Here is a 57,671-nt window from a genome sequence, read left to right as displayed (position 1 = left end):
TTCTGCTGAAGAAATACCTACAATTAACTATTAATTATTCTTTCTAATATTTCATCATCTGTATTATCATTCTTTTTTGTTTTTAAAATATTAATTATTTCACTATACGTTTTTCCTGCCGCCAACAGTTTCATAAATTTTTCATCGATTTTTACTCCATTTAAGTATTGAGTTTTATTTTCTCTATCTATTCTTAATATATCGCATGCTTTGGGAGGAGTATTGTCATTTTTATCTATTAGTTTATTTTGTTGTGAAGAATCTACTTTCTGTATAGATGAAGTAGATTCTTCTATACTGTTTTTAGTGTAAAGAGTATTATAATTATATAGATTTTTACTTTGAACCGATAATAAATTCATTCGTCTGTAACTCCTTATAATATATGTATTCCAGTCTTAAAAACTCCAGTTCCGTTAGTTGAAATGGAAATGGTTGAAAAATCACCACTTGTAACATTATCTATTTTCCATATGTCAATAAAACCATCAACTATTTTATCTCCATTAAAATCAAGTGTTACTGAATCGTATTTGCTTACATTTTGACCATTAAATGTTGCAGACTCCTGACCATATCCAATTTCTTCAGTTAATATATATATTGTTCCATTGTGATCAAATTTAGTTACTGTTTGATTTCTAGCAATATTTTCTCCGTAGTAAGTACTACCATTTTTGGAATCCCCTATAAAATAAATATAATAATCACTAAGCCTTGGAGCCATTCCTCTTAATCCTAAAGTCTGTATTTTATTGTTTTTTAATTTATCAGCAATATAGTCATCTTTTAAATTTGGATATTTACTCAAAAACTCTTGACTAATTTTTTCTTGTTCATCCGTCATAATACTATTAATTTTAGTTTATTTATGTGTATTGGCATTATGATTGGTACTTGCAAAAACAGCATTTGTTGAAATTGATGCAAATACTGTAGCACTAATATACATTGATAATATCTTTTTAAATTTCATAATTAAAATACCTTCTCTCAATTTTGTATATTTTACTATTCTACATAATATTAACATATAATAAACAAATATTATTCAGAATGTTGTAAAATTGGGTTATAATTCTTAGGATACTGTTAAATGTAAAGGGTAGAGCCAACAAAACTCAACACTCAGAAAACTATTTGCATACTAACTTTAACGTCAGCATAACATTCAGTAGCTACTTCTTCCTTAATTTCAGCATAGGCAATTTTTTCATTCTTTTAGAAATTATAATGCAGTTAAATCCACTGGTGAATTTTAGGAGAAATATAAATGTAAGGATACTAAAGCTAAGTTAAATCATATTTTTCATGTGATCAAATATTATTTGACTTCAAATTTTGTAACTTTTCTTTGAGCAACTTTTACTTCAGATTGCTGAGATTTTATTTTTTGGTATTTGTTATTTGTATAATTAATGGCAATATGTTATAATCTCCTAGGGAAATTTTGGGTTTAATGGAGGGGAATAATGAAAAAATGGGAAGTTGAATCTGATGGAGTTAAGCATGAGATTCAATATAAAACAGGATTAAGAGTAAAAATTATTGTAGATGGTGAAACTTATAAAGTAAAATCATCAAATTCTTTTATCAATATAATTGATTATGGTATTAATTTTGGAAATACAGAATGTAAATTGGTTGCAATTGGCAACAAAGTAGATTTAGCAGTCAATGGTATGTTTCTTGGAAGCAATAAACCATATGAGCCAATAAGCAATGTACCTGCATTTGTTTGGGTACTTATCGGAGTAAGCACACTAGGAGGTTATCTGCTTTCTGGAATTTTAAGCTTAGTTTTAGGTGCATTGATGAGTTCGCTTTATGTTAAATTTGCGCTTCAAAAAAATAAAGGTGCTTTGATAGGTTCCTTTATAGGTTGCTCTGCTATTCAAATATTAATTTTATGTGCTCTTTTCTCAGTAATGAGATAATTTTTAGGTGATATATATATGGATGGCGATAATAAAGATGTGAATATTGAACATAAAAAAGCAGTAGTAACTAATCAATTAGCGAAGAAAAATAATGGCACTTCAATAAGTTCATTAGTATGGGGGATAATTTCCTTAGGACTTTGCTGGGCTTTTATTATTTCTATAATTACCGGTATTGTAGGTATAATTTATGGAATCATTAGTATTGCAAAAAAACGTGATGGGTTTAATATTGCTTTTGCAGGAATATTAGCATCTTTGATTGGTTTATTGATTAGTTTCTTTTTATCAGCATTAAGTATAGCTGCTTTACTTCTAAAATAAATAAACAACTTTGAATTTAGACTTATGTGATGAACAAGCAAAACAGAGGTCATGCATTTGTTTCGGTAACACGATACAAATGCATGACCTCTTTTAAGATAATTATTATCACATGTATGTCGACTTCATTTATTATTGGTAGTCTTGTAACAGGCTTTACGCATACAGATTTTTATCGAGTATATTGTCAAAAATCAATAGCGATCTTTTATTAGGTATAGAATTAATGAAAGATTAAAAGGGTATGAGTAAAAGTAAGCTGCACTTTTGAGAATTGGAGTGTCAGTATAAGTTTAATTAACATATTAATGGAGAGATGAGATTGGGAAACATAAAACAGTGGTCATTTGAATTTAAAGAATTAAAATATTTTTTATTTAAGAAGAAAGTTTGCAAAATATGTGGGACAAAAATGAAGAAAGTAACAAGTGAAAAGTATATAGGAATGAAAAAGTTTGATGGAATTATAACAGGTCCATCATATGATAAAGCATATGAAGTTACGATTTTTTACTATTGTCCAAAATGTGATGAAAAATATTCTATAGTAGAATTAGCTAAGGCACATGAAATCTAATTTTATGATGTTCCTTTTTAGTTTTTGGTTTAATAAAAGCATTTTGTGGTATATAATAAAAGCATAAATATATTTAAGGTGTGGTGATTAAAGTGTTAAGGAGAGAAGTTTTAGATGATGGGTTTATAATGTCACCTAAAAATGATTTTGTTTTTAAATTATTATTTGGAGATAGTAAGAATAAGGATTTATTAATAGAGCTATTGAATGCAATACTTAAAATGCCACATGATGAATTAGAAGATATAGAACTCAGTAATACAGAATTACTAAGAGAGTTTGCAGAAGATAGAAAAGGAATACTAGATGTTAGAGCTAAAACCAAGAATGGCGAACATGTAGATATAGAAATTCAAGTTTTATATACGGAGTATATGGCAGAAAGAACTCTGTTTTACTGGAATAAGATGTATAATGGGCAGATAAAATCAGGAGATACTTATGATAAACTCAAAAAATGTATCACTATAAATATAGTTGATTTTAAATGTATAGAAATAAATAAACTTCATACAAGTTTTCATATAACAGAGGATGAAACTAATCAAAAGTTAACAGATATATTAGAGATTCATTATCTAGAACTACCTAAATTGTTTGATAATAACATTCTCAAAGACGAAGATGACCTAGTTGTTCAATGGATGATGTTTTTAGAAGCAAGAAATAAGGAGGCGTTTGAGATGTTAGCAGAGAAGAATGAGAAAATAAGAAAAGCTTATAATATTCTTGAAGTTATAAGTAAAGATGATAAGGCAAGAGCTGCGTATGAATCGAGGGAAGCCGAACTTCATGATCAAATGACAAGACTAAAGAGTGCAAAGGAAGAAGGAATTAAAGAAGGAATTAAAACAGGAATTAAAACAGGAATTAAAGAAGGATTAAAAGAAGCAACAATAAAAAATGCTAAGAATTTTTTGATTATGGGGTTAGATGTTGATATAGTTGCAAAAGGAACTGGATTAAGTGTAGAGGAAGTTCAGAAAATTAATGAAGAATTAAATTAAGTACATGAAGAAAATCTTAGTGTACGTTAGCAATTTAGCTTCTAAGTTATAGAAACATTGATATCAGTAGTATTGTTAGTAATTTAAAAATAGTATCAAATTTGGAGAATTTTTATTATAAACGAAACCTCATTTTTGTTAAACTAATAACTGAGAGGAATACGTTAACTAAACTGATTTAATAAAATAAGAAAAATTAACTATAAAAAAGATTATATAAAGCATTATATTTTAAATAGCGGTTTGAAAAAATGACTGCTATCTAGAAGATAATGTTTTTTTATTTTTTGAGAGTATAGATATCAAAATTTTCAGTAACAGAAACATGATCTCTATTTCGGTTTGTTATCACATAAGACATAAGTTGCTTATCTATAAAAAGTCCAATGATTTTAAAATGTTTAATAAAAAGAAAATTGCACAAAGAAGTCAAAAATATTATAATTATAGAATAAATTGTATTTTTAGTAATAACAAGTTATTTAAAATAATTTATGGGAAATGATAAGGAGATAACTAAAGATAAATAAAATATAAGAGACTTAAAGTTAAAAAGAAATAAAACGTTGAGAGGATTTTTATGAGTTTCTGGACGAATAATAAAATTTATTGTAGTCAGACAATCATAAAGAAAATTTAAAGTATAGAGGAAGAAAAATATATGGAAGGTGTAGAGAAACTTTTGTTCCGTTTGAGTAAGAGGTGTGATAAGTATGGATTTTAATATTGGAAATTTGGTAAGTAGCGTTGTAGGTGCAGTTGTGGCAGTAGCAATTGCAGTAGCAGAAGAAATATCTTCAGTAAGACAAGCAGTTATTGGAGCTGAAGCAGCGGTTGCAAATGGAGAGATTGATGAAGAGGAAATTAATGAAGCGATAGAAAAAGCCAATAAAGTGCTGGTTGGGGCTTTTATGGCGATGTTTGGAGCTGGATTATCAGAAAGGGAAAATGAAACTGAAAATGGTGAAAACAATGATAAGTATAGAATTAATAAAGGGGAATCAGGAGATGGATTCTGGGGAAAGGTTGCTGATGCATGGGTATCTTCTTCAGTATATGATGCATTGGCATCAATAGCTGAGTGGGAAGATGAAAATCCTGAGGCAATGGATGTATTAAATTTTATGACTATATTTATGCATCCAGGTAGAACTGGTGGTGCTAATGGTGTAGAATATAAGTCACAAGTAATAGAAAACAGAAGTACGCAGATTGAAGAAAGGGCAGGACGAACTACAAATAATCCTATAATAAACAATATAAGAAATAAAGTACCAAATGATGAAGTGAATTCACCGGAAAGTCGAGGAAATGCACCTATTAGTAATAAAGATGGACGTCCGATTGAAATACATCATAATGATCAGAAGCCTGAGGGGCCTTTTGATGAGATGCATCCATCTGACCATAGGTATGGAGAAAACTATAAGGAAAATCATCCAAACTATAATGAACCATCTAAAATTGATAGAAAACAATTTAGGAAACATAGACGTGAATACTGGGAAAATGAATGGGATAATGGTAGGTGGAATAAGTAAAATGGAGGGATATATAAATGAATATTGAAGAATTTAAGTATTTTAGTAATCCGATAAAAAATGCGGAAATTACAGATGTGAAATGTCAATCTTGTGGATCAAATGAAAATTGTCTTGAAGGAGAATATTTTGACTGTGGTGATGATGTAGTTTCGGTTTGTCTTGAATGTTTATCAAAAGGTAAAATCACGGTGAAAATTCCTGATTTTATAAAAAATAGGATTGTAAATCACTTAAAAGAAACTAGGTATGTGAAAAATGACAACCAACCAGAAGAAAGAGCAGATAGTTTAATAGACGAATTAAGTAAGAATCCTCCAGTACCTTGGATTCAATATAATGATTGGCCAGTATGCTGTGGTGACTTTGGTAGATATTTAGGTGAATGGGGAAAGGATGAAATAATCAAGCAGGCTCCAGATGGAAATGGAAAGAATTATATTATATCTATCTTGGATGATTTTAGTAGGAGTAAGATTGATAATGTTGATTACTTTTGGAATGACATTGGGAGAAACACTGCAGTATTTGTTTTTGAATGCATTAATTGTTCAAAATATATTGCCATATGTCAAAGTTATTAGTAAATTTTCGGAGTTATGTTATTAAAACATAATAATATATCCTTGATTACAGTAAGAACTGCAATAATGTTAGTATAAAAACTTGATTATTATTGGGAAAATTATTTAGGTGGTATATTTTTAAAAATGAGTAATATACAGGTAGACTTAATACCAAAAAACTAATAGCAAAACTTCAATGGAGTAATTTGTCCATTGGAGTTTTATTTGTATTATTTAATTTAGATGCAATATTATATAGCTTTGCTTCATATAGAGTTACAATTGTTTATTGTACTATAGTTTAACATAGTACTTATTACAACATATTCTTGAAAAATTATCCAGATTATATATATTATAATGGCTCTCGGCTTTTCATGTGATTAAATCTAGTTTACAGTAGTTTTTTATCTAGTAACTAAATTATAATGTCTTAACTTTAAGTCCATATTTGCTTATCTATGAAAAATCCAATGATTTAAAAATGTTTAGTAAAAAGAAAATTGCACAAAGAAGTCAAGAATATTATAGTCCAGAGTTGCCAAGTTCTAATCGAAGCCACCAAGGTGAAGATATGACAGAACAATATTTTGGTCCATGATAAAGGAGAGATAAATAATGAGTATACATAATGAAAATAAGATAATAGCAAAATCAGCTTTTGATGCGTTTGGAGGGAAGCCATTAGTTACAAAATATTGGGATGATAAAAAAGAGAATTCAATTGATATTCTCTCATGCAGTGATAGACCATATAATGGAATTACTTCGTATTCAACAATAGGTCTTTCAAGTTATTCTATTGGATATAAAGCAGATACTGTACCTTTGCGTGTCGAAATAGTGGGAGCATGTGCTTCGGGAGTTGATTGCTTTAGGAATATAGTAGCAAGTTGTGCATTCAATATAATGAACACTAAATTTAAATGTTATCCAGGAGTTATATTTGAAAATGTAGTAAAGTTTTATATGCCTGATTGTTTTATGAAACATATTTTGTTTATCTCACCTTTCCTTTGGGACGATAGGTTAAAAACTCTAAGTTTTGAAGACAAAAAAGTTGCTTGGCTACTTGCTATTCCAATTTCTGAAGAGGAGTTCAAGTATGCAAAGGATAAAGGTTCTGATGCATTAGAGGAACTTTTTGAGGAAAAACAAATAGATATTTTTAACTTAAACAGAAAATCGATATTATAATAAAAGCAACTATTGATGATTTTAATCATCTCCATAACCCCTTAATTATATTTAAGTCAGGACTATATGGAAAATACATTAATGTTGAAAAAGATGAAAGTGGAGAAAATATTAAATATAATGTAACTTGTTACGAGTATGGAAAAAATGGTAATATAACTAAGATAATAACTCCAAAAGGATATGAAATTGGAAGAGTTTATGATGAAATTGATAGGATTAGGCACATGAAAGAAAATAACAAGTCCAAAATGTCATGATTATTTTTCATCAGGCAAGGAAGCAGATTTGTCTCATAGCAGGCTATTAGAGGAATTTGCTAACGCAGCATGATGAAAAATAGGCTTGGCAGATGGACTTGTTATTTTTTTGAATGTGCCTTATAGAGCAGTATGAAAAAGATGAAGAAAACGGAATCTTTAGAAGTCATTTTTATAAATATGATAATGCTAATAATGTTATATCTTTAAGTGAAGGTTCTAAAGAAGGAACTCAAAAGAAAAAGTCTTATATATATGATTCAAAGAACAGGCTTACTCATTTTATTAATGCATCAGGCAATAAAACAAGATTATTTTATGATAAAAATGATAGAATTATAAAACAAGTATTGCCAGAGCAGTATGATAGTGATTTAGATGATGGTGTTGGTACGACTTATTCTTATAACTTAAAAGGAAAAGTAGTTGAAGTAAAGAATGCTTTAGGAGAAATCATAACTAAAAATACTTATGATCCTAAGGGAAATATTAAAGCTTCAATTGATGGAGAAAATAACAAAGTAGAATATACTTATACCATGCTTGGTCAAATAAAAAATATTGTTACTCCAAATTCAAGAATGGAAAATAAAGCAGCTCAAAGTTATAAATATGATGCTAGAGGAAATATCACAGGAATAACTGATGGTAATGGAAATGAAACAAGCTATCTTTTAGATGATTGGGGAAGAATTGTTCAAATAACAACTCCAGAGGGCAATGTTGAAAAATACACTTATGATTATGCAGGAAATATAACAAGTACTACTGATGCAAATGGTGGAACTATAGAATATTTCTATAATAGTTTAGGACAAGTATGCGAAATAAAAGATCAAGAAGGAAATAGTGAATATTTCTATTATGACAGTGAAGGAAATTTAACTAAGCACATTGATAGAAATCAAAATCATGTAGATAGAAAATATAACATTGATAGAAATATAGTTGATTTAAAAGCATATCAATTAGATAAAGAAGCAATAGCTTTAGAGAAAAAGGAAAGTGAAGAAGAAGCTAAAAAGCTGGAAAAAGAAAAAATCAAAAGTTTAAATACATCGCCTGGCCGTAATAGATTTACTGAGAGAATGAAAAGGAAAAAATCACAACAAGAATTAGAAAAACAGAATTCTAATTGTGAGATGAAAGATTCAGAAGATTTCAGTAAAAATAAATTAAATGTAATAAGTCAAAGATTCAAATATAATTCAGATGGAACTTTAAAAAATGCATATACAGGAAATATGCAATATGAGTATACATATAATATTGAAGGATTATTAGAATCTAAGAGTGCATCTGGAAGAACACTTTTGAGATATACTTATGATAAAAATAATAATATCAAAACTATTAAAGATATTACAGGCAAGAGCAGTATTTATAGTTATGATGAAGAAAATAGAGTGAAGTTAATTCAAGATGATAATGAAAATAGCCTTGCAATCTATGATTATTATAAAAATAATAATATAAAATCAGTGACAGTAGGAAATGGATTAAAAAGTGATTATACTTATGATGGAGATGGAAATGTTCAAAGCTTAGTTACAATTTCATCAAATGGTGAAGTTTTAGTAGATTATAATTATGTGTATGATTTGAATGGAAACAGACTGCAAAAGGTAAGCTCAAAACATAAAAACTTCTATACTTATGATTGCATGAACAGGCTTAAAGAAGCAAGTTATGATGGTAGATGCGAATATTTCACTTATGATAAAGTAGGAAATAGATTAACTAAAACAACTAACGATATTACAGAAAAGTATGTTTATAATGTAAAAAATCAATTAAAAGAAATCCATGATGAAAGTGGAATAAGTTACTTTACATACGATAAGCAAGGAAATACAATAAAGGAAGAGACTGAAACTGGAAATAATATCTTTGAGTACAACACTTTAAATCAACAAGTAAAAGCTATAACTAAAGAAGGAAATACATTAGTAAGCAGATACGATACTGAAGGTTTAAGAGCAGAAATTGAGGAAAATGAAAAGTTAACTAAATTCATATTCCATAAAGATAATGTTTTAGTTGAAACTGATAAAGAATATAATGTTGTTTCTAGATTTACTAGAGGACATGAAATTGTTGCGGCCGATATTGCAGATTCGAGTGAAGATACAAATTCACAATTAGAATCTAATTTTAATAGGTACTACTATAATGTAGATGAGCAAGGTAGTACAGTATTTATTACTGATAAAAATCAAAATGTTAAAAACGAATATTATTATGATGCTTTTGGGCATGTTCTTGAAAGCAAAGAAGAAGTTCATAACAGGATAACTTATACTGGCCAACAGTTTGATGGAATTACAGGACAATATTATCTAAGAGCCAGATTCTACAATCCTGTTATTGGTAGATTTACTCAAGAAGATACTTATAGAGGCGATGGATTAAATCTTTATGCATATTGTAAGAATAACCCTGTTAATTATTATGATCCTAGTGGTTATGAAAGTGCAAGTAAGGCTAATCCATATCGAAGCAGCGAAATACCTGAGGGTGGAGTATGTGGAGAGAATAGTGGAAATTATCTTAATCAGGGGGCGGCTGAAGCTATAAAAACTAAAATGCTAGAATCACCTTCAGCTAAATTATGGGGAACATTAAAAGATGGAACTAATCAGGGAGTTAAACATTTTGCTGATTATTGGGATAAGTTTCCTGAACGTATACCATCATTAGCAAAAAGACTTGGTGTAGATGAATCAAAGTTTGAGAATACTGTGCAAGGGTTTGAGAATTTTACTGAACAAGCATCAAGAGTTAAAAATGAGTGCACAGCATCAAGATTAGATGTTAATGGTAAAGATATATATTTCTTAGAGGGAGCAGAAAAAGCTAAAAAGGGAGTAGTGGTAATAGTAAGGGATGGAAAAATTCAATCAATGATGCCAAGTGACCCAAAATCATTTAGTAAACTGGAATAAGGAGAATTAGAGATGAATAGTTTTAAGTTAGAGGAAATATATGGAGATGGATATGAAAGATGGGCGAAGGTAACAGAGTGCAGTTCAAATATTGAAAATTTAGTACATTTTTTAGAGTATGATGAATATTTAGAAAATGGAAATAATACAGGTAAAAGAAGAAAAGGAGATATTATAAATGGAAATATAAAAATAGATTTAGTAACAAAATATAAACTAATTGATAATGCTAAGAGTGGATTTGTTCAATCTATTGATAATTCTTCAAATATTACTGCAATTGGAAAGGTAAAGGAAATAGAAGATAGTGATACATTAATATGTAGTATTAATAATTTGGGCGAAAATATTATGGTAGAATTTGAAAATGATATTGATATAAAGGTTGGAGAAACCTTGGAAATAAGTGGTTCACTTGAATTAGAAATAGAATAAAATGATAAAACTGATGAATTATTATGATAAATATTACTGTATAAAGAAATAAATACAGAGCAATGTAGTAAATTCAATTAAGTTTGGAAAAGAACTTACTACATAATAATTCTATAGTAATCTTGCAGTTTCCTGTGTTAAAAATATAATCTAATAACTGAAAACAGATATCCCAAAGAGGTTCCATCACCGCTTGCTATTGAAACATATAATATATATACTTCTTTTTGATGTTTGCATTAAGCTAATAGCAAAATTCCAATAGATGATAACAATCAATCTATTGGAATTTTGTTTTTAAATATAATAGGATATAGATTGCAGAAACTTTTGATATAGAAAATCAAGTAGAATAAATTAATCATTTAATATTTTTTCTAAATAGGAAAAATATTATTATCAAAAAGCAAAGAGTTAAAAATGAATATTATTATGATGCTTTCGGGCAGGTTCTTGAAAGCAAAGAAGAAGTTCATAATAGGATAACTTATACTGGCCAGCAGCTTGATGGAATTACGGGACAATATTATCTAAGAGCCAGATTCTATAATCCTGTTATTGGTAGATTTACTCAGGAAGATACTTATAGAGGCGATGGACTAAATCTTTATGCATATTGTAAGAATAACCCTGTTAATTATTATGATCCTAGTGGATTTGAGAGTGCAAGTAAAGCTAATCCATATCGCAGCAGCGAAATACCTGATGGTGGAGTGTGTGGAGAGAATAGTGGAAATTATCTTAATCAGGGAGTTAGTAAAGTTAAAGATTATGGTAAGTATTCAACTAGTATTGATGATAAAGTAAAAGTGATTGATAAAGTAGACTTACCAGATTGGATAAGAGAATCATATACTGATGGTAATTACAGGACTGTAATTACAGAAGAAAACATCATATTTTATAGAACCTATGGAGGAGGAGCAAAACTTAATGGTTCATTTGTAACTACTAGTCCAGCTGGAAATAGAATAAATGCAAAAATAACTACTGCATTAGTACCTGATTGGAAAAATTCTAGACAATATGAGGCTGTTATAGAAGTACCAAAAGGACAAATATTAAATATAGGTAAAGTTGAAAAACAATATACAAAAACAGGGAAGGTATCTAAGATGAAAGGTGGAGGGCATGGGCAAGCTAACATTGACTTCTTAGATAAAAACGGAATTGAATATAATATTGAAAAAGAATATCCAAATGGTGTTAGGGTCGGAAATGTCCCTGACCACAAAGTTAAAGCAAAAAGAAGTGGAATGGAACAATCATGGTTCCCCAAAGCATGGTCTGAGAGTGATATACAAGCAGCAGGGGAAGCAGTAGCAAATATGTCGGGTAATACCGGTGTAGCAGATGGTGTAGCTGTATTTGGAGAATATAATGGTGTTAGAGTTGGGGTAATACGAACAAATGGTAAAATTGCAACTGTATTCCCAGACTCAGCAATGCAACCAGGTGATTAAAGGAAGGAGTAGTTTAATGATATATGAACAAATAAAAGAAATATTATCTAGAAGGGAAAAGCTTCATTCTGAAGATGACAATGGAATACAAAAATGCTGGGATGAATTAATTGAACTTCTTAGTAAAGATGAAGATAATACTATAGAATGTCTAAATTTGTGTACAAATAGTGAAGTTGATTGGCTAAGTGAAGTGTTTGAAGATGTTGCATATAATTTACAAAGCAGACGTTATATTGAATGTTTAAAAAAATTAGATATTAAGTATCCAGAATTAAATTTAACTAGAAGTATAACAATTGCAGAGGATTATTTAGAGTAGTTTATGATATAGAATAATTATATTTTAACTTCAAAATTCTAATAAAACCAACTACAAAACAATTGATATAGTGTCAATAGATTAGTAAATTAAGATATATACTTTAATAACATTAACTGATTGTATAATTATTATAATGTAGTAACTAGATGTACAAAACGGATTCCAATGTTAAAATGGTAGTAGCAGTAAAAGGTGATATGCTCCCTTTATAGTAGACAGTTAAAATAATAAAACTGTTTCTATAAAGGGGGTGTTTTTTATGGGCAGAAAAGAAAAAGTTTCTATTGAAGAAAAGCTAAGAGCTATTAAATCTTACCTATCAGGTGAAAAAAGTGCTGCACAAATATGTTCTGATTTTAGCATCCATAATCAATCATTTAGGAATTGGATTCGTAAGTATAATATGAATGGTGAAAACGGATTAGTTGTTACTCATAAAAATAAAATTTATTCAGAAGAAATCAAATATATGGCAATTCATGATTATCTTGATGGCAACGGTTCATTGGAAAATATATGCACTAAATATGAAATTCCATCAATTTATAGTCTCCAACAATGGATTAAGAAGTATAATAGTCATAAGATATTTAAATCTCACAATAAGCAAGGGGATAGAATTATGACTAATGGAAGAAAAACCACTTATGAAGAAAGAATTGAGATTGTTGCATTCTGCATTTCGAATAATGATGATTATCAAGCCACTGCTGATAAATTTAAGGTTTCTTATCAACAAGTTTATACATGGGTAAGAAAATATAAATCTAATGGATATGAAGAGTTAATGGACCGTCGCGGTAAGCGTAAAGAGCCTGAGGAGCTTACTGAGTCTGATAAATTATCAGCACAACTAAAACTTATTGAAGCAGAAAATAGACGTTTAAAGATGGAGAATGATTTCTTAAAAAAATTGAAGGAAGTAGAAAGAAGGCGATAAGCACTAGAATCATCCAAGAATATAAATATATTTCTATAAAAGAATTACATGAGGAAAATGGCTATCCAATAGCTGATTTATGCAATTTAGCTAGTATTGCACGATCATCTTACTACAAATGGATTAACCGTTCAGAGACTGAATTAGATAAAGAGAATTCAATAATACTAAAAGAAATTGTTAAGCTTTATGAAGATGTACATGGTATCTATGGATACCGTCGGATAACAATGAATATAAATCGACTTCTTAATAAACAGTATAATCATAAACGAATTTATAGATTAATGAAGTCTATTAACATGAAATCAGTTATAAGAAAAAAGAGAAAGTCTTATCTACAAAGTACTCCACAAATAACGGCAGAAAACAAATTAAATAGAGAATTCTATGCAAAGAAACCAAATGAAAAATGGTTAACAGATGTTACTGAGTTTAAGATACTTAATGGTCAAAAGGCTTACCTCAGTGCAATATTTGATTTATCTGATAAAAGCATTATTTCTTATGTGGTCGGTCACTCAAATAACAATCAACTTGTTTTTGATACACTTGACTTAGCAGTAATTGCTAATCCGACTGCAAAGCCACTTTTTCATAGTGATAGGGGATTTCAATATACTAATAGAACTTTCAAGGCTAAACTTGATAAGATTAATGCAACTCAAAGCATGTCACGTGTCAGTAGGTGTATCGACAACGGACCAATGGAAGGTTTTTGGGGAACTCTCAAATGCGAGATGTATTATTTGCAAAAATTTTATACTTATGAAGAATTAAGACAAGCGATTGATGATTACATAGTATTTTATAATACAAAGAGGTTACAGAAAAATTTAAAAGGTCTGACTCCAATTGAATATCGAAATCAGACCTTAGCTTCATAATTTTTTTATTTTTTCATCTGTCTACTTGACAGGGGGCAGTTCAAGGTTGTTGCTACCATTTGCTTTTGTAACCACAGTTTCATACCAGCGGGGCAGGTAAAGCCAAATCTAAATAGTGGAATCCAGGATATGTTGATAATTTGACGGATTCTCAAATTCTTTTAGGAGTGAAACAATCGCCAAAAAGATTATCAACTTTCATTTGAATTAGTTAGTCCTAAAAGGTTAAATAGGATGCTAAATGAAGGACAGATTGTTATAGGAAGAGGCTATTTAATAGCGAGCGATTTTAATGTTAAAGTACTTGAAGCTACGATTAATAGAATAATTAAAAGATGTGAAGATAATGATATTGAAACAGCGTATACTAATCTTTCTAAATACTTTAGATGGGAAATGGATGAGTAATTAGGCTAGATGCTATTATTAAAAATAAACTGGCTACAATAATTTGCTTAAGCTAACTTAAAAAAGTTTAAATAATATTTAAAAGATAAAAATCTTATATTATGGGAATGTATAGATAGTATAGTTAAGAATACTTATAGCATAATTATCGCTATAAAGTGAGCATATTTATAAAGAAAGATAAATGATGAATTCAATAGATGCTGAAATAGTGTCTGTTGGATTTTTCCATATAGTAAAATAATTTGATTAAAACTACGTCCCTGTGCTCAGGTTCAGTAATATCATAGGTACTACTATAATGTAGATGAACAAGGTATTACAGCAGTTTGATGGAATTACAGGGCAATATTATTTGAGAGCCAGATTCTATAATCCTGTTATTAGTAGGTTTACGTATGATGTTAGAGGAAACATTACAGGAATAACTGATGGTAATGGAAATGAAACAAGCTATCTTTTAGATGATTGGGGAAGAATTGTTCAAATAGCAACTCCAGAGGGCAACGTTGAAAAATACACTTATGATTATGCAGGAAATATAACAAGTACTACTGATGCAAATGGTGGAACTATAGAATATTTCTATAATAATTTAGGACAAGTATGCGAAATAAAAGATCAAGAAGGAAATAGTGAATATTTCTATTATGACAGTGAAGGAAATTTAACTAAACACATTGATAGAAATCAAAATCATGTAGATAGAAAATATAACATTGACAGAAATATAGTTGATTTAAAAGCATATCAATTAGATAAAGAAGCAATAGCTTTAGAGAAAAAGAAAACTGAAGAAGAAGCTAAAAAGCTAGAAAAAGAAAAAATTAAAAATTTAAATACATCATCTACCCGTAATAGATTTACTGAGAGAATGAAAAGGAAAAAATCACAACAAGAATTAGAAAAACAGAATTCTAATTGTGAGATGAAAGATTCAGAAGATTTCAGTAAAAATAAATTAAATGTAATAAGTCAAAGATTCAAATATAATTCAGATGTAACTTTAAAAAATGCATATACAGGAAATATGCAATATGAGTATACATATAATATTGAAGGATTATTAGAATCTAAGAGTGCATCTGGAAGAACACTTTTGAGATATACTTATGATAAAAATAATAATATCAAAACTATTAAAGATATTACAGGCAAGAGCAGTATTTATAGTTATGATAAAGAAAATAGAGTGAAGTTAATTCAAGATGATAATGAAAATAACCTTGCAATCTATGATTATTATAAAAATAATAATATAAAATCAGTGACTGTAGGAAATGGATTAAAAAGTGACTATACTTATGATGGAGATGGAAATGTTCAAAGCTTAGTTACAATCTCATCAAATGGTGAAGTTTTAGTGGATTATAATTATGTCTATGATTTGAATGGAAACAGACTGCAAAAGGTAAGCTCAAAACATAAAAACTTCTATACCTATGATTGCATGAACAGGCTTAAAGAAGCAAGTTATGATGGTAGATGCGAATACTTCACTTATGATAAAGTAGGAAATAGATTAACTAAAACAACTAACGATATTACAGAAAAGTATGTTTATAATGTAAAAAATCAATTAAAAGAAATCCATGATGAAAGTGGAATAAGTTACTTTACATACGATAAGCAAGGAAATACAATAAAGGAAGAGACTGCAACTGGAAATAATATCTTTGAGTACAACACTTTAAATCAACAAGTAAAAGCTATAACTAAAGAAGGAAATACATTAGTAAGCAGATACGATACTGAAGGTTTAAGAGCAGAAATTGAGGAAAATGAAAAGTTAACTAAATTCATATTCCATAAGCACTTGTTTTTATTGTTTTTCTAAGTTAAATCATGTTTTTCATGTGATCAAATATTATTTAACTTCAAATTTGGTAACTTTTCTTTCAGTAACTTTAGCTTCAGATTTACTAACTAAAGCACCTGAATTTGTTACAAAGATGTTTTTTGCAATTATAGTATCCATAAGAGTATTAACTTGATCTTTATCAAGATCAGCCTTAACTCCGTTAATACTTAAAGAACTTTTTAAACCATTTTCAGTTAGAAAAGTCATTGATAAAACATATTCCATTAGTGTATCCCCCTTTAATAATTTTTAATGTTAATTTAAGATCTAGGCTTGGCTTATGCTAGAAGTTTCATTGATTAATGAATTTCTAGTTTTAGCATTTAAAACAGCTTTAATAGCTTCTGCAACATCAAAAATGTTTTGAACATCAGCACCATCTTTTATGTCAGAAAAAGTTTTTTTAGTGTAAGTAGGAAGACCTGCTTTGTCAGTGCCATTTTGCACCTCAATACTTAGAGTAGTTCCTTCGATTACTTTTTTTACAGCCATGTTTTTTACCTCCTTTAATTTGGTTTCATATAGGATATATGTAATTCTTTAAAAACTAACCACATTCTTATTAAAAAAATCCAAAATTTAAAAGGTTTAGTAAAAAGAAAGTTGCACAAAAGCCAAAAGTACTATACGTATAGAATTATTTTAAACGATGGCTATAAAAAGTTATTATTTGCAGTTTGTGGAAAACAGGAGGTGGAGAAATGGGGCAATCTCACATTTAGAACGCTTCAGCGAAATTTTTATAGTCCTTGGAACAAATATGTATGTAATTTCGGTTAGGATTCACATAAGCTCTATTCTCATTGCGTAACACTATAATACTTTTCAAAATAGAAAATACTTTTTGTATCTATCAAAACAATTTGCAGGAAGAAACTCTTTATAAATATTTTATATTTAATAGATTTCACCTATTAATTTTAAAGAACGATTTGCTTCACATTTTATTATCTCATTTTTATTGTTGTTTATAATTTTGTTTAAAGATTCAATGCTATCTTGTGTCTTAAAAGAAGAAAGACAACATACGCACTTCCAAACTATTACATTATTTTCACAATATTTATTCAATGTATTAATAATTGACTGGAATAAATGTTTATTAGCATAATTAGGATTATAGAATAATAAAAATCCAATAGCGTCAATGACTTCTGAAATTTTTACTTCATTATTAGTATTTAATACGTTAAATAGTAATGGTAAAATTCTGAAATTCATTTTTCCTAAACTTCGTGCAATAATATCTCTTGGTAACGGATAACTCTTTTTTTGAGAAACCTTTTTAGGTAAACATAGGTGCTGATTTTTTCCTATACAACCTAAATAAGTAACCATTTGTTCAGCAGTTTTAATACTACCTTTTTCAAGAGCATTACAAATTTTAATTTTTGTGTATAGGCACTTTTCAACGCAAAGTCTTTCCAATAAAATTTTGACAAAATCTAAATCTTCAGTATTAAATCTATTGGATAACAAATTTATAGCAACTGACCTTTCAACAGAGTTTTGTGAGTTTATCAGTAATATTAGTTCACTATTAGAGAAGTTCTGAAAGTTAATAATATCTTCTTTAGTAATAAAACCTCTCTTGCGTAAATCCTCATTGCTGCTTTTCATAACCTATCCCCCTAGTTTGTTTTTATATTTGTAATATTAAAAAATACTCAATTTATTTCATTTATATATATAAGTTCTAAAAAATTTTATTCATAAATTCTATGTCTCAGCAAAAGAAGTAAATAGCAATATTTATTATTTATGAATTTTATTAATTAGAACTTATATAGTATAACATTTTTTAAAAATTACGAATTATATCAATATATATGTTGAAAATTGAATTCTAAATTAAAACTAGGTACCATACCACTCGAGAATTAATAAATCATATTGCGACATATATTTTAATTTAATAAAATATCAAAACATTATAAAAAATCAAAGGCTGTGTAAGAAATAGGAAATGACTATTTTTATATGAATAGATTTTATTTATTAATGGATATGAAATTTGAATTTTATTATATTTATTGGAATAAATAAAAGAATTGTAATTAATATAGTTCTTATAAAATAATTTACACAATAACTATAACTGATTATATTCGACAAAAAACGTAATTCATACCGAGACAAGGTGTGAAATGTATAGTATAATTAAAATATAAAATAAAAGGGGAGATAATCAATGTTAAGAACTATAAAAGGTAAATTGATTTTTTTAATATCAGTTTTATTAATAGCAATTGCATATGTTGGGGCTTGTTCGTTATTATCATTACAGGGATCAAACAATCAAACTAAATTACTTTCTGATAGAATTATACCAAGAGTAATATATTCCGAGGAACTTAATACTATGGTTTCAGATTTTAGAATTCTTGAATATGAACATATAATTGCTCAAGATAATGATACAATGTCTAAAAAAGAAAATGATATGGAAGCAAAAAATAAAGAGATAGAAAATACTTTAGATAAATATAAGCAGACAATATACACAGAGGAAGGAAAAAAGTTATTTGATGCTGCTGAAAAAAATTGGTCTGATTATTTAGTTTTACATAAACAAGTTATGGAATTAAGTAGAACTTTAAAGACAGATGATGCAATGGCAATAATGAATACAAAATCAAAAGAAACGTTTAATACAGCTTCTGATTCTTTATTGAAATTAGTAAAATTTAATAAAGACAATGCTGATAAGGCACGTTTAGAAGCAGAACAAGGATATTCTGAAGTATTTACAGCAGGTTTAATTACAATAATATTAGTTTTTGTGATTGGAATAGGCCTTTCAGCATTCATTATTCAATCTATAAAAAAATCGCTTAATATTTTAAAAAGAGAATTAGATGATCTTTCAGAAAAAGGTGGAGATTTAACAAAAGATATAGTTGTTCAATCTAAAGACGAAATTAATGATCTTGCATTTAGTATAAATAAGTTTATTCGTAATTTAAGGGATATTGTTGGTTCTGTTAATGAAAGTACTGATAATATTGAAACAGTTGTAAATAACATCGAAGGTGCTATAAATGATTTAAATGAAAATATAGAACAGGTATCTGCAAATACAGAAGAATTAGCTGCAACTATGGAAGAAACAGCAGCTTCTGCTGAGGAGATGTCTGCAACTTCTCAGGAAATAAAAACTGCAGTTGAAACAATTGCTCAAAAATCACAAGACGGTGCAATTCAAGCAGGTGAAATAAATAAAAGGGCTACAGATATGAGAGAAAATGTACAAGCATCTCAAAAGAAATCTGGTGAAGTATTCGTGGCTACGAAGGCAGAACTTGAAAAAGCTATAGAATCATCAAAGATTGTAGATAAAATAAATATACTTTCAGATTCAATAATGGAAATAACTTCACAAACAAACCTTTTAGCTTTAAATGCAGCAATTGAAGCAGCAAGAGCAGGGGAAGCTGGAAAAGGATTTTCAGTGGTAGCAGAAGAAATAAGAAAACTTGCAGAAGAATCACAGAATACTGTAGCTGAAATTCAAGGTATAACAGGTAAAGTAACAAAATCAGTAGAAGACCTTTCTAATCAGTCAAATAAGTTATTAGATTTCATAGAAACAGATGTAGCTAATGATTATAATAATATAGTTGATATTTCAGAGCAGTACAGTAAAGATGCAGAGTTTGTTGATTCTCTTGTATCAGATTTCAGTGCAACTTCAGAAGAACTTTTAGCATCTTTAACTGATGTGTTAACTACTATAGATTCAGTTGCAAATGCAGCGAGTGAAGGAGCAGGCGGAACAACTGATATTGCAACTAGAGTTTCAGAAGTTAGTAGTAAATCTAATGTTTTATCAAAAGAAGCAAGTGCTTCAAGAGAAAATGCTAATAAATTAAAACAAGAAATATCTAAATTTAAAGTGTAAGGTTATAATCAGAAGATTTTATATGATTATGTTTTTGTTATAGATATCCAAATCAAGACTTAGACTTATGTGGTGAATAACCGAAATCAGAAATATTAACCACATAAGTCTACTTCTTAAATTGGATATCTATATAAAAAACAAATAAAATACAAATTGATACCTTAACTAAAAAAATAGATGTAGTGAATTGGGAAGATAAACCTGACAGAAGGGAATATCTTCCCTTTAATTATGTTCAAAATTAGTTAAATATCAAAACAGATTTTGAACATAGCCATTATTAAAAAGAGAATGAGCAGCCTCTATTTTCAGTTATTCATATATATATATAATTAAGAAGATAAAAACAAGTCAGTTATTTTGCATCTAAGAAAATAATAAGGCACATAGAATTGTTATTTTTGAATGTTCCTTAAATATTTTAAAATTTTATAGTTGAAATTGATTAAGTAGAAGTAATTATAGGTTAAGATAAAAAACGACATAATATGATGAAAAAATTACTTTTTTACAAACTTTATCAGGGAAAATTTGATTTGCGTGGAATAATTATATTTAATAATAAAATTATACTATATAAATTTTGTTAAATTAAAGCTAAAGAGGAGAGAGGTTTATTATGTCAAAAAAATTAAAGAATTTAGTGTCAGTAACAGCTATAACAATGGTGATATTATTATCTACATCAACAGCAGCATTTGCGCAAAGCAGCACACCTACTGAATTTCAAAATGAACTTGTTACTCATATGAGAAATAGAGAGACATCTTTTTCTATAAAATATACAGGTGATGCAAATGCGTTTATTAGCCAGGTTTCTACTTTAATTAAAAATGCTACTAAATCTGATGAATATTTAGACCTTTCATTCACAAATGAAAATTGCTCTGCAACAGGTATAACAGGAAACTTAAATGTTGATTTCAAAATCGGTTATATTACCACTTTAGCTCAAGAGAAAGTAGTAGATCAAAAGGTTCCAACAATAGTGTCAAGTGTTATAACTCCTGCTATGACAGATTTTCAAAAAGCACAAGCTTTACATGATTATGTTTGTAATATCGCAAGTTATGATTATAGCTTACAAAAGGCGAGTGCTTATAATATATTAGTGGATGGGAAAGCTGTTTGTAGAGGATATGCATTATTATTGTATAGACTTTATAAACAGGCGGGTATTCCTGTTCATATAGTAGTTGGTACTCTTGATGGTGAAAGCCATGCATGGAATCTGGTTCAATTAGGTGGAATCTGGTATCATGTTGATGCTACAAATGATGATGCAAATAATTTTTTGAAGTTCTATGGAATGTCTGATAGTACAGCAAAAAGTTATGGATTTTCTTGGACACAAGGCAGCTTGCCTTCTGCTTCATCAAGCTTAATTATGGATGCTTTAACTCGTGCTACAAAAGCTGTAACAGATGCAGAAACATATAAAACACAAATATATGTTGATACTGCTAGTAATTTAGTTTCAGCATTACAAAATGGAACTAACAAAACAGCTCTTCAGCAAAGGCTTAGTGCTGTACAAAACTTAATAGTACAAGCTGATACTGCTGCTGTAGTTAATGCAGAAACAACTAAAACACAAGCAAGTATTGATAGTGCATTGAAACTTGTAAATACATTACCTGCAAGTGATGCCAAAACTTCATTATTAAATAGATTAAAATCAATAAAATCAACTGTTCAACAATCAATATCCCTTAATAATGCAACAACAGCAGTAAGCAATGCTGAAAAGTATTTAACACAAAGTTATGTGGAGATAGCAAATAGAGCTATAGCATTATTAAATGATAGTGATAGTAAAACTGCTTTAATTTCAAGAATGCAAGCTGTATCTCAAAAAATGCTTCAAGATGCTAATGATTCAGTAGTAAAGGTTGAATCAAGTCTCTTACAGATTGATCAAACAAATGCAGAAAAATTAGTATCAGCATTGCCAAGTGGAACTGATAAAACTGCTTTAAGAAGAAGATTAGACGTTACAAAATTAAAAATAAATATTAATAATGCAACAAGAGCAGTTGTAAATGCAGAAAATAATAAAACACAATTAAATGTTACTATAGCTCAATCTGCAATAAATGAACTTCCAGCAGGTAGTGATAAAACAGCTTTAAAACAAAGACTTCAAGTAGTGCAAAAGGCTGTGAACTTATCTAATGCTACGTTAGCAGTAGTAAATGCAGAAAATTACAAGACACCATATTACATAGAAATAGCTGCTAGATTAGTATCAGTTTTAGAAGATGGAAGTGTAAAGACATCATTAACTACAAGACTTCAAGATGCACAGCAACAAGCAATATATTTATCAAAGGCTAAAATTGCAGTACAAGTAGCTGAAAAAGTTAAAACTGCAACAAGTATTTCTAATGCAAAACAACTAATAGCTAAACTAAATGATGGTGCTGATAAAACAAATTTAACTAATAGAGTAAATGCTATTGTTCCAATATCACAAAGATAATTAAGGCACAATCAAAAAAATAATAGACCAGTATGCTTACCTATTTTGCGTCATACTGCGTCAGTAAGTTTTGCCAATAGGCTCGCTATTACCAAAACTTATTTCCTTGTCTGACACCAAATATATATAGCATCTTTGGTCTATTATTTTCTTTCATGTGCCTAAATGAGCAATAAAAAACAAGATAATAATTAATGCACTTTACGTTTAATGCTCAATTTTGTATGTTTGGAGGAAAAAATATTTATTTAAATTGTTTATTATGGTAATGTATACATTGTAAATTATGAATGCAAAAATGCCATTTACAAGTATAGTGCTTTGTTTGTTAATAAACATGGCTGCGGATTTCTAATGATATAAATTGATTAATTTTCGGAATCTCCTTCCATAAAGTTATTTATGTCTAGCATAAAATAATAAGCAATTAATTAAATTAGTTTTGCCAAAAGAAATGACTTCAGCCATGTTATAAGGCACATGAAAGAAAATAACAAGTCTAAAATGTCATGATTATTTTTCTGAATGTGCCTAATTAAGGCATATTTATTAGTTAGTTTTTGAATATGCCTAATAGTTACATAGAAGATAAATCCTTGTTTCTAATTTGCATATATATTTAAGGAATGAGGAGTATCTATATTTGATTTCTTCATATAGGGGTATGCGAAAAATAGCAACCTAATTATCCCCATAAAATAAATGATATTCTACGACTTTTATCAAATATGCATTATTAACGTGAATTCCTATATGAAGAAAAAATACAAAGTAAATTTATATATGTGTAAAATAATTAATATATGCTTTAAGAAATAATCTATAAATTAAAATGATTGATTGAAATTTAAGATTGATAAAAAATTATAATAAAGGGTATTTTATAAAAAGTAATATATTAATTTTGAAGTATGATATTAAATTATAGATTAAGCTTAGATTAATATTTTACGTTGGTATAAAAAATTGGATTTAATCATGTCTAAAAATAATAAGTATAATTGAGTGCGCAGTTAATATTACAATTTGTTATTTTTTTTGATGTGATTAACTGAGAATATTTTGAGAGATTGATTCATAGATTTATAAAAAAGCAATCCTTATAGCTAAAACATTTGTTTATGGCTATAGGGATTATTTTTTTGTGAGCAGCTCTGGATTTTGGAATTGATTTGTAATTGGTTGGAAAAAGTATGACATATTTATGGATCTGAACTATCTCAAGAAATAATAAGTATAATAAATGTGATATTTTGTAAATTGTGTTATAATAAGTGTCATGAAAAATTATAACTTAATGAATAATAGTAAATTTTTGTGAAGCAAATTAAAATTGATTAATCAAATATTAGTTTAAAAAGGAATGATTAAAATTGAAGATAAAAAACAAGTTTTTGTTAGGATTATGTCTAATATTTTTACTAAGTATTATGTGTGGATGTGGATTGTCCATTAATCAGGATAAAAATGAGAATAGCAATAAGAATAATATGTATAACAATAATGATAAAATTGTACAAGAGGATAATAACAATACTTATGTAAATTGCAAAAGTAATATAAAGAACAATGAAATTGAGATGAAATATAGCGGCTTTTCTGGTATAGATACGATTTGTTTTTTAGAAGTAAAAGAAGATACTGAAATTACATTTGACTATGATTCAACAGTTAACAATGGTAAGTTTAAGGCAGTTTTGATTAATCCTAAAAATGAAGTGGAAACTATATTAGAAGGAACTGAGCAAAGCAGCAAAACAATTAAATTAATAAAAGGAGAGTATAGATTCAGAAATGTTGGAGCAAATGCAGACGGGAAAATAAGAATTTCTGGTAGTAGCAATTCAGATGTTAAAATAACAAAAGATAAGAAACAGTAAAATATTAGAGTAATTCGTAGTATTCGTATATTTTACAACAACTAAAGCCACGTACTGGAATCAATATTCAGTATGTGGCTTATTTTTATATTTATGTTGGCTATACGCCGAGTATCTCGAGTATCCATATTGATTATAAAACATAGATATAGGTTGTTATTTTTATAATAAATATCAACATATATTATAAAATGGTATAATATACCTATAAGGTATTGCGAAATAGTACTTTAAAATGCAATTAAATTGTTTTAACAATAAAAAATGTAGTTGTAGAGTATTTTATATGAGGGGGAAACATATTGAAACGTGGCAAATATGGTTTAGATGCTCCAGTAGTAGTAATAGGATATATTTCTGGTGGTATATTATTTTCAATTTTAGGAATTATTCTTTATTCTAAAGAAAGCTGGATGATAAATTTAGGTATTATATTTTTGATTATAGGTTTATATATGACGTATGGAAGTAAAATAGGAAAGTATAAGATGAGGAAAAAAATAATACAAAAACTCTCAATTAAAGGAAATGAGATAGCCTTAGATGTGGGCTGTGGAAGGGGATTGATGCTTAATGGAGTTGCATCCAAGCTTAATTCTGGAAAAGCATATGGTATTGATATCTGGAATGCAAATGATCAATCAGGAAATAATTATGATGCTGTAATGCAGAATGCAAAAATAGAAGGTACTGAATCAAAAATTAAAGTAATAAATTCCGACATGAGAAAAATGCCATTTCAAGATGGATATTTTGATATTATTGTTTCGAGTCTTGCAATTCATAATTTGAAAAACAATGATGAAAGAAAAAAGGCATTACTTGAAATAGCAAGGGTTGCAAAGAAGGGATGTAAGCTAGCTATTCTTGATCTTGCACACATAAAGTACTATGAAGGTATTCTATCAAGCCAAGGTTTTGAAATTGAACATATTGATAAATTTCAAATTCAGATATTTCCTCCTGTTAAAGTACTTTATGCAGAAAAGAGATAAAGAAGTAGGAAATAAATATTAAAGAAAATTGATTATAATAGGGGGAAAAACATGTTAAATAGAAATAAGATTATAGCAGGTACGCTTGCAGTTTCAGCTGTTATTGGAGTTGTATCACCACAACTAGTTTATGCTGAAGAAAATACAAATGAGGATTCAGTTTATAAAGCTAAAGATAATAACGGTATAACATGGTACTATCGTGATATTGAAGAGGACGAAACAATAGGAATTATTGGAACAGATGATGTAAAGAGTTGTATGGAAATACCAGATACCCTTGATGACAAAAAAGTATTAGCAGTATATGGTATTGTAAAGAATTCACATGATACTAATAAACTGAAAACAGTGACAAAAGTTAAATTAGCGGATTCAATTCTTCATGTTGATTCATCTGCGTTTGATGGATGTACAAACTTGACAGATATAGAGATGCCAGTTGATGTAGATTATATTGGTGATGAAAAATATGTCTTTCAATCTTGTCCTAATGTAAAAATAAATGGCATAGCTAATCCTGGAAATTACAAAAACTTTAAGTCTGCTTGGAATAGTGTAGGAAATTATAAATATTATTTAAATTCAGATGGAAAACTTCAAATTGGCTGGATGGACCTAAATGGAAAGAAATATTATTTTTATAGAAATGGACAAATGGCTTCAGGGTTGTTGATTTTAGGATATAACACTACTTATTACTTAGATCAAACACAAGGAAGTGACTTTGGAAACTTAGTTACAGGATGGGCAAAAATAGATGGCTCTTGGTACTATTTTAATACAGGAGATAAAAATGAAAAAGAAAAAGGATTGATGCAGACAGGCTGGCAGCAAATTAATGGAAGCATGTATCATTTTAATAGTTCTGGACCTATGGATACTGGACTAACAAGTATTGGTGGTGATTCTACTTACTATTATTTTGATGATAGTAATTCAAGCAGTGAAGGAATTATGAAAACAGGCTGGCAAGAAATAAATGGTTCTTGGTATTACTTTGCTAGAAAAGGAGATTCGGGTACTGAAGGACAGATTGAAATGGGCTGGCAATATATTGATGGATCTTGGTATTACTTAAATAAAATTGGTGATCCGGGTCAACATGGAATGATGAGAACAGGCTGGCAGAAAATAGATGGAACATGGTATTATTTCTACGATAGTGGAAGTATGGCACATGATGTATGGATAGGTGGATATCGCCTAAACTCAAATGGAGCTTGGGTTGGATAAATTATGATATAAATTAGAGTTATGCATATAATATTTTACATTGAATAACCCCTTATATATTTTTTTGTTTTGCTAGTTAAATTCTGGAACTATTGGAAAGAATGACTTGAATTTTTACAAAGTAGAAAGTTCCATCATAAAAAAGCAACTATTTTCAATACGATGAATCAACTAGCACAATACGTTATTATATGAATTCATAATTAACAATTTATTATAAATATATATAGGTTGTTGAATAACTAATTTTTACAAATAGTTATTCAAGAAAGTATTCTTAGAAATTATAGATTCCAAGGATATTTTCTAGTTTTTATTCCTTGCTGTTTTTTATTAAATTCATCTATTAAGTACGCTAATAAGACCCATTTTATATGACGTTCGTATCGGGCTTGCCCATAAAGTCTTGGGTTTTCTAAGTTATATAATCCCTTTAATACAGAGAATAATTGCTCTATTTTCAATCTGTTTTTATATAATTTTAATCCGATAGGAGATTGAAGAAACAAGGCATTTTCATATCGTTTATCAGCAAATGACTCAATACTTTTAGCCTTACGCATATTTATATCAGTTAACAAATTAAATTCTAAGCTAGAAGCAATTTCAAACCATCCTGCTGAATCATATGCTGCATCTGCAAGTATTAAAAATGGATTATAAATTTTAGCTTCATATAGTAAATCTGAGACTTGATTGTCATAAACATTGGCGGTTGTTAAATCAAAAACCAAAGGAATTATAATATCACTAACCGCTGCAATACAGTGTAATTTATAACCTTTATAGTATCCAAGGCGGGTACCCTTGCCGGATTTAGCTTCGCTATCGTATTTTGAACTTCTTAAAGCAGTTCCATCTATTGCACACAGTCTAGTTTCAGGATTGATAAGTTCAACAAACATAGCATAAATACCATAATATATATGCTTCTCTAAAATTTTAGTTCTTAATGAGAATGTAGAATAATCTGGTACTTGATTAAGTTGAATTATAGTTCGAAACACAAAGTCTTGCTTTATACGGTATTCAAGTTCCCTTAAACTGAAAATACTACTTTTAACGCCATATAATATACATGCAACTATTTGTTCATCTGAATACTTGCGTGGTCGGCCTTTAGTACTTTGAATATTTGAATTTAATTTAGCAAATGCAATTTTGACAGCTTCAAAAATTTTATAATGGTCATTTTCGCTTTTAATATTTAATGATATAATCATATTTGAGTCATTCCTTATGTGATATTTTTAGGTTTTTCGCGAAATTATTATATCACAAAGGAATGACTTATTTATTTTTTACAAATTTTGTTTATTCAACAACCTAATATAATTTAATATAAATTTTTTGGAGGTAATAATATGAATGAACTTGAAAATTTTATGTTGGAAGGTAATATCAAAAAATTACTCTTTAAGTTTTCTCTTCCTGCCATAACTGTATTTTTAGCTAATGTATTATATAATATTATTGATGCAATTTTTATAGGTAATCAGGCTAATGGTAGCTTAGGAATTGCAGCTTTAACTATAGTCTTTCCTATTCAACAAATAATACTGGCGCTTTCTCAAATGATTGGAGTTGGAATTGCTTCTATAACTTCCAGAAGTCTTGGAGCTGGAAATAAACTAAGAGCAGAAAAGGCTGTGGGAACTGCATTAACATCCTCTATTCTATTAGGAATTTTAATTATGGTTATAGGACTTGTTTTCATAACACCTATATTATATGTTTTTGGTTCCTTGGAAAATATACTACCCTATGCTGTAACATTCTTTAGAATTACTTTATATTGCAGTGTCTTTTACGTTTTTAGTATTGTTGCTAATAGCATAATACAATCAGAAGGACATGCTAATATTGCTATGATAAGCATGATAATAGGACCTGTAATTAATATTCCGTTAGATTATATATTGGTTACAAGACTTAAATATGGGATAAAAGGAGCTGCGATTGCTACAGACATTTCCCAAATAATATGTTTCATATTTTTACTAGTATACATCTGTTTTAATAGTAAAATTTTAGGGGTAAAAGTTAAAAATTTAACAATTAATATAAAGTTATTAAAGGAAGCGATTTCCTTAGGATTATCTACGTTTATGACTCAACTGGCTTATGGAATTCTAGCCATAGTATTAAATAATTCATTAAAAATTTATGGAGGATCTGACTTATATGTTTCTGCAATTGGTATATATAATCGTGTATTCGGGTTTATTACCATTACTATGTATGGAATTAGACAAGCACTTCAGCCTATTATAGGATTTAATTATGGTGCTAAAAAATTCAATAGAGTAAAACAAAGCTTAAAGCTTGCAATTTTAGCATCAGTTGTAATTTCATTGGGATTTTTAGTTATAATTATTGGTTTTACAAATAAAATAGCGGGTGCTTTTACATCTGATAATGAATTAATAGCATTGACGGTTCCTATTTTAAGAGTAATGATATTTATGAGTCCTTTAGTAGGTGTTCAAGTAATTGCTTCAAGTTTTTTTCAGTATATTGGCAAACCTAAACCTGCATTATTTTTATCAATAATGAAGCCATTTTTATTTTTAATACCATTAATGTTAATCATTCCAATATTTCTTAAAGTCACTGGTATTTTTGTATCTGTTCCATTAGCTGATTTTCTTGCTGCAACGATATCTTTAATTTTTATATATCATGAGATAAAAAATATGAATGAATTAAACTTAATTGAAGGAGAAAATGAAAATGCACCTGTTTAGGAGAATTTTGAAGCTAATAGTATAAGTGAAAATAGCAGACAAATATAAGAATTTATTTAAGAATATAATTAAAACTCAACAACTACCACCTGCTTTCAGCAGGTGGATTGTATTTGTCAATTAAGTGGTTGTGAAGTTTTTGCTATCTACTGGAATTGAAATGTAATATTTACCACTTGATACTTGTGGTATAGTGCAGGATTTTATTAGTCCCACAAATTCTTTATGTTGCTTTATTTTAATTATAGGTTATATGATTAATAAACAATTTATATAAACAAAAAGGCACTATAAAGTGCCTCTAAGCAATAATTACTTCGCCTTTCCCAATAATTACAATTCTATAAGTAGGCTCAAGGGGAATCAAGCTGTAGTTTTCTGATTTGGGTGGTAAATGAATAGATTGTATTTGACGTTGTTCTTCATCAAAAAGTGATATATAAACACTATTATCAGGTGATATATTTTGAATAGTATACCGATTTTTTGGCGTAATATTGAGGCTAGACAGTTGATAAACACCTTCTTTAAATGTAGTTGCTGCAAATGTTGGAATTAATGCAAAAGAATTAAGGAGTAAACATACTAAAGTTAATGTTGCTACAAATTTTTTTTTCATAATGCAAAACCACCTTTCAAATTAGTAATATAAAAGTCATTTTTTTAATCAATAAATACATCTCCATTACCAACTATCGCAATTCTGTAGTCGGGTTTAAGTGGCACTAAATTATATTTTCCAGATTTAGGACTTAATCGTATAGACTGTAGTTGAAGTTGATTTTCATCAAAAAGAAGTATATAAACATTATCTTTCGTAGATATATTTTGAACACTATATGTGTTTTCAGGCGAAAAATTAAAATCAGCTGCTTTATAAACACCTTCTTCAAAAATGTTAGCAGCAAATGTGTAGATTGTCAGATTAAATAATAAAAATATTGAAATTAAGAATAGAAGTATAAATTTTTTCATAGCATAACCACCTTAAGATTTTAGTATAAATAACAAATATGAATAATTTTATTATGTGAAAATTTGAATTAAATATTCAAATTTTAGGTTGGTGATTTAATGAAAAGAGATTACTATACAATTCTAATGGATTGCAATATTGAGATGCACATATTTAAGATGTATATTATACTAAAAATAAAGTTATATCTTAAATATGTATCTAATTTCGACTGGAATTCACATAGCCTCTATTCTCGTTGTGGAACCCTTGTATAATCATAAAATGTACTTTATCATACACTCCTATAGATAAACAAGATATAAACTAGATTTAATCTTTGAGATATATTTAAAACTAGAAAGTAAGGGTATCTTTTGCGTAGCATTGCATTTAGAATCTGGTTATAGGTATTTCTTCAGTAAAAGTTGTTTCATTTCTGCTTGTCATCAGTTTTACCACAGGAACATGCAGAAGTGAAACAACTTTTACGGGTAGAAATCCATAGCCAGATTCTATAGCAATCGAGCAAAAGATACCCTTACTTTCGGTAAGTTACCACATAATTTTAAATTAAGTAATCTATTCTCCAACTGGATTTTTAGGACCTTTTAAATCCAATTGATAAAAGGCAAGATCTAACCATTTGCCAAATTTAAATCCTGATTTTGAAATTGTTCCTGAATATTTAAAGCCCATCTTTTCATGCATTTTTATACTACCTTCATTTGCAGCATCAATTCCAGCCACAAGAGTTGCATATCCTTTTTCATCAGCAATTTTTATTAATTCTTCCATTAGTTTTTTTCCAATGCCGTGATTTCTATAGTCTTTATGAACATATACTGAATGCTCTATTGTATATTTAAAAGCTGGATAAGCTCTAAATGGTCCAAATGTGGCAAAACCAATAGCTTTATCATTTTCTTCAAATACTAATAATGGATATCCATCTTTCATTTTTTGATTGTACCATTCTATTCTATCCGGAAGGGTATGAATCTTATAAGCATAAATTGCAGTTGTATTTAAAATAGCATCATTATAAATTTCTAAAATATCTCTTAAATCTTTTTCACTTGCGTTTCTAATCATTTTTTATCCCTCTCATAATAAATTAAATTTTCTATATTTTAGCACTCTAGTATAGAGAAAGCAAAATATTTTTCATATTTTTAAAATTTTATATTATAGGTTATATGATTAATAAATAATTTGTATATTTGACGTAGTAAGTAAGAAATGTTCTTTAAAAATTGAATGATGAGATTTCGACAGAATATGATATAATTAAGTATAATAGTAAGTGAATGTTGGTATAAGGAGAATTTGTTATGGATGTATTAACTACTTTAAAATCTCACCTTGAATTATTTAAAAAAGTAAATCCACTAGATTGTGCAGCAATTATAACTGATGAGAAAGGAACTGTTTTAGAATATGTTTCTGGTAAAGAATTTGACGTAAATGTTACTGTAAATTCTAAAGTGGCAAAATCAGGCGCTGTTGCTAAGTGTCTTGATACAGGTAAAGATGTTCATTTAAATTTACCAAATGAAGTTTATGGAATGCCAATAAGAGTAATTGCAATACCTATTTTTGATAATAATAAATTAATTGGTGCTATATCAACTTGCACAACTTTAGCTGCGCAAGAGACTCTACAAAAAGCTTCTCAAAACATTGCAGCAACATCTGAGGAAATAACAGCAACAACTGAAGAAGTATCATCTTCGGCAGTATTGTTGAGTGATAATCTAGTAGACTTAAAAGATAAAATTGAAGATGTTGTAAATGAAATAAAGGGAACAGATAATATTTTGAGTTTTATTAATGGAATAGCTTCAAACACTAACTTATTGGGATTAAATGCGGCGATAGAAGCAGCACGGGCAGGTGAACATGGAAAAGGTTTTTCTATTGTTGCAAAAGAGATTCGTAAAATGTCAGATGATAGTGCAAAATCAGTTAAGGTGATTAAAGAAATTTTGAATAGAATTCATGAAAAATCATCAATTATGTTAGAAGTAATTAATGAAACTTCAAGTATTGGGGGTCAACAATCAATTGCAACTAAAGAAATAGCATTAGCAATTCAAGAATTGACTTCTTCAGCGATGAATTTAGAAGAGATATCCAAAATTATTTAGCCATTAATTTGTGTAGATTCTAGTATTAAAAATAAATAACATATTAAAAAATCGCATTATTTCAAGAATGAATTTGCGATTTTTTTAATACCTAATTTCAGTAGGGATTCACATAAGATCTATTTTCATTTTGGAAACCTTGTATAGTATTGCAACATTGAGAGCTTAGATTATCTATAATTCATATCATATTTGCCAAAATTAAAACATATTATAATTTTGAAATAATATAAAGGGTGAAACAATATGAACAATAGAATGCATTCAGTGGATTACTTCAATAAAACATCAAATTGTGATTCAAACAACACATATGATGATAATAATTCGAATTATCCAGGTTTTCGTTTTCAATATGTTCCTTATAATGTACTTTTTGATGCAGTGGATTGTAATACAAGATCTGATTATTCACAATCGAAAATGGCCAATAATCAAATCCCATTGCAAGACTATGGGCCACAACCTTATGTAGTTAATATTAATAAAGCCACTAAGCAAAATAATAATTTCCGTACTGCTTTATGGACAGGAGAACATATCCAAGTTACTTTGATGAGCATTAATGTTGGGGACGATATAGGTTTAGAAATTCATCCAAACGTTGATCAATTTATACGAATTGAAGATGGACAAGGACTCGTTAAGATGGGAAAAAACAAAGAAAATCTAGATTTTCAAGCAAGAGCTAGTGATGATTTTGCAATCATGATACCAGCTGGGACTTGGCACAATGTTATAAACACAGGAAATAAACCACTTAAAGTATACTCCATCTATGCACCACCTCAACATCCTCATGGTGTAGTTCATAAAACTAAACCTACTAATGAATAAATAACTTTAGATTTAGAATTAATTAAAATCTAATAAAATTATGAATTTTTTTATCTATTCCAATACTACAAAGAAATGCATGTTAAATTATAACTGAATAAAATAAGACATGTTTTTATGTAATGAAGCAATATTATAAAAGGGTTTCTATATAATGTTATATAGAAGAAATAAATTTGATGTTGAATATGTAAGCGTTGTAGTGAAAAATAATACATCTAATATTAATGATTAAAAAATTTTGTATCATAAAATTTACTGGCAGGGTAATCCTGTCAGTATTATTTTTTTATTATAGTTTAAAAACTATAATTTATTTTTTTTTATTTTCTAAAATTTCTAGTAATCCAAAAAAATGGATGAGCTTTATTTCGGTTGGGATTCACATAATAGATATTCTCATTAAGGAATTCTTGTATAATTACATAATAACATGTACATAAAAATATTCATCAACCCACAGGCCAACTACTTTAATTGGAAGATTCCATGATTTTATTACGTATGTCGATTTTACTATATCATAAAAATGTCTTAAGTCACTAACAGGATTTGCAGCACAATTAAAATGACCTACTATACCAACAACATTAGAATTATGAGCATTAATTGAAATCATAACTTTCTCTCTTAAGTTGTCAATGTCAGCAAATTCACCTTGAGATAATACCTTATCTACTCCAGGTTCTGTAATTGAATCTACATAATCTAAAGCAAAATTTTCTTTCATCCAATTTATCACAGGAATTTGAACTCTACCATCAATACAATTTAGAACAGTTCCGAATTTTTTATTCATTGCACACCTTCAATTGACTTTTGATAATAAAATATGAAGGTAATGTAGAATTAGTGACTCATCAAGTTATAACAATGAAAATTTATTCATATTATTGGAATAAGTACCAAAAAGTAAGAGAAGCGGTGTATAATATACAGCGAGAAAGTGATTAAAGCATTTAAAATATTAACTTATATTTCTTATTTAATAGGGTAGAAAAAATAATTATTAATCAAGTAGGGGGATAGAACATGTTAAATAGAAATAAGATTATATCAGGTGTAATTATAGCATCTACTGTTATTGGGGGTTCAGCACCACAAGTTGTTTACGCTGATGATTCAGAGTTTCAAATTAGTTCAGAAGATAATTGGGTTCATTATACAAAAGATAGTAGTGGAAAGACATGGGAGTATTGCAATCTTGAAGGTGGAGGAATAATGGTTGATGGGACTTTTGATATAGACAGTTATATGGAAGTACCAGAAACACTTGATGGGAAAAAAGTAGTATTTATAGATAGAGTAGCAAAAGTAGTTTCAGGTAGAGAGTATAAAGCTGAAAATGATAAACGACCACTAGTGACAAAAATTAAATTGCCAAGCACAGTTAAGAAAATTGATTGTTATGCATTTGCTGGATGTACAAACTTAACTGATGTAGAAATGCCAGAAAATGTAGAAGTAGAAGGCGGTACTCTTGATAGTTTTGCCAATATAAGGATAAATGGTAAATTACATTCTAAAAACTTTAATTCAGGATGGAATACAATAGGCACTGATAAGTACTATTTAAATTCAAATGGAAATTTACAAACTGGATGGATGGACCTAAATGGAAGAAGATATTATTTCTATAGTAGTGGACAAATGGCAACTGGGTTTATAAATTTAGGAAATGGTTCATTTTATTATTTAGATCCAACAACTGGAGATAATATGGGTAACTTAGTCACAGGATGGAAAAGTACACAGGAGCACTGGTATTATTTTAATTTAGCTGGACAAGGCGATAAAGAAAAAGGATTTATGCAGACAGGATGGCTATATAACAATGGAAGCTGGTATTATTTCTACAGTAATGGACAAATGGCAACTGGATTTATAAATCTTAATGGAGCTTATTACTATTTGGACGAAAGTAATTCTGGAAGTATTGGTATTATGAAAACAGGATGGCAATATATGAATGATTCTTGGTATTACTTTAATAGAAAAGGTGACCCAGGATATGAAGGAATGATGAGAAAAGGCTGGCAGAAAATAGACGGCACTTGGTATTACTTCTATTATGGAGATGGAAAGATGGCACAAGATACATGGATAGATGGATACTATGTAAATTCAAGCGGAGCTTGGGTTGGATAAATATATATGCAAATCAAGACTTAGATTTATGTGGTAACTCACCGAAATCATATATATATGTTCCATCGGACTTATGAAATTTTTGCTGGAAGATTCTAAATGGGAACTTGTGCTCATTTCTGCATGTTTCAAATATTCATTTTGACAAGCAGTAAATGGAACAAGCTCCCATTAAGAATCTTCAACAGCTTAATTTCAAATGCTTCTTTTACAAATATATATATGATTTCTAGTGGATATATTAACCACAAATAAGTGTAATTCTTAAATTGGATATCTATAGTTGCCTATACAACATTTATCAAAAGACTGTTTCTTATTTTTGATTTTTATATATGTATAAGTTCTAAAAAATTTTATTCATAAATTCTAGGTCTCAGCAAAAGAAGTAAATAGCAATATTTATTATTTATGAATTTTATTGATTAGAACTTATATACTAAAAATAGTAGTATTACGCATAAAAAAAAATCTCAAATTCACTCTCCTGAATAATGCGACTTTACAATTTATTATTTATTTTTATTGATTCATTGACATAATAATGTTATGGATTAAATAAAATTATCCTAGTAAATATAAATCTAAATGTTTAGTTTTATTTATTTTTTATAAAATTTTATACACATACAAATTGATATTATTGTAAATATTATAGAACCCATTAACATACAAAAAAATCCTACAGTAAACCTTGAATTCGAGAATTTAGATATTGTATTAAGAATCCCAACTAAAGCAGCACATAAATTTGTTAGTATAACAGACTTTTCTTTTTTCATATAGTATCTCCTAACTTTGATTTTCTCTTAAATTTAATTATAAATTTTCCATTTTCTAACTCGTAATAATTGACTAATAGTATTATAGCATAAATTGTAAATTTGGCATTATTCAATTTTCAAAAAGCATATTATAGAAAATAATGCATCAAACCTACATAACGTGCAGTATTTTAAATAAAAAATTGCTGCACCATGCTCATAATTTCTTTTTCTATTTATCTTATTATTCTTCATAAGTTAGACTGTTATTGATTCTAATTTCTCTCCATTAAATGAACAATATATGTTTCCAAGCATATTATGATTTAGAGAGTTTTAAAAAGGAGTAAAATCATATGAGAGAATACGGACCACCTAAATCGCCGCCACCAAAAACTAAACCCAAAAAACCAAAAGTTTCGTATATTATTGACTGCTTACAATCATATACGTATGTATGGCCTAAACATGGAAAACCCTTCTGGTTTTATCCTACAAGAATAGAGGAAGGAGAAGTTTCTGGTTACAGATGGGACGGCAAGAAATGGTCATTTTATGGATTTGATGAGAAATCTATAAGTCAGGTTGCATGTTATCCAGTTCCTACGCTTTACTAAAGTTATAAAGAAATTTAGCAAAATAAAATTTTAAAGTTATTTTATAACACGAAATTTATTTAAATTGCTAAATCATTTCCATGCAACATCAAAGATATAAATATCCATGTGCATTAAATTAGATAAACATATCATAATTATATACGTCAAACAATAGTACTAAAAACTATAAAAATAATTGTTTTACGTTTAAAACTTTATAAAGTCAAGTAATGTTATTAGTGTTATAACATTATTATAAAGGCGCTTTTCAGTGCCTTTTTTCTTTCATGTGCCTTAAGATAAAAAATACTGTACTATTCATAAAAATATGAATAATACAGTATTTGGAATTAATAAAGTGACTATAGATAAATTAACTAATGACTATAATTTATCCTGAATTATCAACACCAGAATCTTCAGAAAAACCAACGACAACAGCATCTACAACATCTACGTCTTCTGCAACATCTATTATTTATGTTGCATGACATATTAATCACTTCTCATCTTTTGTATACTTTAATATATTCTACATATTATGTAATTGTTCCTAAATATAATATTAATTTATTATATTATACTATTTGCAACTATAATTAGTTATAATATATAAGTTCTAATTATTAAAATTCATAAATAATAAACATTGCTCAATGCTTCCTTTATTGAGACTTACAATTTATGAATAAAATCTTTTAGAACTTATAATATCTTAATATTTATGTATTGAATCTTTAAAGAACATTAAAATATTAAAGATAAATTTACATATAAATATAAGCGGAAAAATTAATTATAATATTATGAATTTTTCTGTTGAGGTGTATATTCTTGAAATGGTATATAGATTATTGCTCCTGTTTCATCAAATTTATAATTTGTACCTTCGAGAGGAGCTTTACCTGAAACTAAATTCATTCCTATAAAGTAAATGGCATCTGCAACTTCACGAGGATTTTGAAAAACAGAACCGGCCATAAAACCTTTCTTTATAAGATCTTGAGCTTCAGGTACTCCGCCAATGCCAAAGACTGGAATGGTCCTTTCTTTGTCGCCTAAATTATATCCATATTTTTGGAGTGCATTAACGGCACCTATTGCCATGGCATCATTATTAGCAATTATAACTTCAATGTTATTACCATATTTAAAGAGCAATTGCTCCATAACATCTTTGGCTAAGTTAGGATCCCAATTGGCAGTAACTGATGATAATTCCTTTGTGTTAATTCCAGCATCATTAATTGTTGAAATAGAACGTTCTGTTCTAGTTTCCGTTACGAAACTTCCAGGTTGCCCTTTTATCATAATGTAATCCATTATATTATCACCATTTTTATCTATATTTTTTTATCATTATTCCATGCATCAACAATCATTTTTCCTTGTAAGGTAGCTGATTGAGATGAATCAGTATTTATAGCAATTGATTTTGGATAACTTTTAATTACACTAGCAATAGCAGGATTTAAATTAAAGAAAATTAATGGAATATTTTTTTGTCTTGCTTTGTAAATAAAATCATCTGTTAATTTAGGTTCTTTTTCATCAAGAACACCTAACACTATAAGGTCATAATTATTCACAATCATATTATTTACAGTCTCACTTTGTATGGCACTATTAGACTTTCCATCAAAGAAAGTAAATTGAACCTTACCTTCATTTTCCTTTTGAATGTCCTCTAAATTCTTTTTAATAAGTAAATTGTAAGGATTATAATAATTATTTAATAATACTCCGACTTTAATTGGTTTTGTTATAGCAATATTTGAAACAGCATTTATGGTTTTGGCATTTACATTACAACATGTTAATGTACTGGTTATTATAATTAAAATTATGATATTTATTATTTTCTTAAACTTTTTCATTGTTAATCCTCCACATAATTACCATACTAATATTTCTTAATAATTCTTAATAATATGGTTCATTAATTATTGTGTACTTTAACAAGAAAAATATATAACATATTTAAGGTTGAAAATATATTTAACTAGAGCAAGAAGCATTTGGAAAATTTGTTTAGGCGTATTAGTTATAACTGTCTTTTGTCAATTATACCAAAAGAAATTTTCCATTTTAATAAAAAGAAGAAAAAATTGTTGCAAGTTTATCAAAAATGTATTAATATATAATCGTAAAATCTATTAGTTCAGATGAAGATAGCGGGAGAGTTGTGGCTATAGCTACACACCGAAGAAGTAAATCTTTCAGGTACCTAATTAAGGTACAATCAAGAAAATAATATACCAGTATGATTGCATACTATATTATTTTCTTGATTGTACCAGATTAGAGATGACCGTTATTGGATGAAACCTTGGAGAGACTCGAAATAGAGCACCGAAGGAGCAAGCCTGAAAAGGCGAAACTCTCAGGTAAAAGGACAGGGGACAGATAACATATCTTACACAAGTAATATATTTTTAATTACTTCAATTAGATCTTATCTATTCCCATTTGTATCTCCAATCACATAATACGTATAGGAAAAGGCATTTTAGTATATGTCTTTTGACTAAGATGGAGGGATAAAATGGAAAAATCAACATCACAAAATCAAAATTTATCGAGAGGGCTGAAAAATAGGCATGTTCAATTGCTTGCAATCGGTGGAGCAATTGGTACTGGGTTATTCCTTGGTTCGGGAAGATCAATTCACTTAGCTGGACCATCTATTTTATTTGCTTATATGATAACAGGAATAATTCTTTTTTTTGTTATGCGTGCCCTTGGGGAATTATTACTTTCTAATTTAAATTATCATTCTTTTGTAGACTTTGTACAAGATTATCTAGGAGACAGAGCAGCATTTATTACTGGTTGGACTTATTGGTTTTGCTGGATTTCACTTGCTATGGCTGACGTAACAGCAGCTGGACTTTATATTCAATATTGGTTGCCTAATATAGCTCGATGGGTTCCAAGTCTTGTAGTTCTTGTAATATTACTAATCATGAACCTTACTGCAGTAAAGCATTTTGGTGAAATGGAATTCTGGTTTGCGTTAATTAAAGTCGTTGCAATTGTAGGATTAATTGTAATTGGTGGATTTATGATTATAAAAGGATTTTCTACAGATGCTGGTACATCTAGTTTTTCAAATCTTTGGATGAATGGCGGATGGTTCCCAAATGGTGCAAGTGGTTTTATACTTTCATTCCAAATGGTTGTATTTGCTTTCACAGGAATAGAATTAGTTGGACTTACAGCTGGTGAAACTGAAGATCCAGAAAAAGTTATTCCAAAAGCTATTGATAATATTCCAATCAGAATTATTATTTTCTATATTGGAGCACTTGCTGTTATTATGAGCATATATCCATGGACTTCAATTAGTCCAGATAAAAGCCCATTTGTACAAGTATTTTCAGCAGTAGGAATAGCAGCAGCAGCAAGTATTGTAAATTTCGTTGTATTAACATCAGCTGCATCAGCTTGTAACAGCGGTATCTTTAGCACAAGCCGTATGGTTTTTTCTCTTGCTAAAGAAGGTAATGCACCTGAATCAATGAATAAATTAACTTCTCATCATGTACCTTGTAATGCTACAATATTCTCTGCAACTGTAATATTACTTGCAGTTATTTTGAATTATATTATGCCAGAAGGCGTATTTGTATTAATTACAAGTATATCAACATTTTGCTTTATATTTATTTGGGCTATTATAGTTATATGCCATTTAAAATATCGTAAAGCTAACTCTGAACTTGCAGCTAAAAGCAAATTCAAAATGCCACTTTATCCAATAGCTAACTATATAATTCTAGCATTTTTTGCTTTTGTTATAGTTACATTGGCACTTAACAATGAAACTCGTGTAGCATTATTTGTAACACCTGTATGGTTTATAATGCTTTCAGTAGTTTATAGTGTAATTAAATCAAAAAACAAAGACCCACAAGCAGAAAATATTAAAAGAGATTTAGCATAAATCATAGTAAGAAAACCATAGGGATTAATGATTCTCTATGGTTTTTTATTAATTAACACTAGTTTTTCAAAATTAGTGTTAAGTAGTTCTTTATTAGTGTTGAGTTTAGTAGTTCTTTTCCATGGAACATAATTTTAAGGATGAAGAGAGCTGTTAATATATGTTATTGGTATATAGTATTTAAATTAGAATTATGATAAAATGTCATTGGTAAATCAGCCTAATTATTTTGTATTAATACACAAACTACAGAAAATAATGATATATGGAGAAACAAAATGGATAACATAAAAGCATATACAGTTAATGAAATGGCAATGGAAATTAGTAGTTTAGCAGTTCAAGCTATGATATACGAAGTTTCTTGCTATCCATCACCTGGATTGGTATCGCCAGTATCTTGCGGTGCTCATAAGGATATGGACTTTTTTACATTTATTGATAGTACGTCAGTATTAAGTAAGTATCTAACACTTTTTGTTCAAGAGGGATTTTCTAATAAGTCTTATAAAGAAATATTTGATGCTATAAGAAAAATAGGAATAACAGCTGAGCAAGATATGTTTGTTAAAACTAAGGGGATAAATACTCATAAAGGTATGTTGTTTCTAATGGGAATTACCTGTGCAGCCATAGGAAAGGCAATTTATGAGAAAAAGGGTTTTGAATGCATACAAAGTATTATAAAAGAAATGACTACAGGAATAGTAGAAAAAGAACTTATACAATTAAACCATACAGATGCACAGAGTCATGGTGAAAAATTATTTTTTAAGTATAAAACTGATGGTGTAAGAGGTGAAGTAGAAAGAGGTATTCCAACAGTTTTTCAATTTTCATTAGATTTTTATAAAGAAAATTTTGAATTAAATATTAAAGACAGACTGGTTCATACACTTATTGGAATAATGCAAATTTGCGATGATTCTACTATACTTCATAGACACTCAGTTAAAATATTAGAAGAAGTAAAAGAAACAGCACGAGAAGTAATAGCAATGGGAGGCATGAAAACTACTAAAGGAAGAGAAAAAATAGATAATTTATGTACAGAATTTGTAGAAAGAAATATAAGTCCTGGAGGAAGTGCGGATTTATTAGGAGTAACAGTGTTTTTGAGTCTTGTAGAAGAATATATGAAAAACGTTCAAATATAAGCATTATATAAAAAAAATAGTGGTTTGTAACAAAAGTTGTAGCAATAAAAATATAAAAATTGTAGTATTAAATAAGATAAGTAAAAATATATATAGTTTAAGGACGTGAATATATGGAGCAAATATTTGAAAAGATAGAAAGTACTGATTTAAGACCTATTAGGGAAATAGTACTTGAAAGGCTTAGAAAAGCAATTATGAATGGAACCTTCCAAACAGGTGATAGGTTAGTTGAAACTTCTATAGCTGAGAAAATGGGGGTTAGTAGAACGCCTGTTAGAGAAGCATTTAGACAACTAGAAATTGAGGGTTTGGCAGAAAATCTTCCGAGAAAAGGAACTATTGTTAAAGGGATATCCAAAAGAGATATATTTGAGATTTATGAAATTAGAGAAGTTCTTGAAGGGTTAGCGTTTAGGTTAGCGTGTTCTAATATTACTGATGAGCAAATATTAGAATTAAAAGAAAAGCTTGAAAAAATGAGAGCGTGTATTGAAAATGGTGATATTAAAAAGTATTGGGAATTTCATGGAGAGTTTCATAATAGTATACTGTATTCAAGTGGCAATCAAAGGCTTATAGATCAAATGAAACAGATTTATGAATATTTATCAAAGCTTAGAAATTTTACTTTGGTTATGAATAAAAGAAGAAGTATAGCGATGGAAGAACATAAAGCACTCATAGAAGCTTTTGAAAAAAGAGATGAAGTATTAGCTGAACAGATAGGAAGAAGACATACATTAAATGCTGAGAAGTTTTTATCAAAAGAGTTTCACTTATCTTAAGTATAAATGTATACAGGTATACTTGAATTAATACTTGTATACATTATGTTAAAAATTTCTCAAATTTCTGCAATTTTTTTTAAAAAAACGATTGCAAAAATTTAAGATGCATAATATAATGAATACATGGAAAGTAAAAGTTTTCAAATCTTAAACAAACTATATAGTATATTAATTAAAAAAATTTTTTTTAAATTCTATCTCTATATTTAATTGTATACAAGTATACAGTTTGAAAAGATTAATATAAAAATTCCTACTTAATTATTAACCAGAATAAATAAATATGAAATAATATTTATTTATTAAATACTTTGGCTTATAAAAAACAAGTACAGACCAAATCTTGTTTAACGGATTGTATACAGGTATACAATTTGTTAAACAAGCAAAGTATTAAATTTAATATTGTATACAAGTATACAGTGAAGTTGATATATTAATAAAAATTTTTGTTTAAAATAATAAAAAGTATATAATATATCATTTTAAATATTAAGGAGGTGATAGTATGGAATATCTTAACCTAGAAGAAATAATCATTGAAAGCAATGATTATACAAAAATAAATGAGGTGCAAAATTTTCTCATAAAACAAGGATTGAGATTTGACAATAATATAGAGTATACAGTAGCACTATATGATAATAATAAAATAATTGCTACAGGTTCATTTGATGGTAGAATTTTAAAATGTATAGCTGTCGATGAAGATTACAAAGGAATGGGTATTTCAAATAAAATTGTATCTACGTTAATTAATGAGCAGTATAGAAGAGGAAATAATCATTTATTTGTCTATACAAAGCCAAGTAATTATAAGATGTTTGAAGACTTTGGTTTTTATAAAATTGAAGAAGTTCCTAATAAGGTTATACTACTAGAAAACGATTCCAATGGAATATGGAATTTTTTAAATAGGATTCGTGAAAGAAAAGTTGAGGGAAAAGTAATTTCATCTGTAGTTGTAAATTGCAATCCTTTTACATTAGGACATAGATATTTGATAGAAAAAGCATCTAGAGAAAGTGATATAGTTCATGTTTTTGTGGTTTCAGAAGACAAATCAGTTTTCACAGCGAAGGTAAGATACCAACTAGTTGAAGAAGGTTTGAAAGATTTGAAAAATGTAGCAATACATGCAGGGGAAGAGTATATAATTTCAAGTGCAACTTTTCCATCTTACTTTATAAAAAAATTAGATGAAGCAGTTAAGATACATACATTATTAGATATAAAAATTTTTTTGAATTATATAGTACCAGCATTGGGAATTAATAGAAGATATGTAGGGGAAGAACCTTCATGTGAAGTTACTAAAACCTATAATGATACTATGAAAGAAATATTGCCTAGTTATAATGTTGAGGTTATTGAAGTTCCAAGGATATGTATTGGAAATGAGATAATAAGTGCATCAAGAGTTAGAAAATTAATAAAAGAAAATAAATTCTTAGAAGTGAAAAAATTAATTCCTGAGTCAACTTATGAATTTTTAATATCACCAGAAGCTAAGGCAATAATTAATAAGATTTAAAATTAATTAATTTTAAAATAACTAAAAGTTAGTTTAGGAGGATGAGTTATGGAAATAAGAAATACTGCTATGGCAGGAACTCTTGAATCAAGTGATATTACAATAGTAATAGAACCAAATCCAGAGAAAGAAATATCAATAAAATTAAAAAGCTCAGTAGAAAAACAATTTGGTGAACAAATTAAGAAAGTTATAATGGATACATTAAATGAGCTAAAAATAGAAAGTGCTATTGTTAGTGCTAATGATAAAGGTGCATTGGATTGTGTTATAAAAGCAAGAGTACAGACAGCAGTTTTAAGAGCAGCAGAAGAAAAACACTTTAACTGGGGAGGCGAAAATTAATGTACAAGCTAAGAAGAACCATGATGTATATACCAGGAAATAACCCAGGTATGATTAAAGATGGACACATTTATGGAGCAGATTCAATAATGTTTGACTTAGAAGACTCAGTATCATTAAATGAAAAAGATGCTGCTAGATTTTTAGTATATAATGCATTAAAAACTATAGATTATGAAGGTGTTGAAACCGTAGTAAGAATAAATGGACTAGATACATGTGGAATGGAAGATTTAGAAGCTATAGTTAGAGCACAGCCAGATGTTATAAGACTTCCAAAGACAGAAAGTGCTAAGGATATTATAGATGTAGAAAATGAAATAGCAAGAATAGAAAAAGAAGCAGGCATACCAGTAGGAAAAACAAAAATGATGGCAGCAGTTGAAGGTGCATTAGGAGTACTAAATGCAAGAGAAATAGCAACAGCTAGTAAAAGACTTATGGGTATAGCAATCGGAGCAGAAGATTATGTAACTGATTTGAAGACAACACGTTCACCAGAAGGAATAGAACTTTTATTTGGAAGAAGCCAAATAATACTTGCAGCAAGAGCAGCAGGAATATATGCTTTTGATACAGTTTACTCAGATGTAAATAATGAAGAAGGATTTGCAAATGAAGTAAAATTAATAAAACAATTAGGTTTTGATGGAAAATCAGTAATCAATCCAAGACAAATTGGACCAGTTCATGAAATATACACACCATCAGAAAAAGAAATAAATAAATCAATAAGAGTAATCAAAGCAGCTGAAGAAGCTAAAAAGAGAGGCTCAGGAGTAGTATCTCTAGATGGAAAGATGGTAGATAAGCCAATAATAGAAAGAGCTCAAAGAGCGCTTATGTTAGCAGAAGCTGCAGGAGTATATAGAAATGAAGGAGGGGACGAAATTGTCTAAGAATAAAGTTGGAAGAGAAGTACCAGAATATATAGAAGGAATTGGTGAGCTAAGACCTTACAATGGACCATTTAGCTATGAGCCAGATAATCGTAAATTTGGAAGACAAATAGCGCAAGTAAAACCAGGAGATAATAAATTATTAGATAGTATTGAAAAGGCTGTCATTGCAACTGGACTTAAAGATGGCATGACAATATCATTCCACCACCACCTAAGAGAAGGTGACTATATTTTAAATATGGTATTAGATGTTATAGCTAAACTTGGAATCAAGAACTTAACTTTAGCTCCAAGTTCTTTAAGTGGTGTACATGCACCAGTAGTAGAACATATTAAAAATGGAGTAATTACTAAAATTACAACTAGTGGAGTTAGAGGACCTTTAGCTGAAGCTATATCAAATGGAATTTTAGATACACCAATTATAATTCGTTCTCATGGTGGTAGAGCAAGAGCAATAGAATCAGGAGAAATAAAAATAGATGTAGCATTTTTAGGAGCACCTAGCTGTGATGAATACGGAAATGCTAATGGATACAACGGAAAATCTTTCTGCGGTTCTTTAGGATATGCTAAGCAAGATGCAGAGTATGCAGATAAGGTAGTACTTATTACAGATAATTTAGTACCATATCCAAATGTACCAGCAAGTATAGAACAAACTAATGTAGATTATGTAGTAACAGTAGATGCAATTGGAGATCCAAACGGAATCGTATCAGGAGCAACAAGATACACAAAGAACCCAAGAGAACTTTTGATTGCTAAAAATGCAGCAGCAGCTATTGAATCTTCAGGATATTTTAAACCAGGATTTTCTATTCAAAGTGGTACTGGTGGAGCATCACTTGCAGTAGCAAGATTTTTAAAGAATACAATGATTGAAAAAGATATTAAGGCTAGCTTTGCATTAGGTGGAATTACAGGACAATTTGTAGAAATGCAAAAAGAAGGATTAATTTCTAAGATTTGCGATGTTCAAGGTTTTGATTTAACAGCAGCAAAATCAATTGGCGAAAACCCAGATCACTATGAAATCAGTGCATCTTTATATGCTAATCCACATAATAGAGGATGTGTTGTTAATAAATTAGACATAGTTATCTTAAGTGCTTTAGAAGTAGATACAGATTTCAATGTTAATGTAATTACTGGTTCTGATGGAGTGATTAGAGGTGCTTCAGGTGGACATTGTGATACTGCAGCAGGAGCAAAACTTGCAATGATAGTATGTCCATTAATCAGAGGAAGAATTTCAACAATTGTAGATAAAGTTACTACAGTAATAACTCCAGGAGAAACAATCGATGTAGTAGTTACTGATAGAGGAATCGCAGTTAATCCATTAAGAAAAGACTTAATAGAAAAATTCACAAAGGCTAAATTACCTTTATGTACTATACAAGAATTAAAGGAAAAAGCAGAAAGTATTACAGGAAAGCCTAAGGCTATTGAATATGCTGATAAAATTGTTGCATTAGTAGAATACAGAGATGGAACAATTATAGATGTTATCAAGCAAGTAAAGTAAATTAAAAAGGGGAATTGATAATGAATAAAGAAGAACAAGTACTTGAAAAAATACTTAATGCAAGAGAGAAACGAGCAGAAATGCAAAGAGAATTGATTAATATTTATAAAAATACTTTGATTTCTTTTACATTAAACATTCCAGGAGTAGAAAAAAGCAATCCAACTTTTACTAAGATTCATGAGAGTGCTATTGAATTGTTAGAAGAAGAATTGGAAAAGCGAAATATAAAATTAGTTTATAAAATGGTTCAAACTACTGCTGATGGTGATGAAGGATTCTTAGTTGTTGATGAAGATCAATGGCGTGTAAAAAGAATAACTACATCTATTGAAGAAAATCATAAATTAGGAAGATTGTTTGATTTTGATGTATTTAATAAAGATGGAGAACAAGTTAGCAGAAGTGAAATAGGATTGCATGCAAGAAAGTGCTTATTGTGTAACAATAGTGCTAAAGCATGTGCAAGAAACAGAAATCATTCAGTTATTGAAATATTAAATAGGATATATGAAATAATTGATTATGAACAATTATATACAAGCAACTTTTAATATTTACAAAAATTAAAATATATCATTCATTGTATACAAGTATACAGTTACAAACTTGAATATTTTAGTTTATTAAGAAAGGCAGGTACAAAATAGTGAAACAAAATATAACTAGAAAAATTCTACAATCACATTTAGTAGAAGGACAAATGATTGCAGGAGAAGAGATATCAATTAAAATTGATCAAACATTAACACAAGATGCTACAGGTACAATGTCTTATTTAGCTTTTGAAGCATTAGGAATACCAAAAGTAAGAACTGAAGTTTCAGTAAGTTATATTGACCATAATACATTACAAGCAGGTTTTGAAAATGCAGATGATCATATATTCTTACAAACAATAGCTAAAAAACATGGAATATATTGCTCAAGACCAGGTAATGGAATATGTCATCAACTTCATACAGAAAGATTCGCAGCACCAGGAAAAACTTTATTAGGTTCAGATAGCCATACACCTACATCAGGTGCTTTAGGTATGATAGCTATAGGTGCAGGTGGAATGAGCGTAGCAATGGCTATGGCAGGACAACCATTCCCATTAGTAATGCCTCAAGTAATTAATGTTAAGTTAACAGGAAAGCTAAGACCAGGAGTTGCTGCTAAAGACGTTATCTTAGAAATTTTAAGAATTATGACTGTTAAAGGCGGAGTTGGAAAAGTATTAGAATATACTGGTCCAGGAGTGGAAACATTAAGCATAACTGAAAGACAAACAATAACTAACATGGGAGCAGAACTAGGTGTAACAACTTCACTTTTCCCAAGTGATAAAGTAGCTTATGAATTCATGAAAGCACAAGGAAGAGAAGAAAATTGGGTAGAATTATTACCAGATGAAGATGCACAGTATGATGGAGTAATGGAAATAAACCTTGCTGAAATAGAACCAATGGTAGCACAGCCTAGCATGCCTGATAAAGTAGTTAAAATAAAAGACCTTGAAAAAACTAAACTTCATCAAGTATTTATAGGAAGCTGTACTAATGCATCTTATAGCGATTTAGCTAAGGCTGCAGCTATTTTAGAAGGAAAATGCGTTCATCCAGATGTAAGCCTTTCTGTAGCAGCAGGTTCAAAACAAGTTTTTGAAATGATAGCAAGAGACGGAATACTTCAAAAATTAATTGCTTCTGGAGCGAGAGTACTTGAAAGTGCATGTGGACCTTGCGTTGGTATAGGCCAAGCACCACCATCAGCTGGAGTTTCTCTAAGAACTTCTAACAGAAACTTTAGAGGTAGAAGTGGAACAAAGGATGCACAAGTTTATTTAGCAAGTCCAGAAGTTGCAGCAGCTAGTGCTATAACAGGAGTAATAAGTGATCCAAAAGATGTAGTAGATGTAAATATTTTAGAATCAATAAAGGAATCAATGGATCGTATTGTAGATGACAGAATGTTAGAAGCACCTGTAGAAAATACAGATGATGTTGTTGTAAGAAGAGGTCCAAATATTCAACCATTACCATTAAGAGGACAATTAGATGATGTAATAAGTGCACCATGTCTTATAAAAGTAGAAGATAATATTACAACTGATGATATTATGCCTGCTGGTGCTAAAATTCTTCCACTTAGATCAAATGTTCCAGCTATATCACAATATGTGTTTAACGGAATAGATCCTACATTCGCTAAAAGAGCAAAAGAAAGTGAAAATGGTGGATTTATAGTAGCAGGAGAAAACTATGGACAAGGATCAAGTAGAGAACATGCTGCTCTTGCACCTATGTATTTAGGAATTCAAGTAGTACTTGCAAAATCTTTTGCAAGAATTCATCATGATAACTTAATCAATTATGGTATTTTACCATTAAGATTTACTGATGCAGCTGATTACGACAGAATAAATCAAGATGATAAATTAGTAATTAAAAATGTTAAGGAATTAGTAAATAAGAGTGAATTTGTTATAGCAAACGAAACTCAAGGATTTGAAATTAAGGCTTATGCAACTCTTTCGGATAGACAAAAAGAAGTGTTATTAGCTGGTGGACAATTGAACTTTATTAAGAAGTTATTATAATAATTGTTCCATTAAACTTAAAAAATAATAATTAAAAACTCTTTGGGATGACATTAAAATTATGTGGTGTGATTCAATGACATCTCAAAGAGTGAATGATAAAAAAATTTATCTAGGAATATTTTATAATTTATTTTATGTTTCTGCAAGAATATAAACGAAATATATGTTTTAAGGGGAGAGTAAATATGTATAAAGTAAAATGTGCTTTAATGCGAGGCGGTACAAGCAAAGCAGCAGTATTTCATTATAATGATATGCCAGAGGATAAGGCTAAATGGTCAGATTTCCTTTTAGATGTAATGGGAAGTCCAGATGCAAGACAAATCGATGGTTTAGGTGGAGCTAACTCATTAACAAGTAAAGTTGCAATAATAAAAAAATCAGATAGCGAAGAGTATGATGTTGAATATACTTTTGCTCAAGTTAGTTTAACAGATAGAGTGGTTGATTTTAAAGGAAATTGTGGAAATATTTCGTCAGTAGTTGGACCATTTGCAATAGATGAAGGATTAGTTGAAGTAACAGGGGAAAAGGTAGCTGTAAGGATATTAAATACTAATACAAATAAGTTAATAGTTGCAGAAGTGGAAGTTGAAAACGGACGTGCAAAAACTGAAGGCGAAGCATATATTCCAGGGGTACCAAATCCAGGTTCACCAATATATCTTGGATTTTGCAATCCAGAAGGATCTGTTACAGGAAAACTATTACCTACAGGTAATGTAATTGATTACATAGAGACTTCTATAGGTAAAATAAGTATTTCTATTGTTGATGCGGCTAATCCTTTAGTATTTATTAATGCTAAAGATATTGGATTAAAAGGTACTGAATTACCAGACGAATTTACAGATGAAAAGTTAAAACTAATAGAAGAAATACGTTCTATAGCAGCTGAAATGTGCGGCTTTGCAAGTAAAGAAGAAGCAACAAAGAAATCACCAGCAGTACCAAAGTCAACAATTGTATCAGCATCAGCTGATTATGTGGACTTAAGTGGAAATGAAAGAAAAAAAGAAGATATGGATATAGTTGTTAGAATGATGTCGATGCAAAAACCACATAAGGCTCTTGCAATAACAGGTGCAGTATGTATAACAGCAGCTGCAAGTATTGAAGGAACTTTAGTTAACAAGTTAATGGAAAGCAGTAGCGATAAAATTACAATTGGTCATCCAGGTGGTGTTATAGATACAATTGCTCAATCTAATGGTGGAAAAATTGAATCTGTAAAAATTCTTAGAACTGCACGTAGAATAATGGATGGTTATGTGTATACAAGAAACGAATATTAAAAAATAATAATCAATTATTAATTAGCAATATTTACCGTTTTGAAATTGACAATAGATAAAATAATTCGAAATATAATGGAGGAATCAACCATGATAAATTTTGATAATCTTGTAATGAGCCCATTTGTGTTACTGTTTTTAGCAGCGTTTTTAGGACTTTTATTCGGAAAAATAAAAATTGGTCAATTCAAGTTTGGTCTTTCAGGAGCCTTATTTGCTGGGATTGCACTAGGGTGGTCAGTATTAACATATGCAAAGAGTATTGTAAATAGTGGAGCTACTAATAAAATGGCACAACAATTAGTAAATAATGGTGTTATATCTACAGATCTTTTTAATTTATTCCTTATTCTGTTTATTGCTGCAGTAGGGCTTTTAGCAGGTAAGGATTTGAAAGGTGTATTAAAAAGATATGGAGTTAAACTTATTGCTATAGGTTTTGTAGTTACATTTACAGGAGTTGCATTAACTTATGGATTCTTAGTAAGCAATAAACAATATAGTCCTCATCAAGTATCTGGTATATATGCTGGAGCGCTTACAAGTTCACCAGGACTTGCAGCTTCACTTGATTCAGCTAAGGAACATGCTAATGAAATAGCAGCAACATATAGTTCTATGACAACAGAAGATAAAACTAAAGTATTAAAAATGATTGATAAGTCTGGAAAGTTAACTCCAGAAAATACTAATGAACTAACAGATGAGCAAAAGACTGCAATTGTTAAAGCAACTCAAGCAGATGTAAGTTCAGGCTTTACAGCAGCATTCCCATTTGGAGTAGTTTCAATTATATTATCTATGGTACTTATTCCTAAAATATTCCGTATAAATGTTGAGAAAGAAAAAGAAGCATTTGCAGAATCAATGAAGGCGTTTGGTGGAAAAGAAGAAGAAGTTGCTATAGATAGTGAAAAAGCAGAGAAAAAGGTTGTTAAAGAAGTTGGTTTTGATCTTGTTGCATTTGCGCTAGTTTGTTTTGCAGGATACATAATAGGCGCAATAAACATTCCATTAGGAAAATTAGGACACTTTAGTTTAGGAACTCCAGGAGGAGTATTAATGAGTGCTCTTATATTTAGTAATGTAGGTCAAATGGGTATGATTCATTTCAGAATGGATGGCAAGATATTAGGTGCAATAAGACAGTTTGGATTAGTATGCTTCCTAGCAACAGTTGGGTTAAGTTATGGATATGATGTTATTAATACCTTTGCTGGATCAGGAGTTTGGTTAGCTATGATGGGATTAGTAGTTGTTTTAACATCAATTACAATGGGATTCATAGTTGGAAGATATGTACTTAAACTTAATTGGGTTATATTAGCAGGAGCTATATGTGGAGGTATGACTTCAACACCTGGACTTGGAGCTGCAGTTGATGCAATAGGTAGTGATGATGCAGCTACTGGTTATGGTGCAACTTATCCATTTGCACTGTTATGTAAGGTATTGTTTATAACAATATTATACAAAATGTTTTTAATGTAGTGAAAGGCAGTTTGTATTAATTTTAAAGTAAGGTACAATTTCAAATTGGATTAGTATTAAGTTAACATAAAACCTGGCGAGAATTTTATTCTTCTAGGCTTTATGTTAACTATCTATACTTTGAGTAACAATATTATAAGAACCAATTTTGGATGATTATAAGCAAAGTATATAATGAAGTTTTATGAAGTATATGGGAATAATTGAGATGCAATGAGGGGTATTTATCGATATTAATATAGAATTAACAAGGAGGATAAATTTATTATGACTATAAATTTAGATTATTTAAATATAAAAGAATATAACAACTTATACAGAAATATTAAGGTAGAAGAACTTGCAAAGTTTGCAGTTGATAGAGGAGAAGGAACTTTCTCAGATAAAGGCGCATTAGTTGTAAATACAGGAAAATACACAGGAAGATCTCCTAAGGATAGATTTATAGTAAAAGATGATGTGACAAAAGATACAATAAACTGGGGAGAAATCAACTTACCTACAAATGAACAAGTATTTGATAAAATTTATGCTGATGTTACAGAATATTTAAAGAAAAAGGACTTATTTGTATTTGATGGATTTGTAGGTGCTTTAAAGGATTATACTCTTCCTATAAGAGTTGTATGTGAATGTGCTTATCAAGCTATGTTTGCTAATCAAATGTTTGTTAGACCAAGTGCAGAAGAACTTTCTAATCATATGCCAGAGTTTAACATAATTTCAGCTCCAGGTTTTAAGGCTAAGGGAATTGAAGATGGATTAAATTCAGAAGCTTTTGTATTAATGAATTTTTCAAAGAAGATAATTCTTATAGGTGGAACAGCTTATTCAGGGGAAATAAAAAAATCAATGTTTTCAGTAATGAATTTCTTACTTCCTCAAGAAGGTGTATTACCAATGCATTGTTCAGCAAATAAGGGAGAAGACGGACAAACTGTTATTTTCTTTGGTTTATCAGGTACAGGAAAAACAACTTTATCTACAGATCCTAATAGAAAACTTATTGGAGATGATGAACATGGTTGGTGTGATAAAGGTGTATTCAATTTTGAAGGTGGCTGTTATGCAAAGGCAATAGGTCTTAATAAAGAAAAGGAAAAAGAAATATATGGTGCAATAAAATCTGGTGCTTTACTTGAAAATGTAGTAATAAATGAAGAAGGGGTTCCAGATTACACTGATGGTTCACTTACTGAAAATACTAGAGCAGCTTATCCATTACATCATATAGAAAATATTGAAGTTAGTGGTGTTGGAAACACTCCTGATAAAATCATATTTTTAACAGCAGATGCTTTTGGGGTAATGCCTCCAATAAGTAAATTAACTAAAGAAGCTGCTATGTACCATTTCATGTCTGGATATACAAGTAAGGTAGCAGGAACTGAAAGAGGTATAACAGAACCTAAAGCTACATTCTCAGCTTGTTTTGGAGAACCATTTATGCTTTTAAATCCAGCAGTTTACGCTAAATTATTAGGCGAAAAAGTTGATAAGAATAACGCAGAAGTATACCTTATAAACACTGGATGGATAGGAGGATCATACGGAACAGGAAACAGAGTTAATCTTTCTTACACAAGAGAAATGGTTAATGCAGTAATTGGAGATAAGTTTAAAGATGTTAAATTCAATGAGCATCCATTATTTAAAGTACTTGTACCAGAAGTATGTCCAAATGTTCCTAGTGAACTTCTTGATGCTAGAGGATTATGGGAAAACCAAGAAGAATATGACAAAAAAGCTAAAGAGTTAGCACAAAAATTCAATGATAATTTTGCAAAATTTAAAAATGTATCTGATGATATTTCAAATGCAGGCCCAAGTTTATAATAATTTGCGTGTAAAGTGATGTTTGTATATAGTTCCTTAAACTAAGGTACAATGAAGAAAAATATACGCACATTTTTGGTCTGTTATTTGGTTAAAACTTGAGAGTATAGGGTTCCCGTTTAAGATTCAAACTTATGAAATTAAAAAACTACTGATATTTCTTAATTTGTAGTAATTTATATGTCTTGCTATCAATGTGGAACTCTATAAAAGTTATAATGAACAATTACGATGATATTGGAGGAAGAGTGAGCTTATGGGAAAATTTATTATAGAAGAAGCAAATAGATGTTTAAATTGTAAGAAGCCTATGTGTAAAGAAGGCTGCCCGGTTAATACTCCTATTAATGAAATCATACAAATGTTTTTACATGGAAACATTATGGAATGTGGAGAAAAACTTTTTGAAAATAATCCATTATCAGTAGTTTGTTCGTTAGTCTGCCCACATGAAAATCAATGTGAGGGACATTGCGTTATGGGAAGGAAAGGCAGCCCAATACAAATAAGCTTAATTGAAAATTATATATCAGACTATTATTTAAATTTTAATGATAATAAAACCATAAAAAAGATTAATAAGAAAGTTGCAATAATAGGATCAGGTCCTGCTGGAATTACAATAGCCATTATGCTTGCAGCAAAAGGTTATGACATAACTATTTTTGAAGCTCTTGATAATATGGGAGGAGTTTTATGGTATGGCATTCCAGATTTCAGATTACCTAAAAGTGTGTTGCTAAAACTAAAAGATAAATTAATAAATATGGGAATAAAAATAAGACCAAATACTTTAATTGGGTCGGCCATAACTATTGATGATATTTTTAACGATGGATATAAAGCTATATTTATTGGCACAGGTGTATGGAAACCTAGGAAGTTAGGAATAAAGGGTGAAACTTTTGGACATGTTCATTATGCTATAGATTATTTGAAAAATCCTAAGGTGTACAATTTGGGTAAAAGAGTGTGCATTATAGGTGCAGGAAATGTGGCAATGGATGTAGCAAGAACAGCTCTTAGAAATGGTTCTACTGATGTTAATATAATGTATAGGGAAGATCCTGAAAGTATTGAAGCAGAACCAATTGAAGTGGAATACGCTAAAATTGATGGAGTTAAGTTCGAAGTATTTACAGCTCCTATTGAAATAGTTGATGAAGGTGTTAAATATGTAAGAACAGAAGTTGTAAAAGATGACAGTGGAAATAAGAAAATTGAGTATCTGGAATCTACAGAAGGTATATTTAAGGCAGATTCAGTTATTTTGGCAATAGGACAAGGCCCTCGCTCAAATATTGTTTCTAATACAATTGGAATAAATATTAATGGTGTTGGGTTAGTAGAGGTAGATCAATTTGGACGAACTAGCAGGAAAGGTGTATTCGCGTCGGGAGATGTGGTAACTGGTGCAAAGACAGTAGTTGAAGCTGTAAGAGTATCTAAACTGGTAGCACAAGCTATTGATGAATATGTTTGTTCAATAGAAGAATAGATATAGGATGAGATTTGCAATAATAACGTAATTGTAAAAGGGGAGGTGAAGTTGAACTATTACTATATAATAGTTCAACTGTATAGTATGAGCATTAATGTAAAAGAAGAATCACTAAGATTACATAGAGAAAAAAGAGGTAAAATTGAAGTTGTGGGAACAATGCCATTAAGAAATGGAGAGGACTTAGCGTTAGCTTACACTCCAGGTATAGCAGGACCATGTTTAGAAATTGCTAAAGATAAAGAAAATGCATATGAATATACAATAAAAGGAAGAACAGTTGCTGTAATCACAAATGGAACAGCAGTGCTAGGTCTTGGAAATATAGGATCATTAGCAGGACTTCCAGTAGTTGAAGGTAAGGCGCTATTACTTAAAAGATTTGGAAATGTAGATGCAATGCCAATCTGTGTAGACTCTACAGATGCCGATGATATAGTGAATACAATAAAAAATATTGCAATAGGTTTTGGCGGAATACATCTTGAAGACATAAAATCTCCAGAATGTTTTTATATTGAAGAGAAACTAAAAGAAATACTTGATATACCAGTATATCATGATGATCAACATGGAACTGCAATTGTAGTTTTAGCAGGATTATATAATGCTTTAAAAATAGTAGATAAAGATATAGCAAAAATAAAAGTAGTAATAAATGGTGCAGGTGCTTCAGGTATTGCAACCGCTAAGCTTTTAATTTCAGCTGGAGCAGAAAACATAATATTATGTGATATAAATGGTGCAGTTGCAGACGGTGATACTACATTAAATGATCCACAACAAAAAATAGCGAAGGTTACTAATAGAAGTTTAGAAAAAGGCAAACTAGAAGATATAATTAAAAATGCTGATGTTTTTATTGGTGTTTCAGATGGTAATGTAGTAACTAAAGAAATGGTAGAAAGCATGAATGAAGATAGCATAGTTTTTGCTTTAGCGAATCCAATTCCAGAAATAATGCCTGATGAGGCAAAAAAAGCAGGAGCTAGAGTCATAGCTACAGGAAGATCAGATTTTCCAAATCAAATTAATAATGTTTTAGCGTTTCCAGGAATTTTTAAAGGTGCCCTAAAGGTTAGAGCTAAAGACATATGTGATGAAATGAAAATTGCAGCAGCAAAAGGAATTTCAAACTTAATAAATGATTATGAATTAAATGAGGACAATATTGTACCTACAGTATTTAATGAAGATGTTTCTAATGCTGTTGCTAATGCTGTTATTGAAACAGCAATAAAGTTAGATATAGCAAGAGTATAAAAATAAACCATATTTACATTAGGCACAATCAAAAAAATAACAAGTCCATCTGCCAAGCCTATTTTGCATCAGAGGAAGCTCGACTCGCATACGCTCACTGAGTAAGCGATTCACACCAA

Annotated in this window: 50 protein-coding genes, 3 pseudogenes and 1 riboswitch; of the genes and pseudogenes, 40 read left to right on the top strand and 13 right to left on the bottom strand. The window is 29.3% G+C overall.

Annotated elements, in window-relative coordinates; all coding sequences use genetic code 11:
• Nucleotides 1–23 precede the first annotated feature (23 nt).
• Together CLSA_RS16940 and CLSA_RS16935 are read right to left on the bottom strand one after the other, a co-directional pair.
• Nucleotides 24–362 carry a hypothetical protein gene (locus CLSA_RS16940; protein ID WP_022747805.1) on the bottom strand — a complete coding sequence of 113 codons (339 nt, stop codon included), beginning with the start codon at nucleotides 360–362 and terminating at the stop codon, nucleotides 24–26.
• Between the two features lie 14 nt (nucleotides 363–376).
• Nucleotides 377–847 (bottom strand): DUF4879 domain-containing protein, encoded by a 471-nt coding sequence (locus CLSA_RS16935; RefSeq protein ID WP_022747800.1) that lies wholly within the window; start codon nucleotides 845–847, stop codon nucleotides 377–379.
• Between the two features lie 625 nt (nucleotides 848–1,472).
• Between CLSA_RS16935 and CLSA_RS16930 the strand changes: the two genes are divergently transcribed.
• The 16 genes and pseudogenes from CLSA_RS16930 (at nucleotide 1,473) to CLSA_RS16860 (ending at nucleotide 16,652) form a co-directional block, all read left to right on the top strand.
• A complete protein-coding gene (locus CLSA_RS16930; protein ID WP_022747792.1) occupies nucleotides 1,473–1,937 on the top strand; it encodes a hypothetical protein in 465 nt (154 codons plus the stop codon).
• 18 nt (nucleotides 1,938–1,955) lie between these two features.
• A complete protein-coding gene (locus CLSA_RS16925) occupies nucleotides 1,956–2,264 on the top strand; it encodes a hypothetical protein (RefSeq protein WP_022747788.1) in 309 nt (102 codons plus the stop codon).
• A 322-nt stretch (nucleotides 2,265–2,586) separates the two neighbouring features.
• Entirely contained in the window at nucleotides 2,587–2,841 is a 255-nt protein-coding gene (locus CLSA_RS16920) for a hypothetical protein (protein ID WP_022747783.1), read from the top strand.
• A gap of 83 nt (nucleotides 2,842–2,924) precedes the next feature.
• On the top strand, nucleotides 2,925–3,848 hold the full coding sequence (locus CLSA_RS16915) for an Rpn family recombination-promoting nuclease/putative transposase (RefSeq protein WP_077393811.1): 924 nt from the start codon (nucleotides 2,925–2,927) through the stop codon (nucleotides 3,846–3,848).
• A gap of 713 nt (nucleotides 3,849–4,561) precedes the next feature.
• On the top strand, nucleotides 4,562–5,389 hold the full coding sequence (locus CLSA_RS16910) for an HNH/ENDO VII family nuclease (protein ID WP_022747774.1): 828 nt from the start codon (nucleotides 4,562–4,564) through the stop codon (nucleotides 5,387–5,389).
• Between the two features lie 17 nt (nucleotides 5,390–5,406).
• On the top strand, nucleotides 5,407–5,973 hold the full coding sequence (locus CLSA_RS22230) for a CbrC family protein (protein WP_022747770.1): 567 nt from the start codon (nucleotides 5,407–5,409) through the stop codon (nucleotides 5,971–5,973).
• Between the two features lie 600 nt (nucleotides 5,974–6,573).
• Nucleotides 6,574–7,152 carry a suppressor of fused domain protein gene (locus CLSA_RS16900; protein ID WP_022747765.1) on the top strand — a complete coding sequence of 193 codons (579 nt, stop codon included), beginning with the start codon at nucleotides 6,574–6,576 and terminating at the stop codon, nucleotides 7,150–7,152.
• A 125-nt stretch (nucleotides 7,153–7,277) separates the two neighbouring features.
• Nucleotides 7,278–9,883 (top strand): annotated as a pseudogene (locus CLSA_RS16895) (RHS repeat-associated core domain-containing protein); the annotation flags it as partial.
• 486 nt (nucleotides 9,884–10,369) lie between these two features.
• On the top strand, nucleotides 10,370–10,792 hold the full coding sequence (locus CLSA_RS16890; RefSeq protein ID WP_022747762.1) for a hypothetical protein: 423 nt from the start codon (nucleotides 10,370–10,372) through the stop codon (nucleotides 10,790–10,792).
• A gap of 356 nt (nucleotides 10,793–11,148) precedes the next feature.
• Nucleotides 11,149–11,436: pseudogene (locus CLSA_RS24405) on the top strand (RHS repeat-associated core domain-containing protein); the annotation flags it as partial.
• Nucleotides 11,437–11,505: 69 nt separating this feature from the next.
• Nucleotides 11,506–12,255, top strand: coding sequence for an EndoU domain-containing protein (locus tag CLSA_RS24115; RefSeq protein WP_022747758.1), 750 nt, complete (start codon nucleotides 11,506–11,508; stop codon nucleotides 12,253–12,255).
• A gap of 16 nt (nucleotides 12,256–12,271) precedes the next feature.
• A complete protein-coding gene (locus CLSA_RS16880) occupies nucleotides 12,272–12,577 on the top strand; it encodes a hypothetical protein (RefSeq protein ID WP_022747754.1) in 306 nt (101 codons plus the stop codon).
• Nucleotides 12,578–12,839: 262 nt separating this feature from the next.
• On the top strand, nucleotides 12,840–13,520 hold the full coding sequence (locus tag CLSA_RS16875; protein WP_022744350.1) for a helix-turn-helix domain-containing protein: 681 nt from the start codon (nucleotides 12,840–12,842) through the stop codon (nucleotides 13,518–13,520).
• The gene (locus CLSA_RS16870; protein ID WP_144079372.1) at nucleotides 13,493–14,407 is read left to right on the top strand and encodes an IS3 family transposase; all 915 of its coding nucleotides are present in this window, start codon (nucleotides 13,493–13,495) and stop codon (nucleotides 14,405–14,407) included. Before CLSA_RS16875 ends, CLSA_RS16870 begins: the two co-directional genes overlap by 28 nt.
• A gap of 210 nt (nucleotides 14,408–14,617) precedes the next feature.
• Nucleotides 14,618–14,815: pseudogene (locus CLSA_RS22950) on the top strand (Imm8 family immunity protein); the annotation flags it as partial.
• A 307-nt stretch (nucleotides 14,816–15,122) separates the two neighbouring features.
• Nucleotides 15,123–16,652: an RHS repeat domain-containing protein gene (locus CLSA_RS16860; RefSeq protein ID WP_022747744.1), complete on the top strand. Its 1,530-nt coding sequence runs from the start codon at nucleotides 15,123–15,125 to the stop codon at nucleotides 16,650–16,652.
• A gap of 30 nt (nucleotides 16,653–16,682) precedes the next feature.
• On the opposite strand, the gene CLSA_RS16855 is transcribed toward CLSA_RS16860, so the two are convergent.
• The 3 genes from CLSA_RS16855 to CLSA_RS16845 all read right to left on the bottom strand — a co-directional run bounded on the left by CLSA_RS16855 (nucleotide 16,683) and on the right by CLSA_RS16845 (nucleotide 18,296).
• A complete protein-coding gene (locus tag CLSA_RS16855) occupies nucleotides 16,683–16,901 on the bottom strand; it encodes a DUF2922 domain-containing protein (protein ID WP_022747740.1) in 219 nt (72 codons plus the stop codon).
• Nucleotides 16,902–16,943: 42 nt separating this feature from the next.
• Nucleotides 16,944–17,168 carry a DUF1659 domain-containing protein gene (locus tag CLSA_RS16850; RefSeq protein ID WP_022747735.1) on the bottom strand — a complete coding sequence of 75 codons (225 nt, stop codon included), beginning with the start codon at nucleotides 17,166–17,168 and terminating at the stop codon, nucleotides 16,944–16,946.
• A gap of 405 nt (nucleotides 17,169–17,573) precedes the next feature.
• Nucleotides 17,574–18,296, bottom strand: coding sequence for a hypothetical protein (locus CLSA_RS16845; protein ID WP_022747730.1), 723 nt, complete (start codon nucleotides 18,294–18,296; stop codon nucleotides 17,574–17,576).
• A gap of 571 nt (nucleotides 18,297–18,867) precedes the next feature.
• Here CLSA_RS16845 and CLSA_RS16840 point away from each other — a divergent pair.
• The 5 genes from CLSA_RS16840 to CLSA_RS22220 all read left to right on the top strand — a co-directional run bounded on the left by CLSA_RS16840 (nucleotide 18,868) and on the right by CLSA_RS22220 (nucleotide 27,173).
• Entirely contained in the window at nucleotides 18,868–20,577 is a 1,710-nt protein-coding gene (locus CLSA_RS16840) for a methyl-accepting chemotaxis protein (protein WP_022747725.1), read from the top strand.
• 622 nt (nucleotides 20,578–21,199) lie between these two features.
• Entirely contained in the window at nucleotides 21,200–23,062 is a 1,863-nt protein-coding gene (locus CLSA_RS22225) for a transglutaminase domain-containing protein (RefSeq protein ID WP_022747720.1), read from the top strand.
• 1,373 nt (nucleotides 23,063–24,435) lie between these two features.
• On the top strand, nucleotides 24,436–24,942 hold the full coding sequence (locus tag CLSA_RS16830) for a hypothetical protein (protein WP_041716314.1): 507 nt from the start codon (nucleotides 24,436–24,438) through the stop codon (nucleotides 24,940–24,942).
• 302 nt (nucleotides 24,943–25,244) lie between these two features.
• Complete coding sequence (locus tag CLSA_RS16825; protein WP_022747711.1) at nucleotides 25,245–25,937, top strand: class I SAM-dependent methyltransferase; 693 nt, start codon at nucleotides 25,245–25,247, stop codon at nucleotides 25,935–25,937.
• Between the two features lie 51 nt (nucleotides 25,938–25,988).
• A complete protein-coding gene (locus CLSA_RS22220) occupies nucleotides 25,989–27,173 on the top strand; it encodes a leucine-rich repeat protein (RefSeq protein ID WP_022747708.1) in 1,185 nt (394 codons plus the stop codon).
• Nucleotides 27,174–27,457: 284 nt separating this feature from the next.
• Here the strand turns inward: CLSA_RS22220 and CLSA_RS16815 are convergent, their stop codons facing one another.
• The gene (locus tag CLSA_RS16815; RefSeq protein ID WP_022745633.1) at nucleotides 27,458–28,396 is read right to left on the bottom strand and encodes a transposase; all 939 of its coding nucleotides are present in this window, start codon (nucleotides 28,394–28,396) and stop codon (nucleotides 27,458–27,460) included.
• 141 nt (nucleotides 28,397–28,537) lie between these two features.
• Between CLSA_RS16815 and CLSA_RS16810 the strand changes: the two genes are divergently transcribed.
• A complete protein-coding gene (locus tag CLSA_RS16810; protein ID WP_022747706.1) occupies nucleotides 28,538–29,920 on the top strand; it encodes an MATE family efflux transporter in 1,383 nt (460 codons plus the stop codon).
• A gap of 301 nt (nucleotides 29,921–30,221) precedes the next feature.
• On the opposite strand, the gene CLSA_RS16805 is transcribed toward CLSA_RS16810, so the two are convergent.
• The 3 genes from CLSA_RS16805 to CLSA_RS16795 form a co-directional block, all read right to left on the bottom strand.
• The gene (locus tag CLSA_RS16805) at nucleotides 30,222–30,539 is read right to left on the bottom strand and encodes a hypothetical protein (RefSeq protein ID WP_041716313.1); all 318 of its coding nucleotides are present in this window, start codon (nucleotides 30,537–30,539) and stop codon (nucleotides 30,222–30,224) included.
• A 44-nt stretch (nucleotides 30,540–30,583) separates the two neighbouring features.
• Complete coding sequence (locus CLSA_RS16800) at nucleotides 30,584–30,895, bottom strand: hypothetical protein (RefSeq protein WP_022747705.1); 312 nt, start codon at nucleotides 30,893–30,895, stop codon at nucleotides 30,584–30,586.
• Nucleotides 30,896–31,457: 562 nt separating this feature from the next.
• Nucleotides 31,458–31,970, bottom strand: a complete 513-nt coding sequence (locus tag CLSA_RS16795) for a GNAT family N-acetyltransferase (RefSeq protein WP_022747704.1) — start codon at nucleotides 31,968–31,970, stop codon at nucleotides 31,458–31,460.
• A 239-nt stretch (nucleotides 31,971–32,209) separates the two neighbouring features.
• Here CLSA_RS16795 and CLSA_RS24400 point away from each other — a divergent pair, with 239 nt between their 5' ends.
• Nucleotides 32,210–33,025 carry a methyl-accepting chemotaxis protein gene (locus tag CLSA_RS24400; RefSeq protein WP_022747703.1) on the top strand — a complete coding sequence of 272 codons (816 nt, stop codon included), beginning with the start codon at nucleotides 32,210–32,212 and terminating at the stop codon, nucleotides 33,023–33,025.
• A 246-nt stretch (nucleotides 33,026–33,271) separates the two neighbouring features.
• A complete protein-coding gene (locus CLSA_RS16785) occupies nucleotides 33,272–33,862 on the top strand; it encodes a cupin domain-containing protein (protein WP_022747701.1) in 591 nt (196 codons plus the stop codon).
• Between the two features lie 421 nt (nucleotides 33,863–34,283).
• Here CLSA_RS16785 and CLSA_RS16780 read toward each other — a convergent pair whose 3' ends face one another.
• A complete protein-coding gene (locus CLSA_RS16780; RefSeq protein ID WP_022747700.1) occupies nucleotides 34,284–34,661 on the bottom strand; it encodes a carbonic anhydrase in 378 nt (125 codons plus the stop codon).
• A 233-nt stretch (nucleotides 34,662–34,894) separates the two neighbouring features.
• On the opposite strand from CLSA_RS16780, the gene CLSA_RS22215 reads away from it, so the two are divergent.
• Entirely contained in the window at nucleotides 34,895–36,010 is a 1,116-nt protein-coding gene (locus tag CLSA_RS22215; protein WP_022747698.1) for a leucine-rich repeat protein, read from the top strand.
• A gap of 602 nt (nucleotides 36,011–36,612) precedes the next feature.
• Here the strand turns inward: CLSA_RS22215 and CLSA_RS16770 are convergent.
• Nucleotides 36,613–36,792 carry a hypothetical protein gene (locus tag CLSA_RS16770; RefSeq protein ID WP_022747697.1) on the bottom strand — a complete coding sequence of 60 codons (180 nt, stop codon included), beginning with the start codon at nucleotides 36,790–36,792 and terminating at the stop codon, nucleotides 36,613–36,615.
• 338 nt (nucleotides 36,793–37,130) lie between these two features.
• Here CLSA_RS16770 and CLSA_RS16765 point away from each other — a divergent pair, with 338 nt between their 5' ends.
• Entirely contained in the window at nucleotides 37,131–37,391 is a 261-nt protein-coding gene (locus CLSA_RS16765; protein ID WP_022747690.1) for a hypothetical protein, read from the top strand.
• 786 nt (nucleotides 37,392–38,177) lie between these two features.
• Here CLSA_RS16765 and CLSA_RS24395 read toward each other — a convergent pair.
• On the bottom strand, nucleotides 38,178–38,696 hold the full coding sequence (locus CLSA_RS24395; RefSeq protein ID WP_241392864.1) for a substrate-binding domain-containing protein: 519 nt from the start codon (nucleotides 38,694–38,696) through the stop codon (nucleotides 38,178–38,180).
• Nucleotides 38,697–38,716: 20 nt separating this feature from the next.
• A complete protein-coding gene (locus tag CLSA_RS24390) occupies nucleotides 38,717–39,250 on the bottom strand; it encodes a substrate-binding domain-containing protein (RefSeq protein ID WP_241392865.1) in 534 nt (177 codons plus the stop codon).
• 442 nt (nucleotides 39,251–39,692) lie between these two features.
• A riboswitch (glycine riboswitch) is annotated at nucleotides 39,693–39,782 on the top strand.
• A 136-nt stretch (nucleotides 39,783–39,918) separates the two neighbouring features.
• Between CLSA_RS24390 and CLSA_RS16755 the strand changes: the two genes are divergently transcribed.
• From CLSA_RS16755 to CLSA_RS16690, 14 genes are all read left to right on the top strand, one after another.
• The gene (locus CLSA_RS16755; RefSeq protein WP_022747686.1) at nucleotides 39,919–41,319 is read left to right on the top strand and encodes an amino acid permease; all 1,401 of its coding nucleotides are present in this window, start codon (nucleotides 39,919–39,921) and stop codon (nucleotides 41,317–41,319) included.
• A 278-nt stretch (nucleotides 41,320–41,597) separates the two neighbouring features.
• Nucleotides 41,598–42,476: a triphosphoribosyl-dephospho-CoA synthase CitG gene (gene citG, locus CLSA_RS16750; protein ID WP_022747681.1), complete on the top strand. Its 879-nt coding sequence runs from the start codon at nucleotides 41,598–41,600 to the stop codon at nucleotides 42,474–42,476.
• Between the two features lie 113 nt (nucleotides 42,477–42,589).
• Nucleotides 42,590–43,264 (top strand): GntR family transcriptional regulator, encoded by a 675-nt coding sequence (locus tag CLSA_RS16745; protein WP_022747676.1) that lies wholly within the window; start codon nucleotides 42,590–42,592, stop codon nucleotides 43,262–43,264.
• A 511-nt stretch (nucleotides 43,265–43,775) separates the two neighbouring features.
• Nucleotides 43,776–44,801 carry a [citrate (pro-3S)-lyase] ligase gene (citC, locus tag CLSA_RS16740; RefSeq protein ID WP_022747672.1) on the top strand — a complete coding sequence of 342 codons (1,026 nt, stop codon included), beginning with the start codon at nucleotides 43,776–43,778 and terminating at the stop codon, nucleotides 44,799–44,801.
• A 48-nt stretch (nucleotides 44,802–44,849) separates the two neighbouring features.
• A complete protein-coding gene (gene citD, locus CLSA_RS16735; RefSeq protein WP_022747668.1) occupies nucleotides 44,850–45,146 on the top strand; it encodes a citrate lyase acyl carrier protein in 297 nt (98 codons plus the stop codon).
• Nucleotides 45,146–46,045 carry a citrate (pro-3S)-lyase subunit beta gene (gene citE / locus CLSA_RS16730; protein WP_022747665.1) on the top strand — a complete coding sequence of 300 codons (900 nt, stop codon included), beginning with the start codon at nucleotides 45,146–45,148 and terminating at the stop codon, nucleotides 46,043–46,045. Before citD ends, citE begins: the two co-directional genes overlap by 1 nt.
• Complete coding sequence (citF, locus tag CLSA_RS16725) at nucleotides 46,038–47,579, top strand: citrate lyase subunit alpha (protein ID WP_041716312.1); 1,542 nt, start codon at nucleotides 46,038–46,040, stop codon at nucleotides 47,577–47,579. Before citE ends, citF begins: the two co-directional genes overlap by 8 nt.
• 20 nt (nucleotides 47,580–47,599) lie before the next feature.
• Complete coding sequence (citX, locus tag CLSA_RS16720; RefSeq protein ID WP_022747660.1) at nucleotides 47,600–48,133, top strand: citrate lyase holo-[acyl-carrier protein] synthase; 534 nt, start codon at nucleotides 47,600–47,602, stop codon at nucleotides 48,131–48,133.
• 95 nt (nucleotides 48,134–48,228) lie between these two features.
• A complete protein-coding gene (locus CLSA_RS16715; RefSeq protein ID WP_022747658.1) occupies nucleotides 48,229–50,163 on the top strand; it encodes an aconitate hydratase in 1,935 nt (644 codons plus the stop codon).
• A 188-nt stretch (nucleotides 50,164–50,351) separates the two neighbouring features.
• The gene (locus CLSA_RS16710; protein WP_022747656.1) at nucleotides 50,352–51,461 is read left to right on the top strand and encodes a 2-methylaconitate cis-trans isomerase PrpF family protein; all 1,110 of its coding nucleotides are present in this window, start codon (nucleotides 50,352–50,354) and stop codon (nucleotides 51,459–51,461) included.
• 90 nt (nucleotides 51,462–51,551) lie between these two features.
• Nucleotides 51,552–52,952, top strand: a complete 1,401-nt coding sequence (locus CLSA_RS16705; protein ID WP_022747652.1) for an aspartate-alanine antiporter-like transporter — start codon at nucleotides 51,552–51,554, stop codon at nucleotides 52,950–52,952.
• 267 nt (nucleotides 52,953–53,219) lie between these two features.
• Nucleotides 53,220–54,788, top strand: a complete 1,569-nt coding sequence (gene pckA, locus CLSA_RS16700) for a phosphoenolpyruvate carboxykinase (ATP) (protein WP_022747647.1) — start codon at nucleotides 53,220–53,222, stop codon at nucleotides 54,786–54,788.
• 256 nt (nucleotides 54,789–55,044) lie between these two features.
• Entirely contained in the window at nucleotides 55,045–56,286 is a 1,242-nt protein-coding gene (locus CLSA_RS16695; RefSeq protein ID WP_022747643.1) for an NAD(P)-dependent oxidoreductase, read from the top strand.
• Nucleotides 56,287–56,373: 87 nt separating this feature from the next.
• The gene (locus tag CLSA_RS16690) at nucleotides 56,374–57,552 is read left to right on the top strand and encodes an NAD(P)-dependent malic enzyme (RefSeq protein ID WP_041716728.1); all 1,179 of its coding nucleotides are present in this window, start codon (nucleotides 56,374–56,376) and stop codon (nucleotides 57,550–57,552) included.
• Nucleotides 57,553–57,671: the final 119 nt, after the last annotated feature.

Origin of the sequence: Clostridium saccharobutylicum DSM 13864 (assembly GCF_000473995.1) — a bacterium.
GTDB lineage: Bacteria > Bacillota > Clostridia > Clostridiales > Clostridiaceae > Clostridium > Clostridium saccharobutylicum.
This window is presented reverse-complemented; position numbering and strand designations above follow the sequence as displayed.

Coding starts and splice junctions, on each gene's coding strand:
- CLSA_RS16940 (WP_022747805.1), bottom strand. CDS start 362: ATGAATTTATTATCGGTTCAAAGTAAAAATCTATATAATTATAATACT.
- CLSA_RS16935 (WP_022747800.1), bottom strand. CDS start 847: ATGACGGATGAACAAGAAAAAATTAGTCAAGAGTTTTTGAGTAAATAT.
- CLSA_RS16930 (WP_022747792.1), top strand. CDS start 1,473: ATGAAAAAATGGGAAGTTGAATCTGATGGAGTTAAGCATGAGATTCAA.
- CLSA_RS16925 (WP_022747788.1), top strand. CDS start 1,956: ATGGATGGCGATAATAAAGATGTGAATATTGAACATAAAAAAGCAGTA.
- CLSA_RS16910 (WP_022747774.1), top strand. CDS start 4,562: ATGGATTTTAATATTGGAAATTTGGTAAGTAGCGTTGTAGGTGCAGTT.
- CLSA_RS22230 (WP_022747770.1), top strand. CDS start 5,407: ATGAATATTGAAGAATTTAAGTATTTTAGTAATCCGATAAAAAATGCG.
- CLSA_RS16900 (WP_022747765.1), top strand. CDS start 6,574: ATGAGTATACATAATGAAAATAAGATAATAGCAAAATCAGCTTTTGAT.
- CLSA_RS16890 (WP_022747762.1), top strand. CDS start 10,370: ATGAATAGTTTTAAGTTAGAGGAAATATATGGAGATGGATATGAAAGA.
- CLSA_RS16880 (WP_022747754.1), top strand. CDS start 12,272: ATGATATATGAACAAATAAAAGAAATATTATCTAGAAGGGAAAAGCTT.
- CLSA_RS16875 (WP_022744350.1), top strand. CDS start 12,840: ATGGGCAGAAAAGAAAAAGTTTCTATTGAAGAAAAGCTAAGAGCTATT.
- CLSA_RS16860 (WP_022747744.1), top strand. CDS start 15,123: ATGAACAAGGTATTACAGCAGTTTGATGGAATTACAGGGCAATATTAT.
- CLSA_RS16855 (WP_022747740.1), bottom strand. CDS start 16,901: ATGGAATATGTTTTATCAATGACTTTTCTAACTGAAAATGGTTTAAAA.
- CLSA_RS16850 (WP_022747735.1), bottom strand. CDS start 17,168: ATGGCTGTAAAAAAAGTAATCGAAGGAACTACTCTAAGTATTGAGGTG.
- CLSA_RS16845 (WP_022747730.1), bottom strand. CDS start 18,296: ATGAAAAGCAGCAATGAGGATTTACGCAAGAGAGGTTTTATTACTAAA.
- CLSA_RS16840 (WP_022747725.1), top strand. CDS start 18,868: ATGTTAAGAACTATAAAAGGTAAATTGATTTTTTTAATATCAGTTTTA.
- CLSA_RS22225 (WP_022747720.1), top strand. CDS start 21,200: ATGTCAAAAAAATTAAAGAATTTAGTGTCAGTAACAGCTATAACAATG.
- CLSA_RS22220 (WP_022747708.1), top strand. CDS start 25,989: ATGTTAAATAGAAATAAGATTATAGCAGGTACGCTTGCAGTTTCAGCT.
- CLSA_RS16815 (WP_022745633.1), bottom strand. CDS start 28,396: ATGATTATATCATTAAATATTAAAAGCGAAAATGACCATTATAAAATT.
- CLSA_RS16810 (WP_022747706.1), top strand. CDS start 28,538: ATGAATGAACTTGAAAATTTTATGTTGGAAGGTAATATCAAAAAATTA.
- CLSA_RS16805 (WP_041716313.1), bottom strand. CDS start 30,539: ATGAAAAAAAAATTTGTAGCAACATTAACTTTAGTATGTTTACTCCTT.
- CLSA_RS16800 (WP_022747705.1), bottom strand. CDS start 30,895: ATGAAAAAATTTATACTTCTATTCTTAATTTCAATATTTTTATTATTT.
- CLSA_RS16795 (WP_022747704.1), bottom strand. CDS start 31,970: ATGATTAGAAACGCAAGTGAAAAAGATTTAAGAGATATTTTAGAAATT.
- CLSA_RS24400 (WP_022747703.1), top strand. CDS start 32,210: ATGGATGTATTAACTACTTTAAAATCTCACCTTGAATTATTTAAAAAA.
- CLSA_RS16785 (WP_022747701.1), top strand. CDS start 33,272: ATGAACAATAGAATGCATTCAGTGGATTACTTCAATAAAACATCAAAT.
- CLSA_RS16780 (WP_022747700.1), bottom strand. CDS start 34,661: ATGAATAAAAAATTCGGAACTGTTCTAAATTGTATTGATGGTAGAGTT.
- CLSA_RS22215 (WP_022747698.1), top strand. CDS start 34,895: ATGTTAAATAGAAATAAGATTATATCAGGTGTAATTATAGCATCTACT.
- CLSA_RS16770 (WP_022747697.1), bottom strand. CDS start 36,792: ATGAAAAAAGAAAAGTCTGTTATACTAACAAATTTATGTGCTGCTTTA.
- CLSA_RS16765 (WP_022747690.1), top strand. CDS start 37,131: ATGAGAGAATACGGACCACCTAAATCGCCGCCACCAAAAACTAAACCC.
- CLSA_RS24395 (WP_241392864.1), bottom strand. CDS start 38,696: ATGGATTACATTATGATAAAAGGGCAACCTGGAAGTTTCGTAACGGAA.
- CLSA_RS24390 (WP_241392865.1), bottom strand. CDS start 39,250: ATGAAAAAGTTTAAGAAAATAATAAATATCATAATTTTAATTATAATA.
- CLSA_RS16755 (WP_022747686.1), top strand. CDS start 39,919: ATGGAAAAATCAACATCACAAAATCAAAATTTATCGAGAGGGCTGAAA.
- citG (WP_022747681.1), top strand. CDS start 41,598: ATGGATAACATAAAAGCATATACAGTTAATGAAATGGCAATGGAAATT.
- CLSA_RS16745 (WP_022747676.1), top strand. CDS start 42,590: ATGGAGCAAATATTTGAAAAGATAGAAAGTACTGATTTAAGACCTATT.
- citC (WP_022747672.1), top strand. CDS start 43,776: ATGGAATATCTTAACCTAGAAGAAATAATCATTGAAAGCAATGATTAT.
- citD (WP_022747668.1), top strand. CDS start 44,850: ATGGAAATAAGAAATACTGCTATGGCAGGAACTCTTGAATCAAGTGAT.
- citE (WP_022747665.1), top strand. CDS start 45,146: ATGTACAAGCTAAGAAGAACCATGATGTATATACCAGGAAATAACCCA.
- citX (WP_022747660.1), top strand. CDS start 47,600: ATGAATAAAGAAGAACAAGTACTTGAAAAAATACTTAATGCAAGAGAG.
- CLSA_RS16710 (WP_022747656.1), top strand. CDS start 50,352: ATGTATAAAGTAAAATGTGCTTTAATGCGAGGCGGTACAAGCAAAGCA.
- CLSA_RS16705 (WP_022747652.1), top strand. CDS start 51,552: ATGATAAATTTTGATAATCTTGTAATGAGCCCATTTGTGTTACTGTTT.
- pckA (WP_022747647.1), top strand. CDS start 53,220: ATGACTATAAATTTAGATTATTTAAATATAAAAGAATATAACAACTTA.
- CLSA_RS16695 (WP_022747643.1), top strand. CDS start 55,045: ATGGGAAAATTTATTATAGAAGAAGCAAATAGATGTTTAAATTGTAAG.
- CLSA_RS16690 (WP_041716728.1), top strand. CDS start 56,374: ATGAGCATTAATGTAAAAGAAGAATCACTAAGATTACATAGAGAAAAA.